The following is a 57671-nucleotide window of genomic DNA, read 5'->3' as shown; positions in this document are numbered from 1 at the left end:
CGTGGGCGCTCACCGCGGCGGCGACCGCCGGCGTCCTGGTCCTGCTGTGGCCCGCGCTCGGCGCGTGGCGCGCGGCGGCGGCGAGTGCGGGCGCGTGGTCCGCGGGCCGGGCCGCCGACGCCCGCCGCGAGGCCGCGAAGTCCCGTGAGTCCGCGTGGACTTCGCTGGGCTGGTGCCTGGCCGCGGGGACCGTCCTCGGACTGGTGTGGTTCCTGCTGGCGAACGACCGGGCGGTGCAGCGCACGTTCCTCGACGGGCACGTGATGTCGCTGAGCTTCGCCGACATCACCAACGCGCTCGGCACCAACCTCTTCATCGCCGTGGTCGCCCAGGTCCTGGTGATGGTCTGGGGGTTGGCGCTGGCGCTGGCCAGGCTCGCGCCGGGCCGGGCGGGGCGTCCGCTGCGGCTGCTCGCGGTCGCGTACATCGACCTGTTCCGCGCCGTCCCCGCGATCATCATCATCTACCTGGTCGGCTTCGGACTGCCGCTCGCCGAAGTGCCGGTGCTGAGCGACCTGTCGCCGACCTGGTTCGCGATCATCGCGCTCACCCTGACCTACGGCGCGTACGTCGCCGAGGTCTACCGCGCGGGCATCGACGGCGTGCACGCCGGGCAGACCGCCGCCGCACGCTCGCTCGGCCTGTCGCACGGGGCGACGCTGCGCTACGTGGTGGTCCCCCAGGCCGGGCGCCGGGTCGTCCCGCCGCTGCTCAACGACTTCATCAGCCTGCAGAAGGACACCGCGCTGGTGAACGTGATCGGCACGATCGACGCGTTCAACCAGTCGAAGATCTTCGCGGCGAACCACTTCAACCTCTCGTCGGTGACCGTCGTCGCCGTGCTGTTCATCGTCATGACGATCCCTCAGGCCAGGCTCGTCGACCACCTCGTCGCACGCGACGCGCGTGCCCGCGCCAAGGGGGCCTGACCGCCATGCCGTTCCTGGAGATCGACGCGGTACGCAAGAACTACGGGCCCCACGAGGTCCTCAAGGGCATCGACCTGTCCGTCGAACGCCACCAGGTCGTGACGCTCATCGGCGCGTCCGGCAGCGGCAAGTCGACGCTGCTGCGCTGCGTCAACGCGCTGGAGGACATCGACGGCGGCGAGATCCGCCTGGACGGCGACCCGGTCTCCGGGCCGGGCACCGACGTCAACCGGCTGCGCCGCGACGTGGGCATGGTGTTCCAGAGCTTCAACCTGTTCCCCCACATGTCGGTGCTCAAGAACGTGTGCCTGGCGCCCGTGAAGATCGGCGGCGTGCCGAAGGCCGCCGCCGAGGAGAAGGCGATGGCGCTGCTGTCCCGCGTCGGGCTCGCGGACAAGGCGGGCGCGCACCCCGACCGGCTCTCCGGCGGTCAGCAGCAGCGCGTCGCGATCGTCCGGGCGCTCGCCATGGAGCCGCAGGCGCTGCTGCTGGACGAGATCACCTCGGCGCTCGACCCCGAGCTGGTCGCCGAAGTGCTCAACATCGTCCGCGAGTTGGCGGACGACGGGATGACCATGCTGCTCGCCACGCACGAAATGGGCTTCGCCCGCGAGGTGTCGAGCAAGGTGTGCTTCCTGCACCAGGGCGTGCTCTTGGAGGAAGGGCCGCCGGAGCAGATCTTCGGCGACCCGAAGGAGGAGCGCACACGCGCGTTCCTGCGCCGGATCATCGAGGCGGGACGGCTGTGAGCACGACGCACGACACCCCCACGGTCCTCACCGTCGAGCACGAAGACGGCACAGGGCCAGGCCTGTTCGGCGCCCGGGTCGAGGCCGCCGGGGTGCGCCTCGACGTCCGCCGCCCCTGGGCCGGCGACCCCCTGCCCGACGATCTCGACGGCTACGCGGGCCTGTTGGTGCTGGGCGGTTCGCCCGGTCCGTACGACGACGGCACCGCGCGGTGGCTGCCGCACACCCGAGCCCTGCTGCGCGCCGCGGTGGCGGCCGACCTGCCCACGTTCGGCATCTGCCTGGGCGCCGAGTTGCTCGCCGTCGCGTGCGGTGGCTCCGTCCGCCACGCGCCGCTGCCCGAGGTCGGGCTGGTCCCGGTGACGCCCCTTCACCAGGCTTCCGCAGACCCGCTGTTCGCCCCTCTCGCGGACTCCGCCGCGGCACCCGCCGTGCAGTGGCACTGGGAGGAGGTCGACGCACTGCCCGACGAGGCGGTGCCGCTGATGACGAGCCCGCGGTGCGCCTACCAGGCGTTCCGCATGGGCAGCGCGGTGTGGGCCGTGCAGTTCCACCCCGAGGTGCTGGCGGACGCCGCCCGCGACTGGGCCGGCCACGACGCGGGCCGCCTCCCCGAGCTGGGCATCGACCCGGACCGCATGATCGCCGAGATCGCCGCGGCCGAGCCACAGCTGCGCGCGGCCTGGGGCGCGCTCGCCGACCGCTGGGCCGCCGTCGTCGCGAACCACCGGGCCCCGAACCACTCGGTCCCGAGCCACCGCTGACCGCCCGTCAGCCGCACCCACGCGGCACGGGCGGGACAACCGCACAAGCCGACCGCGCCTCCCGGACCCCCGAACCGGAAGGCGCGGTCTTTGCGTGGACGCGCACGACGGGAGGCGCTCAGTCGCGCGACCCGGCCCCCGTCGCCAGGTCGGGCCGCGGCCAGGCGTTCCCCTGGAGGTCCTCGATCGAGCGGTTGAACCGGGTGAGGACGTCGAGCAGTTCGCGGCGCTCCGGCTCGTCCCAGTCGGCCAGGACGCGTTCCAGGCCGCGCCGGTGGCGCTCGCGGTCGGCGGCCAGCCGGCGGCGGCCCTCCTCGGTCGCGCGGAGTTTGCGGGCGAGGCCGCCGTCGGGGTCGACGATGCGTTCGGCGAGGCCGCCGCGGAGCAGGGCCGCGACCTGGCGGTTGACGGTGGAGGTGTCGAGCATGAACGCGTCGGCGAGCTGCCCGATGGACATCGGCCCCTCGGCCTCGAGGCGGCTGATGAGGAGGTAGGCCGAGCGTTCCAGCGGCCGGCCCTCGACGTTGCGGTTGACCATCACCTGGTGCCGGGCCAGGACCATGCATTCGCGCTCGATGTGGGCCAGCACGTCGTCCGGCGCGTGATTCGGCACGGGTCCTCCCTCGTCGGTGCCCTGCGGGCCGCCCTCTGCTGCGCCAACGCGCGTCCCCCGGGCCGGGTTCCGGCGCGCCCCCAACCTATCCAGGGCCCGTGCCGGCGCGGTGCGGAGGCGAGCGTCACAGCGGACTTTCCGGGGTCCCGAGTATGCACGATACACATTGTGTGTATCGTGCATACAGATCGCCGCCCGCCCCCCACGGGCACAGCCACGGAGGCCAGATGACCGCCGCACCGCCCACCGCCGCACCCCACGGCGCGGAACACGACCGCGCCCGCGGCGGGATCGTCGTCACGGTCCTCGCGTTCTGCGGCATCGTCGTCTCGCTCATGCAGACGCTCGTCGTGCCGCTGCTCACCGAGCTCCCGAAGCTGCTCCACACCTCCGCGTCCAACGCCTCGTGGGTGGTGACCGCCACGCTGCTGTCCGGCGCCGTGTTCACCCCGGTGATGGGCCGGCTCGGCGACATGTACGGCAAGCGCCGCGTGCTCGCGCTCTGCCTGGCGCTGCTGACCACCGGCTCGGTCGTCTGCGCGCTCAGCGACTCGATCCTGCCGATGATCGCGGGACGCGTGCTCCAGGGCGCGTCGTTCGGCGTCATCGCGCTCGGCATGAGCCTGATGCGCGACGAGCTGCCGCCCGCGCGGCTCGGCCCGTCCGTCGCCCTGATGAGCGCGACGCTCGGCATCGGCGGCGCCATCGGCCTGCCGGTCGCCGCGCTGGTCGCGCAGAACGCCGACTGGCACATGCTCTTCTGGGGCGCCGCGGCGCTCGGCGCGTTCGACATCGCGCTGGTGCTGCTGCTCGTCCCCGAGTCGCCGGTGCGCACGCCCGCCCGCTTCGACGCCCTCGGCACGGTCGGCCTGGCCGCCGGGCTGGTCGCGCTGCTGCTCGCGATCTCGAAGGGCGCCGACTGGGGCTGGGGCAGCGGCACCACGCTCGGCCTGTTCGCCGCCGCGCTCGTGGTGCTGCCGCTGTGGGGGCTGGTCGAGCTGCGCACCGCCGCGCCGCTGGTGGACCTGCGGGTCAGCGCGCGGCCGCAGGTGCTGTTCACCAACCTGGCGTCGATCGTCATCGGCTTCGCGATGTACGCGCAGTCGCTGGTCTTCCCGCAGGTCCTGATGCTGCCCGAGGTCAGCGGCTTCGGCCTCGGCAAGTCGATGGTGGTCGCGGGCCTGGTCATGGCGCCCGGTGGCCTCGTGATGATGCTGGTCTCGCCGCTGTCGGCGAAGCTGTCCGCGGCCAAGGGCCCGAAGGTGTCGCTGCTGGTCGGCAGCGCCGTGACCGCGGGCGGCTACCTGCTCTCGCTCGGCATGCTCGACGCCGTCTGGAAGATCATCGTCGCGACGTCCGTCACGTCCGCCGGCTGCGCGCTCGCCTACTCGGCGATGCCCGCGCTCATCATGCAGGCCGTGCCGCTGGCGCAGACCGGCGCGGCGACCGGGCTCAACACCCTGATGCGGTCGATCGGCACGTCCACCTCGGCGGCCGTGGTCAGCATGATCCTGGCGAACCTGACGATGAAGCTCGGGCCCGCCAGCATCCCGTCCCTCGACGGCTTCAAGACGACGCTGTGGGTCGGCTTCGCCGCCGCCGTCTCCGCGTGCCTGGTCACGCTGCTCATCCCGACGCGCGCGCCGGAGCGCGCGGAGGCGGCCGCGCCCGCGCCGCGGCCCGCGCCCGCCGAGAAGCTCAGCCCGCGACCATGAGCCGCTCCCGCAGCGACGCCAGTGTGCGGGCCAGCAGCCGCGAGACGTGCATCTGGGAGATGCCGACCCGCTCGCCGATCTGCGCCTGGGTCAGATTGCCGTAGAACCGCATGACCAGGATGGCCCGCTCGCGCCCGGGTAGTTCGGCGAGCAGCGGGCGGAGGGCCTCGCGGTACTCGACGAGGTCGAGCTCGTGGTCCTCGGCGCCGAGCCGGTCGCCGACGGTCTCCTGGCCCTCGGCGTCGCCGTACGCGGTCTCGTCCAGGGACGTCGCGGTGTAGACGGTGCACGCGTCCAGGCCCTCGACGACCTCCTCCTCGCTGATGCCGATCCGCTCGGCCAGCTCGCGGGGCGTCGGGGTGCGGCCGAGCGTCGCGGTGAGCTCGTCGGTGGCGCGCAGCAGCTCGGTGCGCAGTTCGCGGAGCCGGCGCGGGACCCGCACGGACCACGAGGTGTCTCTGAAGAAACGTTTGATCTCTCCGATGATCGTCGGCATCGCGTAGGCCATGAAGCTGCTTCCGCGCTCCGCCTCGTACCGGTCGATCGCCTTGATCAGGCCGATCGTGCCGACCTGCACGATGTCCTCGACCGGCTCGCCGCGGCGCCGGTAGCGGCCTGCGGCGTGCCGCACCATCGGGAGGTTGAGCTCGACGAGCAGGCCGCGCACGTAGCTGTGCTGCGCGGTCCCCGGTTCGAGGGTCGCGAGCCGGGCGAGCAGGCCGTCGCCGGCCTCTCGGGCGAGCGGGGTGGGCAGGTGGTTGAGCAGCTGCGGGTAGGCCAGCAGCTCGTCGATGTTGAGGGTCCCCGATTCAGCAGGGGATTCGGCAGGGGGTTCGTCCGCCGCGCCCGGGACCGGCTTCGCGTCCGGATCCACGGGATCGGCGGAAGGGTCGACGCCGGGGTCGGCGTCGGTGAGGCGCACAGCCATACAGGTCTCCCAAACCGGACGGACGGACACCGAAACCCCGAGCGGAAACCGAGTCTGTGACGCGGGACACGCAAGGGCAAGAGGCCCGACGGGTTACGGAAGCATCCAAAACACCACAAAACCGGGCGCTACCGGCGTTAACGCGCGCAGAAAGCATCGGAAAAACTGATGAGACGCCGTCCGTTCGGCCCAACGACAACGCCGCGCGGGGGCGCTTTCGGGCCGGAGCGAACAAGCTCCGACCGTCAAAACGCCCCCGCGCGGCGAGATTCCTCACAGGGTCGCAACCTTTCGGTCGCGTCCGGTCATTCAGTTGTCGTGCCGTGCGCCCGGGCGACGCCGGGCAGGTCCGTCAGGTCCGTCAGGTCCGTCAGGAGACGACCACGAGCAGGTCGCCGGCCTCCACCGACGCCACCGTGTCGATCGCCAGCCGCTCGACGGTGCCGGCCGACGACGCCGTGATCGAGGCCTCCATCTTCATCGCCTCGATCGTGGCGACCGTCTGGCCGACCTCGACCTGGTCGCCGACGCCGACCTGCAGCGTGACGACGCCCGAGAACGGCGCGGCGACGTGGTTCGGGTTGTCCGGGTTGGCCCGCTCGCTCTCCGGACGGGCCGGCTTGACCGAGCGGTCGCGCACCGACAGCACGCGCGGCTGCCCGTTCATGCGGCAGTACACCGTGCGGTAGCCGCGCTCGTCCGCCTCGCCGATCGCCTCGACCGCGAGGTACAGCGCGACGCCCGCGGACAGCTCGACCGTCAGCTCCTCACCCGGCTTGAGCCCGTGCAGGAACGCCGGGGTCGGCACCACCGAGACATCGCCGTACAGCCGGCGGGCCTCCTCGAAGTCGCGCGCCGGGCCCGGGAACAGCAGGCGGTTCAGGGTCGCCCGCACGTCCTCGCCGTCCAGCGCGGCGTCCTGCTCCGCGGTGAGCGCGACGGTGCGCGACACCGTGGTGTTGCGCCCGGCCAGCGCGCGGGTGCGGAACGGCTCGGGCCAGCCGCCGGGCGGGGTGCCCAGCTCGCCCTGCAGGAAGCCGATGACGCTGTCCGGGATGTCGAACGACGCCGGGTCGTCCTCGAACTTCGCCGGGTCGGCGCCGACCGCGCTCAGGTGCAGCGCCAGGTCGCCGACCACCTTCGAGGACGGGGTGACCTTGACGATGTTGCCGAGGATGTCGTTCGCCGCGGCGTACGCGTCCTCGATCTCCTCGAACTTGTGCCCGAGGCCGAGCGCGATCGCCTGCTGCCGCAGGTTCGACAGCTGGCCGCCCGGGATCTCGTGCCGGTACACGCGGCCGGTCGGCGCCGGGAGGCCCGACTCGAACGGCGCGTACACCTCGCGGACCGCGGCCCAGTACGGCTCCAGGTCGCACAGCGCGTCCAGCGACAGGCCGGTGGCCCGCTCGGTGTGGTCGGTCGCCGCGACGATCGCCGACAGCGGCGGCTGGCTGGTGGTGCCCGCCAGAGCCGCCGACGCGCCGTCGATCGCGTCCACGCCCGCCTCGATCGCCGCGAGGTAGGTGGCCAGCTGGCCGCCCGCGGTGTCGTGGGTGTGCAGGTGGACCGGCAGGTCGAAGTTCTCGCGCAGCGCGGTGACCAGCGTCCGGGCGGCCGGCGCGCGCAGCAGGCCCGCCATGTCCTTGACGCACAGCACGTGCACGCCGGCCTCGACCAGCTTCTCGGCGAGCTTCAGGTAGTAGTCGAGCGTGTAGAGCGTCTCGTTCGGGTTCGACAGGTCGCCCGTGTAGCAGAGCGTGCCCTCGGCGATCGCGTGCGTGCCGAGCGTCGCCTCGATCGCCGGGCGCATCGCCTCGATGTCGTTGAGCGCGTCGAAGATGCGGAAGACGTCGATGCCCGTGCGGGCCGCCTCCTCCACGAACTTCACGCACACCTTGTCCGGGTACGGCGTGTACCCGACGGTGTTGCGGCCGCGCAGCAGCATCTGCAGGTTGAGGTTCGGCATCGCCTCGCGCAGCGTGGCCAGCCGCTCCCACGGGTCCTCGGTGAGGAAGCGCAGCGCCACGTCGTACGTCGCGCCGCCCCACGCCTCGACGCTCAGCAGCTCCGGGGTGAGCCGCGCGACGTGCGGCGCGGCCGCCGCGAGGTCGAACGTGCGGACACGTGTCGCGAGCAGCGACTGGTGCGCGTCGCGGAAGGTCGTGTCGGTCACCGCGAGCGCGTTCTGCGCGCGCAGCGCCTCCGCGAAGCCCTTCGCGCCGAGCTCGAGGAGCTTCTGCCGACTGCCGGACGGTGCCGCGCCCCCCGGGAGTTCGGGCAGCTTGGCGCGCGGGACGGCGAGCACGGGCGCGGGCCCGTGCGGCCGGTTGACCGTCACGTCCGCGAGGTACGCCAGCAGGCGCGTGCCGCGGTCGGCGCCGGCGCGGGCGCGCAGCAGGTCGGGGCGGTCCTCGATGAAGGACGTGGTGACCCGGCCGTCGCGGAACTCCCCGTCGTCCAGGACGGCCTGGAGGAACGGGATGTTGGTGGCCACGCCGCGGATGCGGAACTCCGCGACGGCGCGCCGCGCGCGGGCCACCGCGTCGCCGAACGTCCGCCCACGGCAGGTCAGCTTGACCAGCATCGAGTCGAAGTACGGGAGGACCTCGGCGCCGGTGAAGGTGCCGCCGTCCAGGCGCACGCCCGCGCCGCCCGGCGAACGGTACGCGGAGACCGTGCCGGTGTCGGGGCGGAACTCGTGCGCCGGGTCCTCGGTTGTGATGCGGCACTGCAGGGCGGCGCCCTGCACGCGGATGTTCTCCTGCGCGAGGCCGAGCTCGGTGAACGTCGCGCCGGACGCGATGCGCAGCTGCGACTGCACGAGGTCGATGCCGGTGACCTCTTCGGTGACCGTGTGCTCGACCTGGATGCGCGGGTTCATCTCGATGAACACGTAGCGGCCGCGCTCGTCGAGGAGGAACTCGACGGTGCCGGCGTTGCGGTAGCCGATGGTCTCGGCGAAGCGCACCGCGTCCGCGCACATGCGCGCGCGGATGTCGGGGTCCAGGTGCGGCGCCGGGGCGATCTCGACGACCTTCTGGTGGCGGCGCTGCACGGAGCAGTCGCGCTCGTAGAGGTGCACGACGTTGCCGTCGGCGTCGGCGAGCACCTGCACCTCGATGTGCCGAGGGCGGATCACGGCCTCTTCGAGGAACACGGTCGGGTCGCCGAACGCGGTCTGCGCCTCGCGCATCGCGGTCTCGATCGCGGCGCGCAGGTCCTCGCGGCGGTCGACGCGGCGCAGGCCGCGGCCGCCACCGCCGGCCGCGGCCTTGACGAAGATCGGGAAGCCGATCTCGTCGGCGGCGGCGAGCAGGACCTCGATGTCGTCGTTCGGGTCGGCCGTGCGGAGCGTCGGCAGGCCGGCGCTCTTGGCGGCCTCCAGCGCACGGACCTTGTTGCCGGCGAGCGACAGCACCTCGGCGTTGGGGCCGACGAACTGGATGCCGTTGGCCTCGCAGGCCTCGGCGAGCAGCGGGTTCTCGGACAGGAATCCGTAGCCCGGGTAGATGGCGTCCGCGCCGCACGCGATGGCGGCGTTGACGATGGTGTCGACGTCCAGGTAGGCGCGCAGCGGGTGGCCGCGTTCGCCGATCTCGTAGCTCTCGTCGGCTTTCTGCCGGTGGAGTGAGTGGCGGTCCTCGTACGCGTAGACCGCCACGGTGGTGATGTCCAGCTCGGTTGCGGCACGCAGCGCCCGTACGGCGATCTCGCCGCGGTTGGCCACCAGCAACTTGCGGATCACGAGCTACCCTCCTTGCCCGGTCGCCCGGGGACTCCGGTCGGAATGCCCGAACCATAGGACACGGGTACTGGTCCCCCGCAGGTCAGGTCCATATGCCGGGCACCGTGCGTGACTGCGGAACAACACGCCTGACCAGCGGGAACACTGTTCTCGCACGAAGCCCGAACGCGTGTGTGAACTTGGTCTCAGGTCGGCTAACCGGGATGAACCGGAAGAAACCGCCCTGGTGTGAACACACAGACGGTGGGCCGGCACGCGCGGCGCTCGGTCGGACGGCGCGGGGCCACGCGGGTGTCGCCTCTCCTCCACTGTCTCAGCGCATGATCCAGGTGTCCTTCGCGCCGCCGCCGCGGAGGGCGTGGACGAGGAGGCTGCGGCGCGGGGCCGAGCGGGTCAGGGCCACGGGGAGGACGGTCGCGCCGCCGGACTGGCAGACGAAGGCGCGCAGGTCGACAGCGCGGGGTTCGAAGCGTTCGCCGGTGAAGGTCGGGTGGGTCGACAGCGGGACCGTTTCCTGCGCGACCCAGCGGCGCGGGTCGGCGGCGATGTCGGCGCGGGCCTGCTTGAGCTCCTCCTCGGTCGCGTCGGGGCCGATCAGGACGCCGTCGCCTCCGTAGCCGTCGACGGGCTTCACCACCAGCTCGTCGGTGTGGTCGAGCACGTAGGCGCACTCGTCGGGGTCGCCGCACAGGTAGGTGCGCACGGACGGGAGCAGCGGGCGTTCGCCGAGGTAGTACTCGATCAGGCGCGGCACGAACGCGTAGAGCGTCTTGTCGTCGGCGACGCCGTTGCCGAGCGCGTTGGCGATCGCGACACGGCCGGCGCGCACGGCGTCGAGCAGGCCGGGGCCGAGCGGCCGGCCGTCGGCACCGGGGGCGGTGACGAGGGTGTCCTCGTCGACCCTGCGGTACAGCACGTCGACGGGGTACGCGCCGTAGCGGCCGCCCATCACCACCACGCGGTCGTCGACGATGCGCAGTTCGCCGGGCGTGACCACCGGGACGCCCATCTCGTCGGCGAGCAGCCGGTGTTCGAACCAGGTCGGGCTGTCCGGTCCGGCGCTGAGGAGGGCCACGACCGGGTCGCGCTCGGCGCGGCGCGGGGCGGCGCCGACCAGGGCGCTCCGCACCAGCGACGGGACCTGATCCGACGTCAGTATCGGTGCGCCGGGCACCAGTTCGGGGAGGACGACGGAAGCGAGTCGGCGCGCGGTGAGCGCGTAGGCGATGCCGGAGGGCATGCGCAGGTTGTCCTCCAGCACCAGCCAGCGGCCGGAGGCGTCCCGCACCAGGTCGATGCCCGCGACGGTGATGCGGACGGTGTCGGGCGGGACACGCGCGCCGGTGTCCCGCAGGCCGGGCGCGTCCTCGACGACCCATGCCGGCACGACGCGGTCGCGTACCGCGAGGCGTTCGCCGTGCACGTCATGGAGGAACGCCTCTAACGCGGCGACCCGTTGGGCGAGCCCGCCGCGCAGGTGCGCCCAGTCCGCGCCATCGACCACGCGCGGGAGCAGGTCGTAGGGGAACAGCCGCGGGTCGTCGGCGCCTTCGGGCCGAAACAACGCGCCTTCGACGCGCTGGAGGTCGTCGCGGGCGCGGGCCCGCACCCGCAGCCGGGCCGCGCCGAGCCGGGTCAGCGCCGCGACCGGGGCGGCGTACGCGGGCCGGACCCGGCCGTCTGGGGTGAGCGCCTCGTCGCACCCGGCCTGGTAGCCCTCGAACAATCCGGGGGTGCGCTGTGCGGGGACGGTGCCGCCGAGCGGCCCGACAGGACTGGTGCGGGTCTGGCCGACCACGAGGTCGACGGCGTCGGCGAGCGAGCCGCCGCGGGCGACGGCGGCGCGTTGCCGCGCGGCCGAACTGCCCTGGCGCAGCACGGCGTGCGCGGCGCCGCTCACCTCGTCCCAGTCGCCGAGGTCCTCCAGGTAGGGCCGCGCGGTCTCGAGCAGGGCCTGCATGACCTCGCGCGCGGGGGCGGCGGACAGCCCCACCGGGTCGACGAGTTCGCCCTCGAGGCCGGAACGGGCGGCGCGCCAGGTGGCGGCGCGCAGCCATTCGTCGCGCATGAGCGGGGGGCGGTCGCCACGCGCGGCGTGCTCGCAGCCGCGCACCACCAGGGCGCGGAACAGCCCGGCGATGAGCAGCACGTCGTCGACGTCGGGGCAGGCGTCGGTGATGCGCAGTTCGAGCGTGGGCACGTGCCGCGACGGGCGGACGTCGTAATAGACCATGCCCGGGTCGCTGATCACGCCGGAGCGCAGCAGCCCGTCGACCATCTCGTCGTACTCGGCGGCGGAGGCGAACGTCCCGGCCGGGCCGGTGGTGGGCCAGCGCTGCCACACGCTGGTGCGCCAGCTCGCGTAGCCGGTGTCCTCGCCGAGCCAGTACGGGGAGCTGGCGGAGACCGCGAGCAGCACGGGCAGCCACGGCGCCAGCCACGGCAGCGCGGCGACGGCGAGGTCGCGGTCCTCGACGCCTACGTGCACCTGGGCGCCGCAGATCAGTTGCTCGTGCGCGACGCGCTGGTAGGCGTCCACCATGTGCAGGTAGCGGGCGTCGGGGGTCACGGAGATCTCGTCGACGCACGCGAGCGGGACGGTGCCGGCCGCGACGATGCCGAGCCCGGAGCGTTCGGCGGCGTCGGCGAGTTCGCGCCGCGAGCGGACGAGGTCCTCGCGGAGCTCGGCGAGCGCGCCGCACGGGCGGCTGTTGGTCTCGACGACGGACTGCTGCAGTTCGGCGGTGAACCCCCGGCGGGGCAGCCGCTCCAGGACTTCACGGGCGCCCGGCACCAAATGCCGGGTGTCGAGCCCGACGAGGTGGAACTCCTCCTCGACCCCGACCGTGACCGCGCGCGTCGCACCAGCACTGCCGCTGCCCATTTTCGCAGGGTACGGCGCGCACGTTACAGGCATATGTCGGAGTTGATCAGTGTTGTGACGGTCCGTCAGCGAACGGCGGGGTTCGCTGACGGACCGTGCCCGCGCGGTCGGATCATCCGACCGGACGGGTGGTCACCGTGTTCTCCGGGCGGACGCGGAGCCCGCTGGGAGGACGGGATCAGAGGTGCGGCGCGATCGCGGGCACCAGGTCGTTGATGGTGTGGGCGACGGCGGGCGCGCCGATCGCGGTCATCGTCCAGCCGTCGGCGTCCCGCACGACCTTCGCGAAGACCTTCGCGTTGTGGGTGCCCGACGGGGTCACCTCGTAACGCGCGAGCTCGGCCTGCGTGTGGTCGTCGAGCAGCCGGCAGTAGGCCGACGCGATCTTCGAGAAGTCCGCGCCCGAGAACGAGCTGGCGGTGAACACCAGCGCCGTCACGCGCGACGGCAGGGACGCGAGGTCGACAATGATCGCCTCGTCGTCACCCGGGCCGTGGCCGGTCACGTCGTCACCGGTGTGGGTGACGGAGCCGTCCTTGGACTTGAGCTGACGCGCCCACACGGCGTCGACCAGGTGGTGGTCGGCGTCGAAGAGCAGGCACGCGGCGTCGAGGTCGACACCGGTCAGGGCCTGCAGGCCGGGACGCAGACCGGCGTGCTTGACCGGGTCCCATCCGAGGCCCATGCGGACCCGGTGGAGCTCCTCGCCGTCCTTGCCCAGCGTCACCTTCGCGCCCTGCGCGAGCACAACCGCCATCGCCGAAACCCTCCCCTTGTGTCCCCCGTGGACTGACTGATCGCCCACCTCAGGATGGGCATACTTCGGTGCACAGTCTCCAGGCCGCGAAACATCAGCTTGTACGTTTTGACGATCTATTGGATTGATCATGACCGTAAGCACGACCCCGCCCGCCGCCGACCAGGTGCAGGAGGCGCTCACCGACTGGTGCCCCGAATACCGGGCGAGCCTCCTCCCCTCCCCCGGCGACGCGGTGCTCCCCGCGACGTCCGTGCTCGACCCCGCGTGGCTCACCGCCCGCGTCGCCGAGTCCGCCCGCCGCTACCGCACCGCGGACCCGCGCGTCGCGGCCGTGCTGTGGTGGTACTCCGCGAGCACGGTTCTGCTCACCCCGGCCCTGGCCACCCTCGCCGTCACCCGCTGGGCCGTCGACCCGCGCCCCGCCGCGACCACACTCCACCTGCGCCGCGACGGACTCCCGTCGGGAGCCCGGTCGTCCGACGTCGTGGGAAACACGCCGGAGTCGCTCGGCGCCGCCCTCGGCGAGGCCGTCCAGTCCTACGTAGGCGCGCTCGCCGAAGTCGCCCCGGTCCGCCCGCGCGCCGCCTGGGCGATCGCCGTCGACTCCGTCTCCGGTGCCCTGCTGCGAGCCGGCACCACGATCGGCGAACCCACCCAGGCCACGGCCCTCGCCGCCCCCCTGATCGCCGCCGCGGGCCGGGCCACCGGCGAACGCCCGCCGCCCCCGAGGTTCGTCGACGTCAACGGCGCCCGCTTCGTACGCCGCGCCTCCTGCTGCCTCCTCTACCGCGCGCCGGGCCAACCGATGTGCACCAGCTGCCCGGCCCGCCGCCCTGACGAACGCAGGGAGGATCTTGCAAGGTTGGCCACGGCGATGGGCGGGCGGCGAGGCTGACGGGACGGGAGGCTGCGGCCCGGATCGTCGGGACGGCGCGCCTGGGCCGGCACGCCAGCGGACCGGAACGGAGCGCCGCTTTTGTTCCGTTCGCGCTGCTCGCCTGCGGTCCCAGCGTGGTCAAGGACAGCGGTCAGACGCCGGGGAGGGGGATCTTCGTGGCTCCCAGTTCGGCGAGGTCGACGACCTGGGCCGCGGGCGGGGCGGTGATGTGGAAGGGGGTGTTGAAGGCCGAGTAGGCGAAGTAGCCGAGGTCGGCGGCGTCGACGCGGGTGAGGAGGAGGGGGCCGTCCGCGCGCAGGTAGACCGTGTCCTGTTCGCGTTTCGCCGCGACTCCGGACTCGCACTGCACCGCCACCACGCGGTTCCCGTCGAGCGTCGTGGTCGCGCCGTGGCCCTTGGGCGTGAACATGGAGAGCACGCCTCCGAGGTCGCCGTAGACGGCGACCGCGGCCAGGCGTTCGTAGCCGGGGTTGTCCTCGGGCACGAGGACGTACTTGCCTGCGGCCTTGGCCGCGACGTCGGACGGCACGCGAGCGGAGTTCCGCCAGAAGTCGCGGTCCCCCTTCATCCAGATCTCGGCGCCCACCTTGCGGAGGGCGACCACCGCGCCGTCGGACTCCACGGTGCCGTCGAAGGTGCCCGCGTCGCGGTCGACGTCGAAGGACAGCTTCGAGCGCTGGCCGGAGCGGGTGATCTCGAAGACGTAGTGCACGGTCTTCACTGTCTTCGCGGCCGTCTTGGCCCGGCGCAGCAGTTCCTCGCCCGAGAGCGCGTCGAGGTCCGACGTGGACAGCGATCCGGTCGGGTCGGGCGCCGCGGTGGGCTTGCGGGTGCCGGTTCCGGTCGGGGCCGGGGTGCGGGTGGCGTCGGTGGGGCTCGTGGACGGCTCCGACGCGCTCGCCGACGGGGTGCGGCCCACGTCGGCCGGGAAGGCGTGGCGTTGGTTGTCGAGGCGCCCGCAGGCGGTCAGGGCCGCGGCCAAGGTGACGGCCACCACGGATATGCGAAACGCCCGCGTCGTGCGCTGAGCCATCGTGCTCCCCCTCCGGCCGTCGCGGTGCGACGGCGTTGTCCCGCCGCCGGATTCGGTGGCCGGGCCAGACATGATCGCAGGCCGCGGTGACGGCCCGGTTGGCGGCCCGGCGGCACTCCCGGCGGCTCGCTGCGGGCGTCCCGGCGGCGGCACATAGCATCGCCCTACGCGCCCCCGATCTGCCAGGAGGTTTTCCGTGGCACCGCTGGTCCCCGCCTCGTCCGGACTGCCCGACCGGCCCGACGCCGTCGTCGTCGACGGGGTCGCGGTCTCCCGCGCGGAGCTGTTCGGCGCGGCGACCGCGCTCGCCGACCGGATCGCGGGGGCGCGGTCGGTCGCGGTGCGCGCGACGGCGAGTCTGGAGACGGTGGTCGCGGTGCTGGCCGGCCTGGTCTCCGGGGTGCCCGTGGTGCCGGTGCCGCCGGACTCGGGGCCGATGGAGCGCGCGCACATCTTCACGGACTCGGGCGCCGAGCTGCTCCTGGAACCGGGCGGCGCCGGGGCGTGGGACGACGTCGCGCTGCCGGCCGTCCCCGTCGACGTGTCCGCGCGTTCCGCGACCACGTACGCAGAGCCGGCGGGCGACGCCACCGCGCTGGTGCTCTACACGAGCGGCACCACCGGCGCCCCCAAGGGCGTCCTGCTGCCGCACGCCGCGCTGGCCGCCGACCTGGACGCGCTGGCCGACGCGTGGGCGTGGACGCCCGACGACGTGCTCGTGCACGGCCTGCCGTTGTTCCACGTGCACGGCCTCGTGCTGGGCGTGCTCGGGGCGCTGCGCACCGGCTCGCGCGTCGTGCACACCGGGCGCCCGACGCCGGGGGCGTACGCGAAGGCGGGCGGCTCGCTCTACTTCGGCGTGCCGACGGTGTGGTCGCGGGTCACCGAGGACCCGGCCTCGGCGCGCGCGTTGGCGGGCGCCCGGCTGCTGGTGTCCGGGAGCGCGCCGCTGCCGGTGCCGGTGTTCGACCGGCTGCGCGGGCTGACCGGGCACGCGCCGGTCGAGCGGTACGGCATGACGGAGACGCTGATCACGGTCAGCGCGCGGGCGGACGGCGAGCGGCGCCCCGGCTGGGTCGGCACGCCGGTGCGCGGCGTGCGCACCCGCCTCGCCGGCGAGGACGGCGCGCCCGTGCCGGCCGACGGCGAGACGGTCGGCGAACTCCAGGTCTCCGGGCCGACGTTGTTCGGCGGCTACCTGAACCGCCCTGACGCCACCGCGGAATCGCTGACCGCCGACGGCTGGTTCCGCACCGGGGACGTCGCCGTGATCGCCCCGGACGGCTGGCACCGCATCGTCGGCCGCGCCTCCACCGACCTGATCAAGAGCGGCGGTTACCGGGTCGGCGCGGGCGAGGTGGAGGGGGCGCTGCTCGCCCACCCGGGGGTGCGCGAGGCGGCGGTGGTCGGCGTCCCGCACGACGACCTAGGGCAGGAGATCGTCGCGTACGTCGTGGCCGAAGGCGTGACCGGCCCCGAACTGGCCTCGTTCGTCGCGGAGTCGCTGTCGGTGCACAAGCGCCCGCGCCGGGTCGTGCTGCGGGAGACGCTGCCGCGCAACGCGATGGGCAAGGTGCAGAAGAAGCTCCTCGCCGACGACTGACCCGCGCCGGAACCCCGGGGGCGCGCGGGGATGATCGGAGGCCGTCCGGCCGTTGAGGGCTTGGGCGCAAGCCCTCACCCCACGGCAGCGGAGGAACGACGGTGGCCATCACCATGCGCGCGATCAGCCAGACGAGGTTCGGCGGGTCCGAGGTGCTCGAACTCGTGGAACGCGAAAGGCCGGTGCCCGGGCCTGGCGAGGTCCTCGTCGAGGTGGCCGCGGCGAGCGTCAACCCGCTGGACTGGAAGATCCGGTCCGGGCAGAACCACATGTACGGCGAGCCGCCGTTCGTCCTGGGCGTGGACGTGTCCGGCACCGTGGTCGAACTCGGCCCGGGCGTCGACCGGTTCGCGGTGGGCGACGAGGTGTTCGGGATGCCGCGCATGCCGGAGCCCGGGCAGGCGTACGCCGAGTACCTGACCGCGCCCGCGGACAACCTCGCGCGCCGGCCGGCCTCGCTGGACCACGTGCAGGCCTCGGCGTTGGCCTCGTCGGCCCTGACGTCGTGGCAGGCGCTGGTCCACATCGCGGGCCTGACGGCCGGTCAGCGGGTGCTGGTGCACGCCGCGGCGGGCGGGGTCGGGCACCTGGCGGTGCAGATCGCCAAGGCGCACGGCGCGCACGTGCTGGGCACCGCGCGTGCCGACAAGCACGGGTTCCTGCGCGGGGTGGGCGTGGACGAGCCGATCGACTACACGGCCGTGGACTTCGTGGAGTCCGCGAAGGACATCGACATCGTCCTCGACCTGATCGGCGGCGAGTACGGCGCCCGTTCGCTCGACACGCTGCGCCCGGGCGGGGTGCTGGTCTCCGCGTACCTGGCCGACCCGGGCACCTCGACCGAGGAGGCCGAGGCGCGCGGCCTCAGGTTCGCCGTCGTCGGCGTGGCGCCGTCCGGCGCGGACCTGGAGCGCATCGCCGCCCTGGTCGACGAGGGGCGGCTCGCGGTGCACGTGGCCTCGGTGTTCCCGCTGGAGGAGGCCGCGAAGGCGCACGACCTGGTCGAGACCGGCCGGGTGACCGGGAAGGTCGTGCTCACCCCGTAATTCCGTAAGGCGGATGCCAACCGGCTGTGGCACCATGCGCCGCATGGAGCTGAGCGAACTCGCCCGCAAGGGCTTCGGATCAGGTGCCGACACCTACCACCGCGCGCGGCCCGAGTACCCGCGCGTCGCGCTGGACCACCTCCACGCGGCACTCGGACTCGGGCCCGGCGCGCGGGTCCTCGACCTTGCGGCCGGCACCGGACGGATGTCGCGCCACCTGGTCGCGTGGGACTGCGACGTCACCGCGGTCGAGCCGTCGGACGCGATGCGGGCGGAGTTCACCGAAGGCCTGCCCGGCGTCCCGCTGCTGGCGGGCACCGCGGAGGAGATCCCGGCGGACGACGGCGCGTTCGACGCGGTGGTGGTGGCTCAGGCGTTCCACTGGTTCGACGGGCCGGTCGCGCTCCGCGAGATCGCCCGGGTGCTGCGTCCCGGCGGTGCGCTGGGGCTGATCTGGAACGAGCGCGACGAGTCGCTCCCGGAGGCGGCCCGGCTGAGCGAGGTCGCCGGCTGGACCCGCAACATGCCGTACGACGTGGGCCGCGACTTCCGCGCCGACCTGGACGCGAGCGGCCTGTACGCGCCGGCCGAGCGCCGCACGACCTCCTGGTCCGACACCCTGACGCACGATCAGATGACGCTGCGGTTCAGCACGTTGAGCTACGTCAACGCCATGCCGGCCGAGGAGCGGGACGCCCTCCTGGTCCGGGTGCGGGCCGAACTGGCCCGGCACCCGGATCCGTTGGACGTCCCGTACCTCACCGACACCTTCACCGCCCGCCGCCTGCCAAGCTAGCCGAGCAGCCCCTCCGCGGCCAGCCAGCCGCGGGCTACGTCCGGTCCGGTCCACACGTGGCCGGACAGTCCTGCGGCGCGGGCGCCGTCGATGTTGGTCGGGCGGTCGTCGATGAAGGCGCAGTCCGCAGGGGCGGCGCCGAGGCGGTCGGTGAGGACGCGCCAGATCTCCGGGTCGGGCTTCGCGGTGAGGTGGTCGGCCGAGATCACCAGGTGCCGGAAGTACTTGGCCCACGGCTGGGTTTCGAAGGCGCGGCCGTGGGCGGCGGGCGCGTTCGAGAGCAGCGCGAGCGGGACGCCGGCCGCGGTCAGGTCGTCGAGCAGCGCGAGGGACTCGGGGACGGTGTTGAGCCAGCCCGCGACGTCGGCGGCGGTCAGCGCGGCGGACCGGGCGGCGTCGACGGTGAACCCGGCGCGTTCGCCGACCCGCGTCCAGTACTCCTCGTCGGCCATGCCGCGGTCGTAGGCGTCACGCAGTTCCCAGTAGGCCGCGTCGAACGCCTCCACCGGCGCGCCCACCGAAGCGGCCATGGCCGGGACGGCCGTGGAGCGGTGGCAGATCACTTCGCCGTAGTCGAACACCAGCCAGCGCGTCGTCATGCGCCTCCTCACGTCGTGCACGTCAGAAGCCGGGCCCGCCGTGCGGCGGACCCGGCTTCGACACTACCCAGGAGATCAGCCCCGCGTGGCGACCCGGTTCGTCTCCGGGAGGCGCACCAGCGGGATGCGGCGCTCGCAGCGCGTCTGGTAGTTCGCGTAGTAGGCGCGGTCCTCGATCAGCGCGGCCCACGTCGCGGCGTAGTCGTCGCCGTCGAGGACCTCGGCCTCACTCCAGTACGTGCCGCCCTGGACGCGCACCAGCACGGTCGGGTTGGCCTTCTTGTCGGCGAGGTTCACGAACCACGACGGGTTCTTCTCGGCGCCGGCGAAGGACGCGACGACGACGCGGCTGCCGTCCTTGTCCTCCCAGTACGGGAGGGCGACCTTGTGGACGTTTCCGGTCTTGCGGCCGACCGTCTGGATGAGGACGTGGAGCATCCCCGCGACGTTCCACCACTCGTCCTCGTCCGAGCCCTCCATGCCCTTCACGTGCTCTTTCGTGAAGGCCACGATCTCGTCAGGGCTGGGCTCGATGAACTCTTCGTTGCGCTGATCCGTCGACATGTGCGGAGCGTATGCAATCGGTGTTTGACTTTGCAATGAACCTGGGGGATGTGATCAGGACGACCTGGTCACACTGCCCGAGGGCTGCCGTCGAGGCCGTGCACGGTCAGTCCCAGCTCGGCGATCAGGGCCAGGCTGACCTCGACGCCGCCGGTGCGCCCGGGCGGGCAGTCGCACAGCGCGAGCGCGCCCTCGACCATCTCCTCCATGGACTCCACCTGGTCGGGGCGCACGATGTGGCCGACCAGCTCCTGGGCGCCCTCGCTCATGACGGCGGCGCGCGGTTCGACGGTGTTGACCCGGACGCCGGTGCCGTACAGCTCGGCGGCCAGGCCGTTGGTGAGCCGGTTGAGGGCGGCCTTGGACGATCCGTACACGGTGGTGCCGGTCCCCGTGCCGCCGAGCGTGAAGGGCGGGCCCGCCCAGGGCCGGGCGGTGCCGCTGGACAGGTTGACGATCCAGCCCTGGCCGCGCTCGCGCATGCCGGGGAGCGCCGCCTGCGCCAGGTGCAGCGGCGCGATGACGTTGATCTCGTAGTGCAGCCGGGCGCGGCGCAGCGGGTAGTCGGCGACCGGCGCGTAGACGCCCATCGCGGCGTTGTTGACGAGGATGTCGACCGGGCCGCCGAGCCCGGCCTCGGCCTCGGGGACGACGCGGTCGCGGTCGGCCTCGTCGGCGAGGTCGGCGCCGATCAGCGCGACCCTGCCGCCGTAGCGGGCCAGCCGGGCGCCGACCTCGGCGAGCGTGCCGGGCAGTTTGGCCGCCCGGTCGAGGCTGCGGGCGGTGAGGGCGACGTCGGCGCCCTCGGCGGCGAGGCGCTCGGCGAGCGCCGCGCCGATGCCGCGGCTGGCGCCGGTGACCAGCGCGCGGCGTCCGGCGAACCGCTTCCCTGACATGCGGGGCTCCTTACTGGGGACGGGACCGGGGAAGGGTCGGGGGCGCATCAGGGCCGGGTGAAGGCGGGGCTGGCGCTGTCCGCGGGCACGCCGTCCAGCGGCGTGGCGACCTCGGCGAGGGTCGGCCCGCAGGCGGCCGCGTATCCGTCGAGGACGTCCAGGTCGAAGCCGTACACCTCGGCGGCGTTGCCAGCGAGCATGCGCCGCAGGTCGGCGGGGTCGACGCCGGCGAAGGAGCGGCGCAGCGACGCGACGGTGTACGGGTAGGTGCCCTCGTCGTGCGGGTAGTCGCTGCCCCACATGAACCGGTCGACGCCGATGCCGTGCCGCGCCTCGGCCTCGACGGGGCTGGGGAAGCTGACGCCGACCCACACGTTGCGCGCGAAGTACTCGCTGGGGCGCAGCGGCAGGCGGTCCTCGTCGCCGTACTTGAGCTCGCCGATGCGGCCGGAGGACATCTGGTCGTGGTAGCCGTCGAGCTGGGCGAGCAGCGGCGGGATCCACGAGGCGCCCTGCTCGGTGATGACGAACTTCAGGCGCGGGAACCGCTCGAAGGCGCCGGAGACGAGCATGTGGGTGAGCGGGCGGCGGAAGAACGTCGCGGCCTCGGCGATCCACAGGAACTTGGCGGCCGGGTAGGGGCCGTAGTCGGGCGACCCGGAACCGCCGTGGTTGACGACGGTCAGGTCGAGGTCCTGGCAGACCTCCCACAGCCGGTCCCACTCGGGCGCGTAGATGGGCGTGATGCCGGCGGCGTCGGGCGGGGTGGTGGGGACGAGGATGCCGGCGAGGCCGTGCTCCTTGGCCCATCTCGCCTCGGCGACGGCGTCGTCGACGTCGTTGAGGAAGACCTGCGCGAGGCCGGCCCGGCGGTGCCTGTGGGGGCCGCCGCACCATTCGGCGAGCCAGCGGTTGTGGGCGCGGATGCCGGCCAGGCGGCGCGCGTAGGAGCGCTCTGTCGGCGGGCGGGCGACCAGCTGACCGGTGGGGAAGAACGGCGGGACGGTGTTGGGGAAGACCACCTCGGCGACGACGCCGTCGGCCTCCATCTCGGCGATGCGCCGGTCGTCGTCCCAGTTGCGGGTGCGGCCGTCGGCCTGGAGGTCGCGGAAGGGGTTGCGGTACTTGTCGCGCCAGGCGTCGAACTCGTCGCGCCAGGCGGGGTCGAGGTACTCGCGGTAGGTCTCCATGTTGGCGCCGGCGTGGCCGTCGGCGGAGATCACGGTGTAGCGGTCGGTCATCGCGCGGCCTCCTCGCCGGCTGCGGGCTGCGCGGGAGCGCCGGGCACGTCGAGGTTGAAGACGCGGGCGGCGTTGTCGCGCAGGAACTTCGGCCAGACCTCGGGCTTGAACGGCACGTCGGGCAGTTCGCGGAAGATGCGCTCGAGGGACAGGCCCATCGGGTAGTAGCCGGCGTACATGATCTTGTCGGCGCCGCGGGTGTTGGCGTAGTCGACGATCGCCTTCGGGTAGTACTTGGGGGCGAACGCGGAGGTCATGTAGTACAGGCCGGGCCACTTGAGCATGAGCTTGACGGCCAGGTCCTCCCACGGCTCGGCGCCGTGCCGCATCACGATGCGCAGCTCGGGGAAGTCGTAGCAGACCTGGTCGAAGTGCATGACGTCCTGGCAGGCGGCCGGGACGCGCGGGCCGGGGATCCCGGCGTTGCTGATGATCGGGATGTCCAGGTCGATGCAGGCCTGGTAGATCGGGTAGTACCTGCGGTCGCTGACCGGGACCTGCGGGTTGCAGCCGGCCGGGAAGGTCGTGACGGCCGCGATGCGGTGCTCCTCGTGCGCGGCGCGGATGCGGCGCACGGTCGCGGTGATCTCGTTGGGGTCGACCTCGAGGCCGAGCCGGAACCGGCCGGGGTGCTCCTTGGCGGCGCGCAGGCCGGTCTCGCTCATGCCCACGAGGCCGACCGCGACGCCGCACGCGTCCATCTTGGCGAGCGTGACGGCGACGGGGTCGGTGTCCTCGGCCAGCTGGTTCGGCACGCCCTTGAACATGTACTCGGCCGGGAACTCCATCTCGGCGCTCTCCGCGTCCCGCAGCTGGGGCTTGAGGAAGTCGTAGTGGCTGCGTGCCTGAGCGCTCGGGAAACCGATCATCAGGTCGACGACCCCGACGTCGGACGGGAATCCTGGCACGCGCGAACCTCCTTGTCAGGCCTGGGATGCAGGCCTCCTCCGGGTACGCGTTTCACTCTACTTAGTTGATTGACTCTGTCAACCTATTCGCCGCGGGAAGGGGCAGCGCGGACAGCTTGCGGATGTACTTCAGCACCACCAGCAACGGCAGGGCGCCGAAGACGCCGAAGCTCATGTCGATGAACCGCCAGTACAGCGGGATGCCGCGCAGCGGCCCGCAGATGAGCGCGAGCGGGATGATCGCGGCGCAGGCCACCAGCCCCCACTGGACGACCCACACGTTGCGCACCGGGTCGCGGAACGGGCCCCAGAACGCCACGGCGATGGTCAGGTGCGCGAAGGCCAGCCAGTCCGTGCCGTACGCCATGAACGGGTACTTGTCGTTGGTGTCCACGACGCCTTCGTGGGTGCGCTCGATCCAGTCGACGAGCGGGTCGGGCAGCCACGAGAAGCGGTGCACCAGGTCGACGAGCCAGCCCGTCTCAGTCTCCAGCGGGAAGGCGGTCAGGCCGCTGATCACGAGCCCGACCACGAAGACGACGAGCCATATACGTATGCGCTTTTCCAGCCATCTGGCGTCCATGGCACGGACACTAGTCCAGACAACCGATCGGTTGATTCGGCGAACGCCCTGGTCACGCAACCTGTCCCGACCCTGCGCAATACCTTCACCGACCCCCGCGAAGACCGTCACGAACGGCGCCGGAAGCGTGTGACCGGATCGCCGGTTCGATGCGTCAAGACTGTGCAAGGTCGCCGGGAGAGCGGGGAGACGGATGGGCTGGTTCCACAGAGAACGCGTCGGGTTCACGGAGTTCGCGGAGGCGAACCAGGCCTCGCTGCGCCGCACCGCGTACCTGTTGTGCGGCGACTGGCACCTCGCCGAGGACCTCGCCCAGACCGCCCTGGAGAAGGTCTACGTCGCGTGGCCGAAGATCGAACGCCAGGAGCACCCCGAGGCGTATGCCAAGCGCGTGCTCGTCAACGCCTTCCTGGACCGGCGCCGCCGCAGGAGCAGCACCGAGATGACCGGGATAGACGCGGAGGCGCTGGCCCGCACCCCCGCGCCCGTCCAGGGCGACCCCGAGCTGCGGCTCACCCTCGTCGAGGCGCTGCACACCCTCGAACCGCGCGAACGCGCCCTGCTGGTGCTGCGGTACTGGGAGGACCTGAGCGTCGAGGAGACCGCGCGGCAGCTGGGCATGGGCGCGTCCGCGGTGAAGACCGGCTCCATGCGCGCGCTGGCCAGGCTGCGCGAGCGCGTGCCGGAGCTGGCCGGCGCGCTCGAGACGGGGGCGCGGCGATGAGCGGCGGAGAAACGACGGACATAGGAGCGCACAGCGTGGAGACCGAGGAACTGTTCCGCAGCGGACTGCAGGCGGAAGCCGAGGAGTTGGTGGCGCCGCCCCGCCCGGGACTGGCCGCGCGTGCCGCGGAGGGCGGACGTCGCCGGGCCCGGCGACGGATGCTCGGCCAAGCGGCCGGTGGGGCGCTGGCGGTCGGGCTGATCGCGGCGGGCGTCGTCGGCGCCGTCCAGCTGAAGCCGGGGCCGGCGGCGAAAGCCGGGCCGGCGGCGTCTCCGTCGCAGTCCTGGATCGACGGGTGGTTCGGCGGTGTGAACCCCGACCTTCCGTCCCAGCCGGTCGCGCCCAATCCGCTCGCCGAGCGGCTCGGCCCGATCATCGCGGAGCTGCTGCCCGGCGGAACGAAGCAGGTCAAGACCAACACCAGCATCGACGGCGGCCTGTACGCGAGCGTCACGTGGGACACCGGGCAGGGCGTGGTCGAGGTGGTCTTCCACATGTCCGGCAAGCGCTTTTTCCTGTGCCACCTGGTCGACGGCAAGCCGACGCCCAACGAGAACAATTACAGCAGCTGCAGCAACGCCCCGGACGGGACCCTGCTCAGCACCTACGAAAAGCCGTTCCCTGAGAAGGGCATCGCTTGGAAGGGCTTCTCGTACGTCTCCGGCAAGACGAAGGTCGAGCTCGCGTACGGCAACGGCGAGCTGTCCGACAACGGCAAGCCCACCCGCAGCACCTTCCCGCTGACCGACGAGCAGGCGCTGTCCATCCTCAAGAGTCCGGCCTGGGCACCGATCCTGGCGCAGTACGACCCGCCGCCGCCCGCGGACCCGGCCACACTTCCCACGCCGGGCCCGACCCGGTTCCCGGCGGACGTCGCCGACACGCCGCCACAGCGCTGACCGGCCCCGCACGTCCGAGGGCGCCCCCGCCGTCCCGGCCGGGGCGCCCTCGCGCGTACCGCGGTCCCGTTACTTGGTGAGCGCCTGCTTGATCAGCGTGCGACCGAAGTCCCACATCAGGCCGGTGCCCTTGTGGGCGTCGTCCATCACGTCGACGAAGCCGGCGGTGAAGTCGTCGACGTCCTGCTGGCCGATCACGTACGGCGGAAGCAGCTTGATGACGTCCATGTGGTCGCCCGCGACCTGGGTCAGCATGCGGTGCCGCTGGAACATCGGCACGACCACCATCTGCGCGAACAGCCCGGTGCGCGCCGCCTGCAGCGTCGTCCACCCCGCCCGCAGCTTCAGCGAGCGCGGCTTGCCGAACTCCAGGCCGACGATCAGGCCGCGGCCGCGCACGTCCGCGAACAGCTCGTACTTGTCGAGCAGCGGCCGCAGCGCCGCCTGGAACGCGTCGCCCATGCGCGCGCAGTTGCCGACCAGGTCCTCGTCCTCCAGCACCGCCAGCGTCGCCAACCCGGCCGCCATCGCCTGGTTGTTGCCGCCGAACGTGCAGTCGTGGACCAGGACGCGGTCCATCGTCGAGTAGACCTTCTTGAAGATCCAGTCCTTGGTCAGCGTCGCGCCGATCGGCACATAGCCGCCGGACAGCGCCTTGGCGACGGTGACGATGTCCGGCTCGACGCCGTCCTCCCACTCATACGCCCACATCTTCCCGGTGCGGCCCATGCCGACCTGCACCTCGTCGGCGATCAGCAGCGCGCCGTGCTGGCGCAGCAGCTTCTGCGCGGCCGCCAGGAAGCCGGGCGGCGGGAGCAGCACGCCCTTGCCCTGGATCGGCTCGACGATGAACGCCGCCACGTCACCGCGCTTGAGCTCGCGCTCCAGCGCGTCCAGGTCGCCCAGCGTGATCGCCACGTCCGGCAGCAGCGGCTCGAAGCCCTTGCGGAACTCCTTGGCGCCGTTGACCGACAGCGAGCCGGTGGTCAGGCCGTGGAACGCGTGGTCGACGTACACGATCCGCCGGCGCCCGGTCGCGAAGCGCGCGAACTTCAGCGCCGCCTCGACCGCTTCGGTGCCGCTGTTGCAGAAGTACACGCGGTCCAGGTGCGGGGTCGTGCGCAGCAGCCGGTCGGCGAGCGCGGCGGCCAGCGGCGGCGTCGCGAAGTGCACGATGTCCGGCAGGTCGAGCGCGATCACGTCCTGCATCGCCTTGCGCACCACGGGGTGGTGCCGGCCGACACCGTACGTGCCGAACCCGGACAGGAAGTCCAGGTAGCGCGCCCCGGTGTCGTCGTAGAGGTAGGGGCCCTCGGCGCGCACGTAGTCGCGGTGGAAGCCGATCGTCTGAAGGACGCGCGGCAGCTGCGGATTGAGGTGCTTGGCGGTCAGCTCGAAGCCGCGCCCCTCGTACTCCGCGAGGGTCTCACCCAGGTCGAACGTCATCGCCACCGTCCTGTCCGCTCTCCGTACCGGGTCCCTTGCCCAAGTCTGCCTCGCCGGGGCCGTCCGGTGTCGGCACCGGCCCGGAACCGGCCGCCGCGCCGCCGCCTGCCGCTCCGGCCGATCCTGCGGACGCGTCGCCCTGCGCCCGCTCGGCCGCGACCTCGCCGAGCCAGCCGTGCAGCGCCGGTGCGGCGGCCTTGAGAGTGCGGTACGCCCGGATCCCGTTCGGCACGATGCGCGGGCTGACCAGTTCGTGCCCCGGCGCGTCGCTGACCACGCGCACCATCGCCCAGCGCGCCTGCCACGCCTCCGCGAGCACGTAGGCCGCCTCCATCTCGGCGGCCAGGACACCCTCGTCGGCCAGCCGCGCCCGCTCGGCGGGGCGGACCAGCTTGTCGACGGTCTGCACGGGGCCGACGACCACCCGTGCCGAGGCGCCGAGCAGCCCGCGCAGGGCGGCGGCGAGCGGCTCGGCGTCCGGGCAGGCGTGCCGGGTGCCGTCGGGCGCCCGGACCTCGGACGCCACCACGATGTCGCCCGGCCGGGTGTCCGCCATGCCCGCGGCGAAGCCGGCGAGCACCACGGCCTCGGCGCCGGCCAGTCGCGGCGCCGCCCTGCGGGAGGCCTTCGCGCCCATGCCCGTGCGCATCGCGAACGGGTGCGTCGAGCGGACCGCGAGCCACTCGATGCGCATGGGCGTCGCTATGACGTAGTCGCGGATCACCGCCGTGTCGTCACCGCTTTCCTGTCGCCTCGACGTACCGCCCGAGCGCCATGACCGGGAACACGATGCGGTACATGTGGTACTTGATGTAGAAGTCGCCGGGGAACCCGGTGCCGGTGAACTGCGGCTCGTCCCAGCCGCCTTCGTCGTTCTGATGCTCCGCCAGCCAGCGGACGCCGCGCTCCACCCCGGCACCGCGCTCACCGGCCGCGAGCAGCGCCAGGAGCGCCCACGCGGTCTGCGACGCGGTCGAGTCGCCACGGCCCGACCAGCCCTTGTCGGCGTAGCTGCGCAGGTCCTCGCCCCAGCCGCCGTCCGGGTTCTGGATGCTGTGCAGCCAGCGCACCGCACGCCGCACCGCGCTGTGCCGCGGGTCGACCCCGGCGAGCACGAGGGCGGGCACGACCGCGCCGGTGCCGTAGATGTAGTTCGCACCCCAGCGGCCGAACCACGAGCCGTCCGCCTCCTGGTTGCGCAGCAGCCAGCGGACGCCCTCGACGACCTGGTCGCGGTACTCGGGCCCGGACTCGGCGAACATCTCCACGATGTGCGCCGTGACGTCCGCGGACGGCGGGTCGGTGACCGCGCCGAAGTCGCAGAACGGCAGCTTCAGCGGCAGCGTGCTGGTGTTGTCGGCGTCGAAGGCGCCCCACGCGCCTTCCTTGCTGCGCATGCCCGCGGTCCACACCTCGGCGCGGGCGAGCACGTCGCGCATCCGGTCCGTGTCGGGGTGCTCCGCGTAGCGCAGCGCCATGACGACCTCGGCGGTGTCGTCGGTGTCGGGGTAGTAGTCGTTCGCGAACTCGAAGGCCCAGCCCCCGGGTTCGAGGTTCGGGCGGCGTACCGCCCAGTCGCCGGTCTCGCGGATCTCCTCGTCGAGCAGCCAGCCCGCGGCCTTGACCACCTGCGGGTGGTCGGCGGCGAACCCGGCGTCGCGCAGCGCGACCAGCGCCAGGCCGGTGTCCCACACCGGCGACTGGCACGCCTCGAAGCGGCGCACCGTGCCCTGGTCGGTCTCCTCCCAGATGGTGAAGCCGTCCAGGCCCTTGATGCCCTGCGCCATGACCGGGTGATTGAGCGGGTATCCGGACAGGTGCAGCGCGATCAGCGAGTAGACCCAAGGGGGTTGGATGCCGCCCCAGCCGCCGTCGGCCTCCTGGCGCTCGATGATCCACTGCGCGGCACGGCGCATGGCGGCCTTGCGGACCGGCTTGACCGGGCGCTTGCTGTAGACGTGCAGCGCCTGGTCGAGCGTGCGGAAGAACCGCGACCACGGGTCGTCGGCGACCGGCTTGGCCCTGACCGTTCCGGTGGGCCGCAGTTCATCGAGGCGGAACGGCGCGGGCTTGACCGGGCGCAGCGCGCTCACGATGGTCAGCGGCACGATCGTCTGCCGCGCCCAGCACGCGAAGTCGTAGACGTTGAGCGGGAACCACTTGGGCAGGTAGATCAGCTCGGGTGGCATGACCGGCAGTTCGTCCCAGGACCACCAGCCGAAGAAGGCCAGCCAGAAGCGGGTGAACACACGGGAGTTCGCGATGCCGCCCTGCGCGCGGATGTACGCGGCGGCGGCGCGCATGTGGTCCGCGTCGACGCTGTCGCCGGCCAGCTTCAGCGCGACGTACGCCTCGATGGTGGTGGACAGTTCCGCGGGTCCGCCGCGGAAGGTGCCCCAGGTGCCGTCCTCGTGCTGGTTCGCGCGGATCCACCGGGCGCTCTGCTCGGTCTGCTCGGCGGTGCGGATGCCGAGGAACTCCCGGAAGAGCAGGTCCTCGGCGTCCATGGTGACGTTGGTCTCCAGCTCGCCCTTCCACCACCCGGCCGGGTCCTGGAGGCCGAGCAGGTGGGCAACCGCCCGGTCCAGGGTGTCCTTGGCCTGGTCCGGCGCGTCGGTGGCTCCGGTCGGGACGGTCACCGTCATCTTCACAACTCCCGAGTCGTAGTGAATGCCGCCAGGGCCGCCAGGTCGGTACGCGTCACCTCCGGGATACCGAGTCCGTCCAGGCTGCCGAGCGCGAGTTCCAGGTGCCGCTGCGCCTCCAGTTCGGTGCGCGTCCGTCCTCCGGCGTCCGCGACCAGGCGGGCGGCGAGCGCGAGCTGGTCCTCGCTCAGGTCGCCCTCGGTGCGGTAGAGGTCGGCGAGTCGTCCGGCGTCGGCGCCGCCCGCGTTGAGCGCGGCGACCACGGGGACGGACTTCTTGCGCTGGCGCAGGTCGTTCCAGGCGGGCTTGCCGGTCACCTCGGGGCGGCCCCAGATGCCGAGCAGGTCGTCGACGGCCTGGAAGGCGATGCCGAGGTGGTGGCCGAACGCGTAGAGCCGGTCGACGACGGCCTGGTCGGCACCCGCCAGGGCGGCGCCGATCGCGCTGGCGCAGGCCAGCAGCGCGCCGGTCTTGTTGCCGGCCATCGCGAGGCACTCGTCGACGGTGACGTCCATGCGGGTCTCGAACGACAGGTCCTGCGACTGGCCGTCGATGAGCGCGGCGGTGGCGTCGGTGAGCAGCTTGGCGGCGCGGTCGCCCTCGCCGCCGGACTCCATGAGGACCTGCTCGGCGAGCACGAGCAGGCCGTCGCCCGCGAGGACGGCGAGGCCGGGGCCGAACGCCTTCCAGGCGGTGGGCCGGTGGCGGCGCTCTTCGTCGCCGTCCATGAGGTCGTCGTGCAGCAGCGAGAAGTTGTGGACGAGTTCGACGGCGACCGCGCCGGGCACCCCGGCCTCGGTCGGGGCGCCGACCGCCTCGGCGGACAGCAGGGCGAGGGCGGGGCGAAGTGCCTTGCCGCCGTTGCCGGGTGCCGGGCGGCCCTCGGCGTCGACCCAGCCCATGTGGTAGGCGGAGACGCGGGCGAGCGGGGGTTCCAGCCGGGACACTGCGGCGCGCAGCGCGGGCTGCGAGGCCTCGCGGGCGCGGTCGAGTACCAGGGGGGCGAGTGAGCTGTCGGCTACGGTCACGGTGTCGTCGTCCTCTCCGGGAAGGCACCAGGTGTGGTCGTCGGCAGAACACGCCCGGGGTCCAAGTCCAGGCTGGGCAAGGCCACTTGGGCCGCGGCGAGACCGCTGCGGACAGCGCTCTCCATGGTCGCGGGCCAGCCGGTCGCGGTCCACGCGCCGGCGAGCGCGAGGCCGGGAACGGCGGTTCGCGCGTAGGGGCGCAGCCGCCCGGTGCCCGGTGCGGCGCGGAACGTCGCGGTGCGTTCCTTCGTCACCACGAACTCCTCGACACGTGCCGCACGCGTGGCGGGCAGCAGTCGCTCGAGCGCGGGCAGGTAGCGCTCGCGCAGCTCGTGGTTGGTGCGGTCGATCTCGTCGTCCGCGGCGGACAGCGACACCGCGAGGTAGCGGCCGCGTTCGAGGCCGAGGTTGGCGCTGCGGTCGAAGACCCACTGCACGGGGCTCGCCAGGCCGGCCGCGAACTCCTCGCGGAAGACCGGGCGGTCGTAGAGCACGTGCAGGTTGACGATCGGCGAGGCGCCGAGTCCGGCGAGCGCGGTGGGGTCGGTGGGACGGCCGTCCAGGATCAGTGCGCCGGCCGGGAGCAGGCGGGCGGCGTCCTCGTGCGGGACGGCCAGGACGACGGCGTCGGCGTCCAGCGTGGCGCCGTCGGCGGTGACGGTGAAGCCGCCACCGGGCAGCGTGTCGAGCGCGGACACCCGGGCGCGCAGCCGCACCTCCGCCTTGGTGTCCTCGAGCGCGCGCTGGGCGGCGTCGCCGTGCAGCTCCTGCAGCGGGACCCGGCTCCAGCCGATGTCGGCGCCGTCGTTGGTGTCGAGCAGGCCGGTGCGGAAGACCTTGGCGGCCATCGCGAGCGACGCGTGCTCGGCGGTCAGGTTGAGGGTGGCCACGCCGACGAGGTCCCACATCGCGGCGCGCTCACGCTCGGTGACGCCGAAGCGGTCCAGCCACGCGCCGAAGGTGGTCTCGTCCAGGCGCGGGTCGTCGAGGTCGAGGCGCTTGAGCGCGAGCGCCGCGACGCCGACCCGGGCGCGGCCCGCGAGCGTGAGGAACGGATAGCGCGACAGCGCCGCGGACAGGTGCAGCGGCGACGGCAGGGCGGTGCGCTTGAGCCGGCCGGTCGTGCCCCACGGGGTCAGGACGGGCACGTCGAGCCGGTCCTGGAGGACCGTCTTGTCCGTGCTGCCGATCCGGTCGAGGAGCCGCCGGTACTCGGTACAGCAGCGCAGGAAGACGTGCTGCCCGTTGTCGAGCCACCGGCCGTCGCGGCGGAAGGAGAACGTCGCCCCGCCCAGGCGCGGACGCCCTTCGAGCAGCGTGACGTGCGCACCGGCGTCCGCCGCGGTCAACGCGGCGGTGATGCCGGCGAGCCCTCCCCCCACCACGATCAGACGACGTGTCATGGCCCCTCACGTACCCAGATGATCACTCGGCCTACTCCCCGTTGAAGTGTTTTTCCCCGGTTCGTGTTCCCCCGTTGACGGCCTGATCCGGAGCTTTCGGTGTGACAGGGCGCACAAGGCGCGCGAACGCGGAGCGCTCGCCGACCGGCAGCCCGGAAAGGCCTCGGACGGCGATCTCGGCCTTCTCCCAGCCCGGCAGCGACTGGCGTCCGGCGAGCACCAGGGACGGCTCGGCGACGATGCGGGTGAGCAGGCGGCGGTAGATGCCCGCCATCGCGCCCGTGCACGCGGCGCTGCGCCGGTCCAGCAGCGGCAGCAGCCGCAGGCCCTCGTCGAACAGTCGGCGGGCCCGCTCCCCCTCGAAGCGCACCAGGTCGTCGAACGCGGGCCCGGGGCGGAACGCGCCGTCCGGCTCCCACGCGTCCTCGAGCCCGAACTTGGCGAGGTCCTCGCGCGGCAGGTAGACGCGGCCGTTCTCCTTGTCCTCCTTGATGTCGCGGAGGATGTTGGTGACCTGCAGCGCGATGCCGAGCGTGTCGGCCAGCCCCGGGGCGCGCTCGGGGTCGTGCGAGCCGAAGATGCCGAGCGAGAGCCGGCCGACCGCGCCGGCCACGCAGCGGCAGTACACGGTCAGCTGCTCAAACGATTCGTACTGGGTCTCTTTGAGGTCCATCTCGACGCCGTCGATGAGCTCGCCGAGCCCGGACAGCGGGATGGGGTAGCGGCGCGCGGCGTCCGCGAGGGCGGTGCACACCGGGTCGCGGTACGCGGTGAGGTCCTCGAGCTGCGCGCGCATGCGGGCCAGCTCGGCGACCTTGTCCTCGAGCGGCAGGTCGCCGTCACCGATGTCGTCGACCTCACGGGCGAAGGCGTAGACCGCGCTGAGCGCGAGCCGCTTGGGTTCGGGCAGCAACCGGATGCCGTAGTAGAAGTTCCGCGCCTGGTTGCGGGTCAGCCGCTCGCAGTACGCGTACGACGCGTCGACGTCCATGTCGCTCCTTCACCGTTTCCGGGCCAGCACGCGGACGAGTTCCCGCAGCAGGCCGGCCTTCCCCGGCCGGGGACGCCGCCCCAGCACGTCGTGGTCCGCCGCGGCGATCGCCGCTAGTGCCGCCCGCCCCCCGGCCGTGAAGCCCGCGACGGCGAGCCGCTCGCGTCCGCGCAGCGAATCCACCAGGGGCGCCCCGGCGCGGAGCAGGTTAGTCGCGCGACCGGCCTCGAACGCAACCAGTTTTCGCAGGTCGGACGATGCGCGGGGGGCCTTGAGGTCGGCCTCGGCGACCCCGAACCGGGCCATGTCCTCGGCCGGCAGGTAGATCCGGTCCTTGCCGAGGTCCTCGGCGACGTCCTGGAGGTGCTCGACGATCTGCAGCGCGGTGCAGACCCGGTCCGACCAGACGAACCGCTCGTCGGTGGCGCGCCCGAAGACATAAAGCACGATCCGGCCGACGGGGTCGGCGGAGAGCTTGCAGTAGTCGACCAGCTCGTCGTACGTCTCGTAGCGGCTGACCCGCTGGTCCTGCCGGTTGGCCTCGATCAGCGCGGCGAGCGGGTCGACCGGGAGGCCGACCGCGTCGACGGTTCCGCGCAGCGGGCGCAGCACCGCCAGCTCGGGGTCGCGCCCGGCGTAGATCCGCTGGACGTCCGCCTCGACGGCGTCGAGCTGGGCGAGCCGGTCGCCGGCCGCCTCGTCGCCGATGTCGTCGACCAGGCGCGCGAAGCCGTACACCGCGAGCAGGTGGCGGCGGTGCTCCGGCTTGAGCACGCGCGAGGCGACCGGGAAGTTCTCGTCCTTGGCCTGGGCCATGATGACCGCGGGGTCGACGACCGCGCGGTCGGGTTGTTCCGCGCTGCCGACCCCCGGGTCGCCTCCGGTGTCACCGTTACCGCCATGACCGCCGGAATTGCGCTCCATCTCTCTCCCTGGACTGCTGGGAACCGCGTTCCCGGGAGTACGGGACCGCACCCCGGCATCGATTCCAACACGACAGTTGGCCAGGAACTCGGCTTGTCCCGGTCGGTCTGACGGTTCAGCTTGCCCGATCACCGATGTGCCGATCAAGCACCGGGTTGACGCGTGTCAGGGCGCATCCCCGAACTTTTCCGAACCAAACACCGCCGTAATCCATGGCCCCGGAACCCGCTATCCTCCGGCGCGGGCTCCCCTCACCCCCTTGGCAGTCAGGACGCGGCCCGGCGGGGCGCGGTTTCACCGATAGCCCGGTTTTCCCGTGCACAGCGAGTACCACTCCGAGTAGCACTGCGCGGGATCACTCGAACACCCTCCGCCAACCGGGGGTTGGGATTCCGCTAAATCACGCGACTCGATCAATCCGCGAAATTGCGAATCGTTTTGTGGACCGCTCCGCGGCGTTCACCGAGCGGAAACTCGGGGCGCCCACCCGCGGCCCCGCGGGCATCCCGCGGGCGACGGTTCGCCCGGCACTCCGCTCGACGCAAAGGGGACTTTCGCCCCTGACCGGCCGGGGGCCGCGCGGGGATCCTGGAACACATGACGACCACACCCGCCCCCGTGCTCCACGAGCTCGCCCCCGCCGAGGCCCTCCACCTCATGGCCGGCGTGCCGGTCGGGCGTGTCGTGTTCACCGAGGGAGCGCTCCCCGCGATCCGCCCGGTGCACTTCTTCCTCGACCGCGGTCGGATCGTCTTCCGCATCGTCGGCGACGAGCGGCTGGTCACGGCCCTGCACAACAGCGTCCTGGCCTTCCAGGCCGACGACTACGACGCGGCGCGGGGCAGCGGCTGGACGGTCACCGTCACCGGGTACGCGGCCCGCGTCGACGCGGTCGCCGAGGCCGCCCGGCTGACGCACCGCTTCCCGCCGGCCTGGCACGAGGACACGTACGTGTTCGTCGTCGAGCCCGAGCTGGTCACCGGGCAGCTGCTGAGCCGCTGACGCTCCCGTCCACGGCCGTCTCCACGGCCGTCTCTGCACCCGTCTCCGTGCCGGCGTCCTCCGCGTGGTGGCACATGACGCGCACGCCGCCGAGCATCCGTTCCTCCGGTACTTCCTGAGCGCACACCTGGGTCGCCAGCGGGCAGCGCGGATGGAACGCGCACCCCGACGGCGGCGTCACCGCCGACGGCACCTCGCCGGCCCCGTCGGCGGCCATGTCCGCCGCGAGAGCGGGACCGGTGCGCGTCGGGTCCGGGCGGGGCACGCTCGCGAGCAGCATCCGCGCGTACGGGTGGCGCGGCGCGTGCAGCACCTCGGCCGCCGGGCCCAGCTCGACGACCCGGCCCAGGTACATGACCGCGGCGCGGTCGGCGAGCCGCCGCGCGATGTCGATCTCGTGGGTGATCACCACGATCGCGAGCCCCAGCTCGTCGCGCAGCCGCAGCAGCAGGTTGACGACGGTCGCCTTCACGCTCGCGTCCAGGCTCGCCGTCGGCTCGTCGAGCACCAGCACCCGCGGCCCCACCAGCAGCGCCCGCGCCAGCACCAGCCGGGCCAGCTCGCCGCCGCTCAGGTCGCGCGGCATGCGGTCCAGATGCTCCTCGGACAGCCCGACGCGCCGCACCGTCTCCACCGCGGCCGCCTCGCGCTCACGCGCGCCCGCCGCCAGGCCGTGCACGCGCAGCGGCTGGTGCAGGGCGTGCCGGATGCCGCGCCGCCGGTTGAACGCGGCGCGCGGGTTCTGCGTCACCAGCTGCACGACGCGCTGCTGCTCGGGCGTGCGCCGCGCGGGCAGTTCGGCGCCGTCGACCAGGACCCTGCCGACGGTCGGCTCGGTCAGCCCCGCGAGCATGCGCGCGACGGTCGACTTGCCGCACCCGGACTCCCCCACCACGGCCAGGATCTCGCCGGCCGCGACGTCGAACGACACGTCCTCGACAGCGTGCACCTGCTGCACCGGCCCGCGCTTGCCCAGCTGGCGCGGAACGGGAAAGTACCGACGGAGCTGATCGGCAGCCAGCACGGGCACACGCCCGCCGGCGGCCCGCGCGTCGCTGACCCCCGCCCCGGCCCCCGGCGCCGGCACGGCGTCTCGCGCGGCAGCGGCCTGCGCCGCGATCCGCGCCACGGCGGCCTCGCCCACGCCGTCGCCTTCCGCCCCATGCACGTCCGCCTCGGGCGCGACCCGCGGGTCGACACCGTGGTTCCGCTCGTCGGCCACATCCCCCACGGTCACAGCGGGACCCGCGCCGTTGGCCTGTGCGGCGCGTCTGTCCGTCTCGGGCGCGGTGTCCCCCAGGGTCACAGCGGGACCCGCGCTGTCGGCCTGCGCCGCGCTCGGTTCCCCTTCGACCCCGGTCCCAAGCACGGCGTCTCGCGCGGCTGCCTGCGGTTCGGGCTGACTTTCCGTCATCGCCCGTTTCGCGGCGCTCACTTCGCCTCCTCGTCGGGCACTCGGTGGCAGGCCACCCGGGTGCGGCCCACCCGGACGGTGGCCGGCATCGCCGTGTCGCACGCGGCCACGCGCTCGGCGCAGCGCGGCGCGAACGGGCAGCCGGGGAGCAGGTTGGCGCCCTCGGCGCTGCCCGGGATCGGGCGCAGCGGCCGGTCGTCCGGCGTCATCGCGGGCATCGCCGAGATCAGCGCGCGGGTGTACGGGTGCCGGGGGTTGCCGAACAGCTCGGCGACCGGCGCGGTTTCGACCAGCCGTCCGCCGTACATGACGCCGACCCGGTCGCACAGCTGCGAGACCACGGCGAGGTCGTGCGAGACGTAGAGCACGGCCAGGCCCAGCTGTTCACGCAGCGTCAGGAGCAGCTTGAGGACCTGCGCCTGGACCGTCGCGTCGAGCGTCGTGGTCGGCTCGTCGGCGAGCAGCAGGGCGGGCTCGTGGGCGAGCGCGGCGATCGCGATCACCAGGCGCTGCAACTGGCCGCCGGAGAACGCGCCGGGCAGGTCGCGGCCGCGGTCGAGCACGGCGGCCAGGCCGATCGAGGCGAGGGTCTCGCGGACGCTCGGGTCGTCGAGCCGCTCCCCCAGGTACCAGCGCAGTTGGCGGCCGATCGGCGTGGTCGGCGACAGCGACGTCATCGGCTGCTGCGGCACGAGCGCTATGCGGCGGCCGCGGATCGGGCGCAGCTCACGTTCGCGCAGCCGTGCCAGGTCGCGGCCCTCGAACTCGACGCCCTCGGCGTCCAGGCGGGCGCCGTCCGGCAGCATGCCGAGGATCGCCGAGCACACACTGCTCTTGCCGCTGCCCGACTCGCCGACCAGGCCGAACACCTCGCCGGGGCGCACCTCGAAGGACACCCCGCGCACCGCCGGGACCGCGCCGCGCGCCGACGGGTACGTCACCGACAACTCGCGCACGCGCAGCAGCGCCGTCCGCGGCACCGGGTTCGGGCCGGTGCCGGGCGACGGGTCGGACGCGGTGTCCGGCGGGGCGGCCGTGCCGGGCTTGGCGCCCGGTTCGAGGGTCGTGGCCATGGGGCTGTCCGTCCGAAGAAGGGGTGGTGTGATCAAGGTGAGTCGGCGGGCGAAAGTACGTCCTTCCAGTCTGCGGGGCGGCGGTCAGCCGGTGAACCTCAGCGTGTGCGGCGCGAGCCGGCAGATCTTCAGCTGGGCGGGGTTGACCGGGCTGAGCTCGGTGCGCTGCGCGACGACGAGTTCGGGGTAGAGGGGCGGGAAGATGACGGCGTCCTCGGCGAGTATCCGGTCGACGGTGCGCAGCGCGGCGGTGCGCTCGGCCGGGTCGGTGGCCTGCCACACGGTGTCGATGGCCTTGTCGACCTCGGGGTTCTTGTAGCCGCAGGCCAGCACGTTGGTCGACGACGCGGGCGCGAGCGTCAGGTAGTTCGCCGGGCCCGAGGTGAACCCCGAGGAGAAGGTGTTCATGAGCATGTCGTAGTCGCGCGACAGCCACTTGTTGGACCACGGGCCGCCGGCGAGTTGCTCGATGCGCACGTTCAGGCCGATCTTCGCCCATCCGGCGACCAGCACCTGCGCGATGTCGCGGGCGGTCTGGCTGGCGCCGACGGTGAGGGTGAAGTCGCGTTTGGCGGTGGTGGCCTTGGCGAGGAACTCCTTGGCCTTGGCCAGATCGGGGGTGGCCGGGTAGACGGACAGCGCCTGGTCGTGGCCGAGTTCGCCGGGGCCGATGGGGCCCTGTCCGGGGGTGCCGCGGCCGCCGTACACGCGCTGGAGCACGCCGTCGCGGTCCATCGAGTGGGCCACGGCCTTGCGGAAGTTCTCGTCGCTGAACGGCTCGCGCGCGACGAGCACGTAGGTGAGCACGTCGAGCGGCGCGACCGTCGAGGTGACGGCGAGTTCCTTGGCCTCTTTGAGTTTCTGGACGGTGGTCTGCGCGGGCGAGGTGATCAGGTCGATCTTGCCCTGCTTGAGGCTGATCGCGCGGGTGTTGCCGTCCGTGAAGACGGTGTACTCGATGCCCTTGAACGCGGCGCCGCCGGGCACGTCGGCGAACGGCGCGCGGAACTGGCCGCCGTGGTAGGCGTCGAAGCGGGACATCGTGAAGCTCTGGCCCGGCACGTACGTGTCGAGCTTGTAGGGCCCGGTGCCCATCATCGTGTCCTTGCGGGTCACGAAGTCCTTGTGGGTGACGGGCAGGTTCGTCAGGTGGGAGCGCAGCAGGCCGTAGGGCTTGGCGAGCACGATGCGGACGGTGCGGTCGTCGGCCTTCTCGAACGACTGCACGTAGCCGAGCATGTAGGTGATCCACTCGCTGCCCGCGGACAGGTCGAGCATGTGGACGAGGGTGGCGACGACGTCGTCGGCAGTGAACGGCGCGCCGTTGTGCCAGGTGATCCCGGTCTTGAGGCGGATCGTCCAGGTCAGCTGGTCGGCGGAGATCTGCGGCTCGCCGTCGGCGAGCAGCGGCACCGAGTTGAGCTGGTCGTCGTACGCGTAGAGGCTCTCCATCACCGCCTCGGCGATCCACCGGGTGACCTCGGCGCCGGAGTCGAGCGGGTTGAGGTTGGACGGCGCGGCCGCTACGCCGATGCGCAGCACGCCGTCCTTGTGCCGGTCGGCGACGCGCGCGCCGGAGTCGCCGCCGGAGCACGCGGTGAGCAGCCCGGTGCCGCCGAGCGCGAGGGCCGCGGTCATGCCGAGGAAGCCGCGCCGGCTCGGCCCGGCGTGCGCCGGGTCCGCTCCGCCGGTCGTCCTCGTGCGGGCCCACCACGGTCCGGGCGTCACGTCGTCTCCTCTGTCACGGTCGCTTTCGGGGGTACGGCGGGCACCGCGGGGGTGCCGCCGCCGCGCGGGGAACGCGCGAAGCGGGTGCCGCGGTTCCGGTCGCGCTCGCCGTACGCCTCGCCGAGCAGGTTGAAGCCGAGGATGCCGAGCACCAGGACGGTGCCGGGGAGGGTCGCGTACCACCACGCGTCGCCGAGGATCTGGCCGCCGGCGTCGGCGACCAGGTTGCCGAGCGTCGGGTGCGGCGCGGGGACGCCGAGGCCGAGGAAGCTGAGGCCGCCCTCCGCGAACACCGCGATGGCCATGGCGAGGAAGGCCTGGCCGAGCACCGGCGGCAGGACGTTGACCAGCACCTCGCGGAAGACGATCTCGCGGGCGGGCACTCCGAGGCCGCGCAGGTTGACGACGTAGTCCTCGCGCATCTCGACGACGGTCGCGCCGCGCGCGACGCGGGCGAAGTAGGGCACGAAGCCGACGCCGATGGCGAGGGCGACGCGCAGCCCGTTGCCGACCGTGACGGGGCCGAAGTGCATGTCGCCGGTGCCCATGAGGCCGATGACGAACATGACGAAGATGAACTGCGGCAGCGCCTGGACGGTTTCGACGCCGCGCATGAGCAGCGTGTCGAGCCGACCGCCGTAGCGGTAGCCGGCGGTCATGCCGATCGCGGTGCCGACGACGACCGCGAAGCCGACCGAGGTCAGGCAGATCCACAGCGACGTCCACGCGCCCTCGGCGGTGCGGGCGAGCAGGTCGCGGCCGAGGTGGTCGGTGCCGAACGGGTGCGCGGCGGACGGCGCCTCGGGGCCGAGCGTCACCAGCTCGGTCGGGCTGCCGTGCAGGCGGCCGACGGTGGCGACCAGCAGGTAGAGGAGGACGAGGACGAGGCCGGTCCATCCCGCGACGCCGAGGTGGCGCAGGTGGCGCGCGCGGAGACGTGGTCTTTCAGGCACGGGCGAGCCCCTGTCGGGTGCGCGGGTCCACGACGAGGTACAGCAGGTCGACGACGAGGTTCAGGAGCAGGAAGATCGCCGCGGTGGCGACGCAGCCGCCGAGCGCGAGCTGGTAGTCCTGGCGCTGGAACGCGGTGACCATGAGCTGTCCGAGCCCGGGGATCTGGAAGACGTTCTCGACGAGCACGGTGCCGGACAGCAGGCCGCCGATGAGCACGCCGGCCACGGTGAGAGTGGGAACGACGGCGCCGCGCAGCGCGACCCGGCGCAGCACCTGGGTGCGCGAGGAGCCCATGGCGCGGGCGAACGCGACGTGGTCGGACGCGTACGCCTCGACCAGTCCGCCGCGCAGCGAGCGGGTGACCATCGCGAACGCGCCCAGCCCGAGGACGAGCGCGGGCAGCAGCAGCACCTGCACGTTGCGGACCGGGTCCTCGGCGAAGCGCACGAACCCGCCCGCGCTGGGCAGGTAGTCGGGGTCGTCGACGGAGACCAGCAGCAGCACGGCGAGCCAGTAGCCGGGCAGCGACATCGCGACGACGGTGACGACGCGCGTGACGTGGTCGACCGTGCGGCCCTGGCGCAGTGCCGACCACGTGCCGAGCAGGACGGCGGGTATGCCGGCCAGCAGCGCGGCGAGGAACCCGAGTTCGAGGGAGACCGGCAGCGCGCGGCCGACCTGGTCGGCGACGTCGGAGCCGTCGTACAGCGATGTGCCCATGTCGCCGGTGAGCAGGCCGCCGAGGTAGTCGCCGTACTGGACGACCAGCGGCCGGTCGAGGCCGTGCGCGTGCTCGAACGCGGCGCGCGCGACGGGGTCGGCGGCGATCTGCGGGGCGAGCTGGTTGACCGGGGAGACCGGCGAGACGTGCAGGAGCAGGAACATGCCGCTGACGACGGCGAACATCACCACAAGCACGCCGAGGGCGCGCCGCAGGATGTACGTGGCCATGTCCGCTCCTGTTGAGTTGCCTCTGATGTCGCCGCCCGCCCGCCCGTCGCCCCCCACCGCCCATATTCGAGAGCGCTTCGCGCTCGCTCTCCTTTAGGCAGCCGTGAGGCGGGGGTGGAGTAGGTGTACTCCGCCATCCCACCTCACGGCCAGTACCGGCGTGCGGCCGGGTGTCAGCCCGCCTTGCGCCACTGCTCCATCTCGTCGCCGAGCTCGCGGAGCACGGCGCCGTTGACCTCGTACGCGTAGAGCACCTCCTGAATGATGCTCTCCCTCTCCTCGTCGTCCCACGGCGCGGTGTCCAGGGCGGTGCGGTAGGCGGTCTTGAAGGCGTCCAGGTCGCCGACCGCCTCGAAGTTGTAGAACTCGGTGCCGTCGTGGCCGGTCAGGCCGAAGTGCCGGCGCATCACCTTGGCGATGTGCTGGCCGCCCGACATGTCGCCGAGGTACCGGGTGTAGTGGTGGGCGACGAAGCCGCCCGGCCAGTCGAAGCACTTCTCCTTTATGCGCTCGATGTAGCGCACGGTGGAGGCGCTCGCCGGGTACGTCTCGCGCCAGCCGTCGCCGGCCAGGAAGGCCAGGTCGGCCTCGAGCGCGGCCATGCGGTCCAGCGTTTCGGGGCAGAACGGCGCCGCCACGTCGTTCCCGCGCATCACGGCGGACGCCTGCTCCAGCACCTCGTAGGCCCAGTAGTGCTGGGCGACCATCGCGGTGTACGCCTCGCGGGTGAGACCGCCGCGCATCAGGACGTCGAGGAAGCCCTCGCCCTCGGCACTCTGGTGACCCGACCAGGAACGCCTGCGGATCGTTGCGGAGAACGTCTCCTCAGCGGCGGTCTGCCCGGTGGTTTCGGTGGTGGTCATCGTGTGAGTCCCCTTGGAACGGCCCCTGGACAACCGCGAAACGGCGGCGCCAGGCGGTGTCGGTACGACAAGCTGCCGATCCGCAGTGTGTTGGGCTCCGTACGGCGCCGTCAAGAACTTGCCGACATCTTGTCGGAACGATGTCGGCGGTGGCATTCTCAGGCCCCAAGGGGTTCGGGGGATGGCCCCAGCGATGCGCGCCATGTTGATGAGGGTAGCCTAACCTCCGCAACGAACGTACGCCGGTGTACAGCCCGTTGACCTGGGAGTTAGCCGTAGTGACCACAGTCTCGACCCGCCGCTCGCGCGCAGCGGGAATACTCGCCGCCCCGTTCCTCACGCTCGCGCTGCTGGCCGCCTGGCTGGTGGTCGCCGCGACCCCCGCACATGCCGACACCGCGTCGATCACCGTGTCGAAGGCCACCGATCTGAACCCCGCCGGCGAGACGCTCACCGTCTCCGGCAAGGGGTTCATTCCGGGCGTGCAGCTCTTCGTCGTGGTGTGCGACCCGGCGCAGCCGGCCGGCAAGGCGTGCGACATGGCGAACTTCAAGATGGCCTCGGTCGACGCCGGCGGCGGCTTCGTCGCGGAGATCAAGGCGGCCGCGAAGTTCGGCGGCACCGACTGCACGGCCATCCCGTGCGCCGTGCAGACCAGCCGGGTCGGCAACGGCAAGGACCGCACGCAGGAGGCGCTGGCCGCGATCGGTTTCACGGGCGGCGTCGCGCCGTCGCTGCCGGCCAAGCCGCAGGAGAACGCGGGCGGCCCCGGCTCGATGCCGCCCGCACCGGGCGGCACCCCGCCGACCGCCGCGCCGAGCGCCGGGGGCGACCTCGGCCCGGGCGCGGAGAGCGTCCCGCCGCAGCCGGGCGCGAGCCTGCCCGACCGCTCGGCGAGCAAGGACGACAGCAGCGACTCGTCCCACACCGGCGTGATCGTCACGATCTTCGTCGTCGTCGGCGTCCTCGTGATCGGCGCCGGGGCCTACGCGTTCGCCAAGCGCCGCAAGAACCAGGCCTGACCGTGCCGGACCGGCCTGGTCCGCCGCCCGTACCGCCCACGACAGTCCACGCTCTTCGCCGGAGGCGACGACCATGACCACCGCCAACCCGTTCGGCCCGGATGTGATCGCGGCCGTCTGCAAGCACATGAACGAGGACCACCCCGACGACAACCTGCTCATCTCGCGTGCGCTCGGCGGCCAGGCCGCCGCGACCTCGGCGCGGATGACCGGCCTGGACGGCACCGGCGCCGACTGGGTCGCGGTGGTCGACGGTGCCGAGGTGGACGTGCGGGTGCCGTGGGCGCGGCCGCTGACCGAGCGCCGCGAGGTGCGGGTCGAGATCGTGCGGATGTACAACGAGGCGTGCGCGGTGCTCGGCGTCGAGCCGCGCCAGGAGGGCGAGCACTGAGTCCGCGGTGCCGGTGCCGGTCGGCTCCGGCACTGCCTGACACGCCCCTCGGCGGGCACTGAAACACTCGTGGACTGAAACACGTGTGTCATGAGCCACAAAGCGCGGCCCGGCGGAACATTCCGCCGGGCCTCGTTTGTTGCGCTCCATCGGCGCAATCGCGCAACACCCCGTCGAGTCCGAGGAGCGGCCTTGTGATGTCTGTGACGTCGTCATCCCGCCGATTGCCCGCGCTGAACCAGAAGGTCGTGGTCGGCGCGGTTTTCGTGGCCGCGATGTTCGTGAACATCCTGGACATCACGATCATCAACGTCGCGCTGCCCTCGATCGGCGCGGACTTCGGCGTCCACTCGTCGCAGCTGGGCACCGTCTCGGTCGGCTACCTCGTCAGCCTCGCGGTGTTCATCCCCGCGTCCGGCTGGCTGGGCGACCGGTTCGGCACCAAGCGGGTCTTCCTCGTCGCGCTGGCCATCTTCACCGGCGCCTCGGCGCTGTGCGGGCTCGCGCAGAGCCTCGACCAGCTCGTGTTGTTCCGCATCCTCCAGGGTGTCGGCGGCGGCATGCTCACGCCGGTCGGCATGGCCATGATGTTCCGGGCCTTCCCGCCGGAGGAGCGGGTGCGCGCGTCCCGCGTCCTGATGATCCCGACCGCCATCGCCCCCGCGCTGGGTCCGGTGCTCGGCGGCCTGCTCGTCGACAAGGCCTCGTGGCACTGGGTGTTCTTCATCAACCTGCCGGTCGGCGCGCTCGCCCTGGTGTTCGGACTGCTGTTCCTGGACGAGCACCGCGAGCCGGCCGCCGGCCGCCTCGACCTGCTCGGCTTCGCGCTCTCCGGCGCCGGGCTCGCGCTGCTGATGTACGCGCTCAGCGAGGGCTCCGACAAGGGCTGGGGTACGCCGCTCATCCTCGGCACCGGCATATCCGGCCTGGTGCTGCTCGCCGCCATGATCTGGCACGGCCTGCGCTCCAGCCACCCGATCCTGAACCTGCGGCTGTACAAGGACCGCCTCTTCGTCAGCACCAACCTGGTCTCGTTCCTGGGCTCGGCCGGCTTCCTCGGCCTGCTGTTCGTCTACCCGCTGATGTGCCAGCAGGCGTTCGGCTGGTCGGCGCTCAAGACCGGCCTGCTGACCTTCCCCGAGGCGTTCGGCGTGATGATCACCTCGCAGGTCGTCTCCCGCATCTACCCGAAGATCGGCCCGAAGCGCCTGATGGCGGTCGGCCTGACCGGCATCGCGGTGGCGGGCGTGCTGCTGACCCGGGTCACCGCGGACACCCCGCCGGTCGCGTACGTCGGCATCCTGTTCTTCACCGGCGTCTCGCTCGCGTTCAACATGATCCCGATGCAGGCCGCCGCGTTCGCCAGGACCAAGCCGGAGGACAGCGGCAGCGCCTCGACGCTGTTCAGCACCCAGCGGCAGGTCGGCTCGGCGCTCGGCATCGCGGTCCTGTCCACCGTGATGGCCGGGGTCGGCGTGTTCACCACCGGCGCGGGCGGGGTGTCGACGCCGAACCTTGACGCGTACCGCGCGGCGTTCTGGACCGCCGCCGGCATCGCGGTGCTCGGCGCGCTGGCCGCGCTCACGGTCCGCGACAAGGACGCCGAGGCCACCATGCGCAAGGCCACGCCCGCCACGCCTCCCGCGGTCACCGAAAACGATGCCGTAACGGCCTGACCTCCGACGGGGCGGGCGGGTAGGTTGCCCTCGAATCGGGCGCAATGCCCGCCCGCCCGACTGCGGAGGTCACCATGCAGCACGCGCTGTCGTACGCGTCCGGGCCGACGGACTCGCCGCTGCTGGACGAGACCGTCGGCGCGAACCTCGACCGCACCGCCGCGACCCACCCGGACCGGCCCGCGCTCGTCGACCGCGCCGCCGGGCTGCGCTACACGTACCGCGAACTCGCCGCGGCCGTCGACGCCTTCGCGCTCGGCCTGCTCGCCCGCGGGATCCGGCGCGGCGACCGGGTCGGGATCTGGTCGCCGAACCGCGCCGAGTGGGTGCTGACGCAGTTCGCGACCGCCAAGATCGGCGCGATCCTGGTGACCATCAACCCGGCGTACCGCACCCACGAGCTGGAGTACGTACTGCGGCAGGCCGGCATCCGCATGCTGGTGTCCGCGCCGGCGTTCAAGACCAGCGACTACCGGGCGATGGTCGAGCAGGCCCGGGCCGCGTGCCCCGACCTCGAACAGGTCGTGTTCCTCGACGGACCGGACTGGGACGACGTCGTCGCCGCCGGGCGGGCACTCGACGCGTCGGCGCTCGCCGAGGCAGCGGCGGAGCTCGCCCCCGGCGACCCCATCAACATCCAGTACACGTCCGGCACGACGGGCTTCCCCAAGGGCGCCACGCTCTCGCACCGCAACATCCTCAACAACGGCTGGTTCGTCGCCGAGCTCCAGCGGTGGACCCACGAGGACCGGGTGTGCCTGCCGGTGCCGTTCTACCACTGCTTCGGCATGGTCATGGGCAACCTGGGCGCCGTCGCCCACGGCTCGTGCATCGTGATCCCGGCCCCGGCGTTCGACGCCGCCGCGACGCTGCGGACGGTCGCGGAGGAGCGCTGCACCGTGCTGTACGGCGTGCCGACGATGTTCATCGCGGCACTCGCCGAACCGGACTTCACGTCGTACGACCTGTCGACGCTGCGCACCGGTGTGATGGCGGGCGCGCCGTGCCCGGTCGAGGTCATGAAGCGGGTCATCGACGACATGGGCATGGCCGACGTCACCATCTGCTACGGCATGACCGAGACCTCGCCGGTGTCGACGCAGACCCGTGTCGACGACAGCCTCGAACAGCGGACCGCCACCGTCGGGGCCGTTCACCCGCACGTCGAGATCAAGATCGTCGCGCCGGACACCGGCGACGTCGTCCCGCGCGGCACGCCGGGCGAACTGTGCACCCGCGGCTACTCGGTGATGACCGGCTACTGGAACGAGCCCGACAAGACCGCCGAGGCGGTCGACGCGGACGGCTGGATGCACACGGGCGACCTGGCGACCATGGACGCGGACGGCTACGTGGCCGTCGTCGGGCGGATCAAGGACATGGTCATCCGCGGCGGCGAGAACGTCTACCCGCGCGAGGTCGAGGAGTTCCTCTACACGCACCCCGACATCGTCGACGCCCAGGTGATCGGCGTGCCCGACGCCAAGTACGGCGAGGAGCTGATGGCCTGGATCAAGGTCCGGCCGGGCGCGGATGCGCCGACGAGCGAGTCGATCCGGGCGTACTGCGCGGGACGGCTGGCGCACTACAAGATCCCCAGGTACGTGCACGTGGTCGACGAGTTCCCGATGACCGTGACAGGCAAGATCCGCAAGGTCGAGATGCGGGAGGCGTCCATCGAACTGCTGGGGCTGGACGGCGGCGCGGAGACCCGGTGACGGGCGGCGGCGCGGGGGCCGGGCGGTGACGGGCGGCGGCACCGCGAAGGGCACGCGCACATACGCGTGGCTGAACCGGGACGAGGCACCACACGCACCGCTCGACGTCCTGATCGAGGCCCTGGAGTCGGGGCGCGCCAAGTACCCCGTCAACATCGCGTGCGAGCTGATCCACCGTCGCCCGTCGGAGGCGGCGCACGCCGCGCTGCGCGCGCTGTCCGAACGCGCCGACTGGTACCCGGCGGCGGCGGTGCTGCTCGGCCGGCTAGGCGACACCCGCGCGGTGCCGCTGCTCGCCGCGTGCGCCCTGGGGTCGGTGACCCGGTCGGCCGACGGCACGGTCCGCCTCGGATGCGCGGCCGAGGTCTTCCAGGCGCTCGGCATGATCGGGGGCGGCGAGGCGGAGCGGGCGCTGCTGGACGTCGCGGAGGCGTGCCTCGGCGCGACCGCGCTCGCCCGGCCGCCGTGGTTCGACCCGGTCGGGGCCCTGGTCGCCGCGCTGTGCACGGTCGGGACACCGCCGTGCGTCGACGCCGCGCTGGCGTTCACGTATCTGATGGAACGGCCATGGGACGCCTCCGTCATGCGGCGGATCGCCGAGGCCGCCGATGCCCGCTTCGTGCCGTTCCTGGTCGAACAACTGGCCGGGCCCGACCTCCGGTTCGCACTGCTCGGCCTGGAACGCGTGGCGACGCCACGGGCGTTGCCCGCCCTTTTGCGGATCGTCACGGACGGACTCGGCACGCGCGACGACCGGTACCGCGCCGCACGCGCCGTGACCCGCCTGGGGAAGGACGGCTGGGACGACGTTCTCCTGCTCGTGCGGGACACCCGCGACCCGTCCGTGCGCGTGGCGCGTGCCATGGCGTGGATGTTGGGCGAGTTCCCCTGGGAGGACTTCGCGTTGCACCACCTGCGCCGGCTGCTGGTGCACGACGACCCGGGCGTGCGGGCCCGTGCCGCCGACTCGCTGGGGCGCGGCTGGGCCGCCGAACCGGAGTCCCCGCCCACCGCGCTGTCGGCCGGACAGGCGGCTCGGCAGCTCGACGAGGTGGTGTCCGCGCTGCTGTTCGCCCTCGGCGACGAGGGCCACCGCACACGGGCCCGCGCGTCGACCGCCTTCGGGCGGGTGCGGCATACGCGCGCGGTGCCGTCGCTGCGCTGGATCGCCGAGACCGACCCGGTGCGGTGCGTCCGCGACGCGGCCTCGGCGGCGCTGCGAGTGATCGAGACGGACTGATGGCGACTGATCGGGACCGACCGGGACCGATGCGGAGCGTCGCGGCGCATCGCCGGAACCGGCCCGCAGGTGATCAGCGTCTCGACACGTGACCTGCGGCTCGGGGAACGGTCCTACGGCAAATAGGTAGTGGGCTACTCATGCGTCACCTACCTGGAATCGGGGATCTTCCCTCACGGGCACCGCCCTTGCCTGAGCGGTCCGAGGGCGGTGCCTCCGCACGGGGCTGACGGGGATGCCGCGTGCCGCAGGGGCTCGCCCGGCACCGTCCCCGCCGGGCGGGGGAAAGGGGGATGCCGCATGCGCGGACACGTATCGGCCACGCCGCACACCGACGCCATCCCGAGGACCCGGCTGCTGAGGCGGCTCGCCCAACCCCGGCGCAGCCCGCTCACCCTGCTGGTGGCCCCGGCCGGATACGGCAAGAGCACCCTCGTCGACCAGATCGCCGCCGACCACGTCGGCCTGGTGCTGCGGTGGCGCCCGCGGCGCACCGGGGCGGCGGTGACCGGCCTGGTGGACGTCCTCGTCGGCCAGCTCCCGGGCGGGACGGCGACCACACCCGGCGGCGACGTCGACGACCTGCTGCACCGCGCGGAACGGCACCGCGACCCGGTGCTGGTGGTGGTCGACGACGTCCACCTCGTCCACGGGTCCGACACCGAGGCCGCGTTGGAGGACCTCGCCCTGCACGCCCCGGCCAACCTCGCGGTACTCGCCGCCGGCCGCCGCATGCCGGCCCTCAACCTGACCCGCGCCGAACTCGCCGACACCGCGATCGTCGGGCCGCCGGAACTCCGGATGAGCCGCGACGAGATCCACGAACACTACGACCGCGCGGGGGCGACCCCCGCAGACCGGGCCGAAGTCGCCCGCGTCGCCGAACACACGGGCGGCTGGCCCGCGTTGGTCCGACTGTCCCCGGGCGCGTACAGCAAGACCCCGCTCCCCGCGACCACCGCGGGCTACCTCGACCGCGCCGTCCTGCGCGACACCCCGTCCCCGCTCGTCCAGTTCCTCGAACGCACCAGCGGCCTCGAACGCCTGGAAGCCGACCGCTGCGACACCGTCCTCGGCAGCTCGACAAGCGCCTGGCGCCTCGACGAACTCGCCCGCGAATACCGCCTGGTCGACCCGGACGACGGCGGCTACCGCTGCGTGCCGGTCCTGCGGGAACACCTCCGAGCCCGCGACCGCAGCCGCACCGTAGGAGGCTGGCGCACCACCACCTGGACCGCCACCACCCGCCGCCGAACCCCGGACTCCGCCGCAGTCACCCACCGCCTCGGCGCGACAACACCAACAGCCCCCTGGCACCCGACCCCACCGCCGAGCCACGACGAGACACACGCCGTCGACACCCCGCCAGGCAACCGCCTCTGGTCCGACCCCCGCACGGGACGCCTCGGGGCGCGGGAGGGCACGAGGCCCCACGAGCTCCGGCCCGAACGCGGTCCCACGGACGAACGAGCACGACCGGACTCCGGCGCCGCACGCGTCTGTGACGAGCCGCGGACGGCCATCGGCCCCCGCCCGGACGCGGTCGGAATCGAACGCAGGCGCGCGGGTGCCGGCACATGGGAGCGCGCAGACGCAGACACCGGAGCCCGCAGCGGCACAAGCGCGGGCACATGGGACGGCTCGGACATCAGCGCGAGCGAGCGCACGCACGGGCGTGAGGATTCAGGCACTCGCGCCCGCACGACGCCCCTGACGTGGCACGGCTCAGGCACACGCGCGAGCAACGCGGAGGCGGCAGAGGGCTCGAGCTCTCACATCGACACCACCGCAGACGGATGGGACGACGGCTCAGGCACTCCCCCGGGCCGGACCTGGCAGGGCTCAGTCATGAGCGCGAGCACAGGTTCCAGCGCGTGGGAGCGCACGACCGCAGCAGGCGCACACGTGTCCGCCGGAGTGCCCGGCAGTCCAGACGCGCGCGAAGGCCTGACCGACGGTGCGTGGCACAGCTCAGGCACGAGCATGAGCAACGCGCGGGTGACGGAGAGGTCGCGCTCCCACGGCAGGAGCACCGCAGACGGCTGGGGCGGCTCAGGCACTCGCCCCGACACGACGGCCCTGGGGCGGCAGGGCGCGGGCGCGCATCCAGGCACGAACGATCTCCTGGGCGCTGATGCGTCGGACAGCGCCGGCTTGTGGGGAGCCGTCGACACATCACGCGGCACAGGCCGCCTCGGCCCCACCCACGGCCCCAGCACTCCGTCGGAGACCCCGCCGGCGAACCTGCGACCGCGACCCGACGCCGCCACGGCGGGTCAGGCCGACGACGCGTGGACAGGACCGGGCGCAGGCATCGGCATAGCCGCAGAACCGTGGCACGGGACAGGCGCAGGCACTCGTCTCGACGGGAACCCGTCGGAGGACTCCAGCGCGTGGGGAGCCGTCGACACATCACGCCGCACAGGCCGCCTCGGCCCCACCCACGGCCCCAGCACTCCGTCGGACACCCCACCGGCGCACCGGCAACCGCGGCCCGCCCCCGCCACGGCGGGTCAGGCCGACGACGCGTGGACAGGACCGGACGCGGGCATCGGCATGGCCGCAGAACCGTGGCACGGGACAGGCGCAGGCACTCGTCTCGGCGCGGACTCGTCGGAGGGGCCCAGTTCGTCGGCAGACGCCCGCACATCGGGCCGCTCCGGCATGGGCCCTGACGTGGGCCCGGGTGGGTGGGACAGTTCTGACAGCGGCGCGAGCGCAGTCACCGGTGTGAGCACTCATCGGGGCGCGGGAAATCGTCCGGGCGGGGGCACCGGTCTGGGCATGGGCACTCGTCCGGACGGGGGCACCGGTCCGGGGGTGGGTACTGGTCCCGGCGTCGCCACTCGTGCAGGCATCGGCACTCGTCTGGGGGCGGGCTCGGCTCAGGGAGCTGACTCGTCGGAGGGGGCCGGTTTGTCGGGGCGGGGGTATGTGCCTGGGCAGCGGGATGGTGGGCCTCGGTCTGTTGCGGCGTTAGCCGTGCTCGGGCCGCCTTCGCCGAGTCTGCGGGTCACGTGCTTCGGGGCGTTCGGGCTCACGCTGCCCGACCGGGAACTGGACTGGTCATCCATCCGGCCCCGGGCGCGGGCGCTGCTGCGGTTGCTGGCCGTGCACGCCGGGCGCCCCGTGCATCGGGAGCGGCTGATCGAGGCGTTCTGGCCGGACCGGGGCGAGCGGGCCGCCGCGCACAACCTGCAGGTCGCGGTGTCGGCACTCCGCACGTTCCTCGAGCCCGGGGTCGGACGCGGCGCGGCACGGCTCGTCGTGCGGTCCGGTGAGACGTACCGCCTGGACCTCACGGACGCCGTCTGCGACCTCAAGCGCTTCGAGGACGCCGTGGCCGCCGCCCGTCGTGCCCGTGGCCAGGGCGACGACGAGCGCGCCGCGCGCGAACTCGGCGTCGCGCTCGACGCCTACCGCGGCGAGCTCCTTCCGGAGGACGGGCCCGCCGAGTGGGTGCTGGAGCACCGGGACCACTACCGGCGCGAGGCCGCCGGTGCGGCGTTGGGCCTGGCGGAGATCGAACTGCGGCGCGGGCGCGCGGCGGTGGCCGTGCGGGCGGCCGCACGCAGCCTGGACATCGACCCGTTCCGGGACGCAGCCTGGCACGCACTGGCCGCGGCACACCAGTCCACCGGCGACCGCGCGGCCGCCGAACGCGCCCGTCGGGACCACCGACGGATGCTCGCCTCGCTCGGCATCGACGACGAACCGGCGGGAGGTCAGGGCCTCTTGAAGAACTCCACCTCGGCGATGGCGACCCGCCGGTCGGCCGTCTCGCCGTAACAGGCGCCGACCGTGGCCCGGATGCGCACGACGTCGCCGAGGGCGAGGTGGAACTTCTGCTCGCCGGGCTTGTCGGTGAGCGTGAACGACCGGTTCACCGTGCGCCCGTCGGACGTGGTGACGGTGAACTGCAGCACCCGGGGCCGGGCCTGGGCGAGGAACTGCTCCGGCACCGTCGACACGCCGGGGTGCACGACGATGTCGGTGAGTCGGAAGGCGTTGGCGAAGTCGCCTTCCAGGTACTGGCCTTGGCCACAGCCGGGAACGGCCGGGGACCAGTAGCGGTCGCTCGTCCCGTCGACGGCGAGCGCGGCCGGGTGCGCGGGGTCCTCGCTAGACGCGCGCACCGCGTCGGCGTGGATCGGCTGCGGGTCGGAGAACCGGTCCTTAACGGTGTCGACCCACCCAGCGATCGTCCCGTGGAACACGGCGGCGAGCGCCGCGAGCAGCCCGATGAACACACCCGGAACGATGAACCTGGGCCTGCGCAGCCGCCGTTGGCGCGGCCGGTCGCCGGCGACGTGCGTACGCCGCCGCCGGAACCACGACGGCCGCGCCGCGACCGGCGCCTCGGCGAGCGCAGCCCCGCACCGTCGGCAGAACCGCCGCTCGGGGGCGTTCCCGGCACCACAGGACGGGCACACGAGCTCACCGGGCGCGGGAGGCCGGTCCTCGACGACGCGAGCGACCGGAGCCGGGGCGGGTGCGGACGCGTACGCGGCAGGCCGAGCCTCACCGGGTCGAACGGGCGCCGCCGTCACCCCTGTGGTCACGGGAGCATTGGTCGGACGCGGAGGCGCTGCGGCAGCAGGTGGGGTGGGTGGGGCCTCACCGGGTCGGACCGGTGCGGCGGCCGCACGGACGGGCGGGGCTTCACTCGGCCTGGCCGGCGTGGCGGCGCCGGGACCCTGGGGAACGCCGGTCGGGGGCGGCGGCACAGCGGCCGCAGGCCCGGCGGGCGGAACACCGCTGGGAGCGACGGGCGCTGTGCTCCCGCCGCCCGTCGGACGCGGCGGCACAACGACGGGAGCGGCTGCCTCAACCTGTCCGTTCGACTCGTCAGCTGGCGAGGGGTGTTCGGGGCGTCCGGCAGCGCGCTCATTCGCCTGAGGGCGCGGAACTGTAGTGCCTGTAGCGCCTGACGGGCGCGGTCCATCACCAGCGGGACAAGCCACGCCGCCGTCATGCCCGCTCCCACGCCCCGCCTCGACCACCGGCGATCCGGGTCCGGACTCTGCGGAGGCCGGTGGCGTAACCGGTTGCGGAGGCACGACACGCTCAACGGGCTCGACGGGCCGCTCGACGCGTCGGGAGGGCGACGAGGTGGGCGCGGGAGGTGCCGACAACCGTCCTGCCGATGAGGCCTCGCTCGGAGCCGACTCGGCGCGCCCAGACGCCGGGACGATCACCGACGAACTCTGGGCAACCGCGGACGTCGACGCTGACGCGGCCACGCCTGCACTCGGGGCAGCTGCCTGCACCGAGCCGTTCGCATCCGCCGCAGAGTCCCACGCAAGGTACGCCCCGCACGCGCCGCAGAAGCTCTCGTCCTGACTGCACGGATGCCCGCAGGCTTCGCAGTTGCCCATCGGCGCGTTCTCCTCTCGGGGTGACCGATCCACGCTGGCGGACACGGGCCGGGAGCCGAAAGGTGCGCCGGGGCTGCCCTCAGGGTGCGCCCGGCTGCCCGTTCGCGCAGCGGGCTGACCTGAGGTGTACGGGGGGTCGGCCCACTCCGTCGCGGCGGCGCGTCGTCGGCGTGCGAGCCAGCCGCCATCCGCGTTGCCGGCCTCGCCTGTTGCAGCGTGGACGTCGAAGACCATGCACGGTCCCCCGGCCCGTCTGCCGGCGGTGGCCTGGCGCCCCGGATTTGATGGTCCGCGCGGCCGAACGGCTGTCAAGCCGCGATGGATCTCCTACGAACAGGTGGCCTGTCGCGTGCTGTTGGGGGCGGCTTGACAGCCGCCCGCCCGCGCAGACAACCCGGCAGCTATCGGGAGGGGCGCGGGGTGTGAACGCGCGCGTGCCTGGGTCCGCGCTGCCGGGCTGCGGTCCCAGCGTGGTGGGCGGCGCGGCTTCACGCCGAGTGTGCCGCGCTGCCGGGCTGCGGTCGCCGACCTCTCATCTCTCACTGACAACGGTTTTCAAAAGAACCAGATGGCAACATGTGGCCATTTGGTTCTTTTGACGCAAAGCCAATAGGCATTCGGGCGCCCCAATGCCCCGATTTGGTGCGATATAGGAACCTTGAAGCGTGGTCACCGGTCGTCAAAGGTGGCCGCCCGCCCCACGCTGGGGCCGCAGCCCGGCGACGCAGCGCACCCGATGCGCCTCCACACCGCCTCCCCCTCCCGATAGTTGCCGAGGTTTTAAGCGCGGCCGGGCGGCTGTCAAGGCGCCCCCTCGGACAGCGAACAGGCCACCTGTCGACGACTGATCCACCGCGCCTTGACAGGCGACCGGCCGCGCGGACAATCACAAATCGGGAGGGGGAGGTGGCCACCGCCGACATGCAGGCCGGGGGACGGTGCATGGCAGGAGGTCTCCACGCCGCAACGTGCGAGCCCCACCCCGCAGATGGCGGCTGGCTCGCACGCCGACGGCGCGACGCCGCAGCGGTGCAGGCCAACCTCAGCAGACCTACCTCAGGCCCACCCCCACCCCCCAGCCCAACCCCGCCCCCACACTCAGCCCGCCCCCGCCCCCGCCCCCTCCACCTCCACCACATACCCGCACCCCGCAGGCACGTTCGCCGCGACCACCGCGCGCAGGGCCGCCTCGTCGATGCCCTTCTCGGCGCGCACCCGTACCGTGACCATTGCCACCCCGCTGCCCGGGAGGGCCGCGCCCGGGCGGGCGGACCACGCCGTTCCGCCGCTGTCCTCGATCTCCGCCTCCACCCCGAACGCCACCCGGATCGCGTCCGCCAGTCCGGCCCTGGTGCCCCGTGACCGGTGGAGCCGGACCGCAGAGGCGACGGGTTCGCGGCCGGGGCCGTCGGCGCCGAGCCAGGCTGCCAGCATGGCCACGAAGTCCTCGGGGGCCAGGGCCGGGTCCAGGTAGTCGGCGAGGTTGTCCAGCGTCGTGAGGATCGGCGCCAGCACCTCGTCGAAGGCGGCGGTCAGGCGCTGCGTCAGGTCGTCGTCGGCGTACACGGCCGGGAGTTGGCCGCCCAGCGGGTAGGCGACCGCGAGTCCCGGCAGCGCGCGTCGGCCCCAAGGTGTCTCGTTCACGCCGCTCACCTCGCCGTGACCCGGATCTGGTGCTCGTACGAGAACACCAGCGCGTGCGGCTCCAGGTGGATCCGCTCGGTCGGTTCGCCGCGCTGGCCGGTGACCGGGTCGGCGGGGAACAGCTTCACGCTGTCGATGGTGTCGACGCCGTCGAGGCGTTGCAGTGCCGCGAACACCTCCCCCGCCTGCACGGTCCTCCCGAACGGCCAGCCGTTGCCGTCCGGTCCGCCCGTCAGCGGGTTGAGGTACCGGTACAGCGTGTCGGCCGCCTCCTGCCGCAGCCGCTCCGGCCCCACGCCTGGCTTCCCGTGCAGCGCGGCGACGACGGTGACGCCCTGGTAGTACGGCGGTTCGACGACGAGCCGGGTCCCGACCAGCCGCCGTTCGTCGAGGTGCCGGGCAACGCTGCGCAACAGCTCGTCGGAGCATGCGAGTTGCCCGAACTCCAAACGCCCCGTCCCGTCGTCGTGCGCACGCGGGACGAGCAGCAGCCGCACGCCGCCCGCGTCCGCCCCCGTGTCGGTGGCGACGCAGCGCACGCGGCCCACCCCCGGCGCGGCCTCGCGGGCCAGCTCCTCGAAGTCCGCCGCCGTCACCGCCCGTTGCCCCGACCGCAGCACCAGCGGCCCGCGCACCCGCGCGTTGGCGACGTCCTCCCCGTCGACGCCCCCGACCGCCGGCTGCCGGTTCTCGACGCGGGCGATGTACGGGATCGAGCTGCGCAGCACCGCCAGGGCCCGCGCCGCCACGTTGCCGCGCCGCCCGCCGCCGGTGCGGTACTCCGGTACGCGCAGGGTCGAGCCGCGCGGTGGTGTCGTACCGTGCCGCCGCAGCGTCCCGTCGGGTTCGCGTAGTGCGGGCCCGAACGCGACCTCGCCGGTGGCCCGGTCGACGGTGATGTGCCGGTCGCCTTCCGTCGAGCGCGCGAAGTCCGCTACCTCGTACCAGACTTCGTCGCGGTCGCCGATCGGGACGACGACCCGGAGCGGCTCCTCACCCGCGACCAGCGGCGCCCGGGCCAGCACGAAGCGCTGCCCTGGCACGCCTTCGGAGCGCCCCAGCACCTCGTCGGTCACCCGCTCCGCGTGCACAGCCCGCGTCGTCCCGCCGACGGTGAACGCGATCGCCCCGAGCAGCACCGGACTCGCCGAATACGCCGGCTGACCCGGCAGGTTCGGCACGACGCGGCAGCGCAACCACCCCGCCCGCTTGCGCGCTTCGACCGAGGCCGTGTGCCCCGCCGGGACGTGCACGATGACGTCGCCCGGCCGGTTGAACCCGCCCGACCCGTCCGTCTCCACGTCGCAGGCGGTCCACTCCTCGCCCGTCCACGCCTCCCACACCAGCGGCGGGTTGTCGGGGTTGACGCCGTGCCCGCGCACGGGGAAGTCGAGCCGCAGCGCGACGGCGCACGACGGCACGGCCGTGGACAGCCCGAACAGCACGGCGTCCCCCGGCTGCGGGTGCTCCGGGAAGCACGGCGTGCCCTGCCCGTCGGCGAGTTCGCGGGTGCGGTCGGCGGTCTGCCCGGTCGCGTGGTCGAGTGCCGCCAACTGCACCAACTCGCACGGTGGTACGACCAGTTCCTCCTCGGTCGCGAAGACGACCGCGTCGGTGGTCTCGGTCCGCGCGGTGGCGATCTCGCTGCCCGCGAGCACGGTCACGGCGTGCTGCTGCGGAGCGGACAGCCAGAACGTCACGTCCGTGCGCGCGGCGGCGGGCGGGAACAGCCGTACGCCGACCAGGTCGAGCAGCGCCAGGTGGTTCTTGTCCGGGATCCGGTTGAGCCGGTACACCACCTGGTCGACCATGTGCGCGAACGCCTCGATGAGCGTGACGCCGGGGTCGGACACGTTGTGGTCGGTCCACTCGGGGCAGCGCTGCTGCACGAAGCGCTTGGCCTCGTCGACGAGGTCCTGGAAGCGCCGGTCGTCGAGGTTGGGCTGGGGCAGGGGCATCAGCGGCCGCCTCCTTGCGCGGGGTTCCCGTCGCCGGCGCCACTGTCCCCAGGCAGACCGGGGAGGGCGGGAAGGCCCGGCAGGCCCGGCAGGCCCGGCAGGCCGTTCGGGCCGTCCGGCCCGGCGGCGTCGTGGGCCGGGATGACGTAGAACGGGAAGACGAGGTTGCGCGGGTCGTTGGTGCCCCGCACCGTGTAGCGGATGTCGATGTAGAGCGTCCCCTCGTCGGCGTCGTCGAGGCTCACGGTGACGTCGACCAGGTCGATGCGCGGCTCCCAGCGCTGCAGCGCCAGCCGGACCTCGTACGCGATGAGCCCGGCCGTACCGGCGTCCGCGGGCGCGAACACGTGGTCGTGGATCGCGCAGCCGAACAGCGGCCGCATGGGGCGTTCCCCCGGCGCGGTGCCGAGGATCAGCCGGATGCTCTCCTCGATCTCGCTGCGCCCGGTGGCGAGCGCGATCGCACCTGTGGGGTCGGTGCGGACGGGGAACGCCCAGCCCGCGCCGACGAATCGGTGGCCGGCCACGGCTCAGCCGCCGATCAGGACGGTCGGGCAGCCCATGATGACCGGCGCCCCGCACGCCGCCATGTCGCCGAGCCGGGCCGCGGGCGCGCCGCCGATGAGCACGGTGGGACAGCCGGGCGGCGCGATCGCGCTGGGCGGGTGCACGGCCGGCGGCGGGAACGAGCACACGTGCGGGGTCCCGACCACGGCCGCCGGCATGCCGCCGATGAGCACGGTCGGCACGCCGGGCGGGCCGATGACACCGGGGTGCCCGGTCGGGTCGCCGACCCTGGCTGCGGGAGGCATGGCTGGTCTCCTGTCGTTCGTCTGCTCGTTCGGTCGTTCCGTCGTGGCGCCGTCGCGCCGTTGCGCCGTTCCGCCGTTGCGCCGTTCCGTTGATCGGCGTTGCGGTGTGTCGTCCGGCTGCGCGATTCCCCTTCAGGGCCCGTCAGTTGATCCGCACGATCCCCGCGCTGATCGCCAGCGACGCCCCGCCCTTCAGCTCCGTGCTGGCACTGCCGTTCACCGCCACCGTCGCGCCCTTGACGTCGACCTGCGCCGACGACTTGAGCGCGAGCGTGCCGCCGCCCGCGTCGACGGTCGCGCCGCTTCGCGCGGTCACCTTGACGGACTGGCCGGTCAGTTCGAGGTCGCCCTGCCCGGCGTCGAGGCTGATGCCCTTGCCCTTCACCGTGACCTTGTCCTTGGCCTCGATGACGACGGTGCCGTCGCTGCGCACGACCACCGACGTGCCCTTCTGGTCGAGGTGCACGGTGAGCTTGCCGTCGCCGCTGCTCAGCCGAACTCCCTTGGGCCCGTTGGCGCTGTCGAGCAGCTCC

At 72.9% G+C, this 57671-nt stretch carries 47 protein-coding genes and 2 pseudogenes (2 of these 49 cut by a window edge); 17 read left to right on the top strand and 32 right to left on the bottom strand.

The window, feature by feature from the left end; all coding sequences use genetic code 11:
- The 3 genes in view from QI554_RS04035 to QI554_RS04025 are tightly spaced (at most 5 nt apart) and all read left to right on the top strand, a layout consistent with a single transcriptional unit that may run on beyond the window.
- Positions 1-929 carry the 3' portion of an amino acid ABC transporter permease gene (locus QI554_RS04035; RefSeq protein ID WP_281465881.1) on the top strand. It extends 190 nt beyond the left edge of the window, so only the last 929 of its 1119 coding nucleotides appear in the window; the start codon falls outside the window, past its left edge; its stop codon occupies positions 927-929.
- A 5-nt stretch (positions 930-934) separates the two neighbouring features.
- Positions 935-1678, top strand: coding sequence for an amino acid ABC transporter ATP-binding protein (locus tag QI554_RS04030; protein WP_281465879.1), 744 nt, complete (start codon positions 935-937; stop codon positions 1676-1678).
- The gene (locus QI554_RS04025) at positions 1675-2442 is read left to right on the top strand and encodes a type 1 glutamine amidotransferase (RefSeq protein WP_281465877.1); all 768 of its coding nucleotides are present in this window, start codon (positions 1675-1677) and stop codon (positions 2440-2442) included. The genes QI554_RS04030 and QI554_RS04025 overlap by 4 nt, the downstream gene beginning before the upstream one ends.
- A gap of 118 nt (positions 2443-2560) precedes the next feature.
- Here QI554_RS04025 and QI554_RS04020 read toward each other — a convergent pair whose 3' ends face one another.
- The gene (locus QI554_RS04020; protein WP_281465988.1) at positions 2561-3004 is read right to left on the bottom strand and encodes a MarR family winged helix-turn-helix transcriptional regulator; all 444 of its coding nucleotides are present in this window, start codon (positions 3002-3004) and stop codon (positions 2561-2563) included.
- A gap of 278 nt (positions 3005-3282) precedes the next feature.
- Between QI554_RS04020 and QI554_RS04015 the strand changes: the two genes are divergently transcribed.
- Positions 3283-4770 carry an MFS transporter gene (locus QI554_RS04015; protein ID WP_281465875.1) on the top strand — a complete coding sequence of 496 codons (1488 nt, stop codon included), beginning with the start codon at positions 3283-3285 and terminating at the stop codon, positions 4768-4770.
- Here QI554_RS04015 and QI554_RS04010 read toward each other — a convergent pair.
- The 4 genes from QI554_RS04010 to QI554_RS03995 form a co-directional block, all read right to left on the bottom strand.
- Positions 4754-5698: an RNA polymerase sigma factor SigF gene (locus tag QI554_RS04010; protein WP_281465873.1), complete on the bottom strand. Its 945-nt coding sequence runs from the start codon at positions 5696-5698 to the stop codon at positions 4754-4756. The two genes, QI554_RS04015 and QI554_RS04010, sit on opposite strands and share 17 nt — an antisense overlap.
- A 370-nt stretch (positions 5699-6068) precedes the next feature.
- Entirely contained in the window at positions 6069-9443 is a 3375-nt protein-coding gene (locus tag QI554_RS04005) for a pyruvate carboxylase (RefSeq protein ID WP_281465871.1), read from the bottom strand.
- A gap of 313 nt (positions 9444-9756) precedes the next feature.
- Positions 9757-12327 carry a glutamate--cysteine ligase gene (locus QI554_RS04000; RefSeq protein WP_281465869.1) on the bottom strand — a complete coding sequence of 857 codons (2571 nt, stop codon included), beginning with the start codon at positions 12325-12327 and terminating at the stop codon, positions 9757-9759.
- A 178-nt stretch (positions 12328-12505) separates the two neighbouring features.
- A complete protein-coding gene (locus QI554_RS03995) occupies positions 12506-13084 on the bottom strand; it encodes a TerD family protein (RefSeq protein ID WP_281465867.1) in 579 nt (192 codons plus the stop codon).
- A 130-nt stretch (positions 13085-13214) separates the two neighbouring features.
- Here QI554_RS03995 and QI554_RS03990 point away from each other — a divergent pair, with 130 nt between their 5' ends.
- A complete protein-coding gene (locus QI554_RS03990; RefSeq protein WP_281465865.1) occupies positions 13215-13982 on the top strand; it encodes a (2Fe-2S)-binding protein in 768 nt (255 codons plus the stop codon).
- Between the two features lie 133 nt (positions 13983-14115).
- On the opposite strand, the gene QI554_RS03985 is transcribed toward QI554_RS03990, so the two are convergent.
- The gene (locus QI554_RS03985) at positions 14116-14979 is read right to left on the bottom strand and encodes a hypothetical protein (protein ID WP_281465863.1); all 864 of its coding nucleotides are present in this window, start codon (positions 14977-14979) and stop codon (positions 14116-14118) included.
- A gap of 235 nt (positions 14980-15214) precedes the next feature.
- Between QI554_RS03985 and QI554_RS03980 the strand changes: the two genes are divergently transcribed.
- The 3 genes from QI554_RS03980 (at position 15215) to QI554_RS03970 (ending at position 18463) form a co-directional block, all read left to right on the top strand.
- Positions 15215-16621, top strand: a complete 1407-nt coding sequence (locus QI554_RS03980) for an acyl-CoA synthetase (protein WP_425527909.1) — start codon at positions 15215-15217, stop codon at positions 16619-16621.
- 101 nt (positions 16622-16722) lie between these two features.
- Positions 16723-17667 carry an NADP-dependent oxidoreductase gene (locus tag QI554_RS03975; RefSeq protein WP_343230755.1) on the top strand — a complete coding sequence of 315 codons (945 nt, stop codon included), beginning with the start codon at positions 16723-16725 and terminating at the stop codon, positions 17665-17667.
- 43 nt (positions 17668-17710) lie between these two features.
- A complete protein-coding gene (locus QI554_RS03970) occupies positions 17711-18463 on the top strand; it encodes a class I SAM-dependent methyltransferase (protein ID WP_281465861.1) in 753 nt (250 codons plus the stop codon).
- Here the strand turns inward: QI554_RS03970 and QI554_RS03965 are convergent.
- The 6 genes from QI554_RS03965 to QI554_RS03940 all read right to left on the bottom strand — a co-directional run bounded on the left by QI554_RS03965 (position 18460) and on the right by QI554_RS03940 (position 23254).
- Positions 18460-19062 carry an HAD family hydrolase gene (locus QI554_RS03965; RefSeq protein WP_281465859.1) on the bottom strand — a complete coding sequence of 201 codons (603 nt, stop codon included), beginning with the start codon at positions 19060-19062 and terminating at the stop codon, positions 18460-18462. The genes QI554_RS03970 and QI554_RS03965 overlap by 4 nt on opposite strands.
- A 75-nt stretch (positions 19063-19137) precedes the next feature.
- Entirely contained in the window at positions 19138-19626 is a 489-nt protein-coding gene (locus QI554_RS03960; RefSeq protein WP_281465857.1) for a nitroreductase/quinone reductase family protein, read from the bottom strand.
- A gap of 68 nt (positions 19627-19694) precedes the next feature.
- Complete coding sequence (locus QI554_RS03955; protein ID WP_281465855.1) at positions 19695-20522, bottom strand: SDR family NAD(P)-dependent oxidoreductase; 828 nt, start codon at positions 20520-20522, stop codon at positions 19695-19697.
- A 47-nt stretch (positions 20523-20569) separates the two neighbouring features.
- Complete coding sequence (locus QI554_RS03950; RefSeq protein WP_281465853.1) at positions 20570-21763, bottom strand: amidohydrolase family protein; 1194 nt, start codon at positions 21761-21763, stop codon at positions 20570-20572.
- The gene (locus QI554_RS03945; RefSeq protein WP_281465851.1) at positions 21760-22671 is read right to left on the bottom strand and encodes an amidohydrolase family protein; all 912 of its coding nucleotides are present in this window, start codon (positions 22669-22671) and stop codon (positions 21760-21762) included. Before QI554_RS03945 ends, QI554_RS03950 begins: the two co-directional genes overlap by 4 nt.
- A gap of 61 nt (positions 22672-22732) precedes the next feature.
- The gene (locus QI554_RS03940) at positions 22733-23254 is read right to left on the bottom strand and encodes a hypothetical protein (RefSeq protein ID WP_281465849.1); all 522 of its coding nucleotides are present in this window, start codon (positions 23252-23254) and stop codon (positions 22733-22735) included.
- Between the two features lie 193 nt (positions 23255-23447).
- On the opposite strand from QI554_RS03940, the gene QI554_RS03935 reads away from it, so the two are divergent.
- Positions 23448-23978, top strand: a complete 531-nt coding sequence (locus tag QI554_RS03935; protein ID WP_281465847.1) for a SigE family RNA polymerase sigma factor — start codon at positions 23448-23450, stop codon at positions 23976-23978.
- A gap of 35 nt (positions 23979-24013) precedes the next feature.
- Entirely contained in the window at positions 24014-24877 is an 864-nt protein-coding gene (locus QI554_RS03930; RefSeq protein WP_281465845.1) for a hypothetical protein, read from the top strand.
- 69 nt (positions 24878-24946) lie between these two features.
- Here the strand turns inward: QI554_RS03930 and QI554_RS03925 are convergent, their stop codons facing one another.
- From QI554_RS03925 to hpnC, 7 genes are read right to left on the bottom strand one after another with little or no spacing between them, the layout of a single operon-like run.
- Positions 24947-26323 (bottom strand): aspartate aminotransferase family protein, encoded by a 1377-nt coding sequence (locus QI554_RS03925; protein WP_281465842.1) that lies wholly within the window; start codon positions 26321-26323, stop codon positions 24947-24949.
- A complete protein-coding gene (locus QI554_RS03920) occupies positions 26304-27047 on the bottom strand; it encodes a phosphorylase family protein (protein ID WP_281465840.1) in 744 nt (247 codons plus the stop codon). The genes QI554_RS03925 and QI554_RS03920 overlap by 20 nt, the downstream gene beginning before the upstream one ends.
- A gap of 10 nt (positions 27048-27057) precedes the next feature.
- Positions 27058-28968 carry a squalene--hopene cyclase gene (shc, locus tag QI554_RS03915; protein ID WP_281465838.1) on the bottom strand — a complete coding sequence of 637 codons (1911 nt, stop codon included), beginning with the start codon at positions 28966-28968 and terminating at the stop codon, positions 27058-27060.
- A 2-nt stretch (positions 28969-28970) separates the two neighbouring features.
- Positions 28971-29996: a polyprenyl synthetase family protein gene (locus QI554_RS03910; protein ID WP_281465836.1), complete on the bottom strand. Its 1026-nt coding sequence runs from the start codon at positions 29994-29996 to the stop codon at positions 28971-28973.
- Complete coding sequence (gene hpnE / locus QI554_RS03905; protein ID WP_281465834.1) at positions 29993-31399, bottom strand: hydroxysqualene dehydroxylase HpnE; 1407 nt, start codon at positions 31397-31399, stop codon at positions 29993-29995. Before hpnE ends, QI554_RS03910 begins: the two co-directional genes overlap by 4 nt.
- A gap of 31 nt (positions 31400-31430) precedes the next feature.
- Complete coding sequence (gene hpnD, locus QI554_RS03900) at positions 31431-32390, bottom strand: presqualene diphosphate synthase HpnD (protein WP_281465832.1); 960 nt, start codon at positions 32388-32390, stop codon at positions 31431-31433.
- Positions 32391-32399: 9 nt separating this feature from the next.
- Positions 32400-33206 carry a squalene synthase HpnC gene (gene hpnC, locus QI554_RS03895; RefSeq protein ID WP_281465982.1) on the bottom strand — a complete coding sequence of 269 codons (807 nt, stop codon included), beginning with the start codon at positions 33204-33206 and terminating at the stop codon, positions 32400-32402.
- Positions 33207-33911: 705 nt separating this feature from the next.
- Between hpnC and QI554_RS03890 the strand changes: the two genes are divergently transcribed.
- Positions 33912-34316 carry a pyridoxamine 5'-phosphate oxidase family protein gene (locus tag QI554_RS03890; protein WP_281465830.1) on the top strand — a complete coding sequence of 135 codons (405 nt, stop codon included), beginning with the start codon at positions 33912-33914 and terminating at the stop codon, positions 34314-34316.
- On the opposite strand, the gene QI554_RS03885 is transcribed toward QI554_RS03890, so the two are convergent.
- From QI554_RS03885 to QI554_RS03860, 6 genes are all read right to left on the bottom strand, one after another.
- Positions 34291-35538 carry an oligopeptide/dipeptide ABC transporter ATP-binding protein gene (locus tag QI554_RS03885; RefSeq protein WP_281465828.1) on the bottom strand — a complete coding sequence of 416 codons (1248 nt, stop codon included), beginning with the start codon at positions 35536-35538 and terminating at the stop codon, positions 34291-34293. The genes QI554_RS03890 and QI554_RS03885 overlap by 26 nt on opposite strands.
- Before the next feature lie 209 nt (positions 35539-35747).
- A complete protein-coding gene (locus QI554_RS03880; RefSeq protein WP_281465826.1) occupies positions 35748-36803 on the bottom strand; it encodes an ABC transporter ATP-binding protein in 1056 nt (351 codons plus the stop codon).
- Between the two features lie 84 nt (positions 36804-36887).
- A complete protein-coding gene (locus QI554_RS03875; RefSeq protein ID WP_281465825.1) occupies positions 36888-38531 on the bottom strand; it encodes an ABC transporter substrate-binding protein in 1644 nt (547 codons plus the stop codon).
- The gene (locus tag QI554_RS03870; protein ID WP_281465823.1) at positions 38528-39484 is read right to left on the bottom strand and encodes an ABC transporter permease; all 957 of its coding nucleotides are present in this window, start codon (positions 39482-39484) and stop codon (positions 38528-38530) included. Before QI554_RS03870 ends, QI554_RS03875 begins: the two co-directional genes overlap by 4 nt.
- The gene (locus QI554_RS03865) at positions 39477-40436 is read right to left on the bottom strand and encodes an ABC transporter permease (protein ID WP_281465821.1); all 960 of its coding nucleotides are present in this window, start codon (positions 40434-40436) and stop codon (positions 39477-39479) included. The genes QI554_RS03870 and QI554_RS03865 overlap by 8 nt, the downstream gene beginning before the upstream one ends.
- Positions 40437-40609: 173 nt before the next feature.
- Complete coding sequence (locus QI554_RS03860; protein ID WP_281465819.1) at positions 40610-41299, bottom strand: biliverdin-producing heme oxygenase; 690 nt, start codon at positions 41297-41299, stop codon at positions 40610-40612.
- 278 nt (positions 41300-41577) lie between these two features.
- Here QI554_RS03860 and QI554_RS03855 point away from each other — a divergent pair, with 278 nt between their 5' ends.
- The 6 genes from QI554_RS03855 (at position 41578) to QI554_RS03830 (ending at position 51135) form a co-directional block, all read left to right on the top strand.
- Positions 41578-42321, top strand: a complete 744-nt coding sequence (locus tag QI554_RS03855; protein ID WP_281465817.1) for a neocarzinostatin apoprotein domain-containing protein — start codon at positions 41578-41580, stop codon at positions 42319-42321.
- A 73-nt stretch (positions 42322-42394) separates the two neighbouring features.
- On the top strand, positions 42395-42712 hold the full coding sequence (locus QI554_RS03850) for a DUF2470 domain-containing protein (RefSeq protein WP_281465815.1): 318 nt from the start codon (positions 42395-42397) through the stop codon (positions 42710-42712).
- A 197-nt stretch (positions 42713-42909) separates the two neighbouring features.
- The gene (locus tag QI554_RS03845; protein WP_281465813.1) at positions 42910-44388 is read left to right on the top strand and encodes an MDR family MFS transporter; all 1479 of its coding nucleotides are present in this window, start codon (positions 42910-42912) and stop codon (positions 44386-44388) included.
- Positions 44389-44462: 74 nt separating this feature from the next.
- Positions 44463-46106: an AMP-binding protein gene (locus QI554_RS03840; RefSeq protein ID WP_281465811.1), complete on the top strand. Its 1644-nt coding sequence runs from the start codon at positions 44463-44465 to the stop codon at positions 46104-46106.
- Positions 46107-46131: 25 nt separating this feature from the next.
- On the top strand, positions 46132-47346 hold the full coding sequence (locus QI554_RS03835; RefSeq protein ID WP_281465809.1) for a HEAT repeat domain-containing protein: 1215 nt from the start codon (positions 46132-46134) through the stop codon (positions 47344-47346).
- 300 nt (positions 47347-47646) lie between these two features.
- Positions 47647-51135 (top strand): AfsR/SARP family transcriptional regulator, encoded by a 3489-nt coding sequence (locus tag QI554_RS03830; RefSeq protein WP_281465807.1) that lies wholly within the window; start codon positions 47647-47649, stop codon positions 51133-51135.
- Here QI554_RS03830 and QI554_RS03825 read toward each other — a convergent pair.
- From QI554_RS03825 to QI554_RS03800, 7 genes and pseudogenes are all read right to left on the bottom strand, one after another.
- Positions 51072-51596 carry a discoidin domain-containing protein gene (locus QI554_RS03825; RefSeq protein WP_281465805.1) on the bottom strand — a complete coding sequence of 175 codons (525 nt, stop codon included), beginning with the start codon at positions 51594-51596 and terminating at the stop codon, positions 51072-51074. The two genes, QI554_RS03830 and QI554_RS03825, sit on opposite strands and share 64 nt — an antisense overlap.
- Before the next feature lie 120 nt (positions 51597-51716).
- Positions 51717-52724, bottom strand: a pseudogene (locus QI554_RS43520) (hypothetical protein); the annotation flags it as partial.
- 1098 nt (positions 52725-53822) lie between these two features.
- Complete coding sequence (locus QI554_RS03820) at positions 53823-54368, bottom strand: phage tail protein (protein ID WP_281465803.1); 546 nt, start codon at positions 54366-54368, stop codon at positions 53823-53825.
- A gap of 5 nt (positions 54369-54373) precedes the next feature.
- The gene (locus tag QI554_RS03815; protein WP_281465801.1) at positions 54374-56326 is read right to left on the bottom strand and encodes a putative baseplate assembly protein; all 1953 of its coding nucleotides are present in this window, start codon (positions 56324-56326) and stop codon (positions 54374-54376) included.
- A 113-nt stretch (positions 56327-56439) separates the two neighbouring features.
- Positions 56440-56853 (bottom strand): annotated as a pseudogene (locus QI554_RS03810) (GPW/gp25 family protein); the annotation flags it as partial.
- A gap of 3 nt (positions 56854-56856) precedes the next feature.
- Complete coding sequence (locus QI554_RS03805; RefSeq protein ID WP_281465796.1) at positions 56857-57138, bottom strand: PAAR domain-containing protein; 282 nt, start codon at positions 57136-57138, stop codon at positions 56857-56859.
- Between the two features lie 142 nt (positions 57139-57280).
- Positions 57281-57671 carry the final stretch of a VgrG-related protein gene (locus tag QI554_RS03800; RefSeq protein ID WP_281465794.1) on the bottom strand. The gene runs 1460 nt beyond the window's last position, so 391 of the gene's 1851 nt are visible here — the last part of the coding sequence; the start codon falls outside the window, past its right edge — the gene reads right to left on this strand; the stop codon is at positions 57281-57283.

The organism is Yinghuangia seranimata, assembly GCF_029953285.1.
GTDB classification, from domain to species: Bacteria; Actinomycetota; Actinomycetes; order Streptomycetales; family Streptomycetaceae; genus Yinghuangia; species Yinghuangia seranimata.
Note: the sequence above shows the minus strand (reverse complement) of the source record. Positions and strands in the feature narration are given on the sequence as shown.

What these genes read in the sequence shown, in the direction of transcription:
- QI554_RS04030 (WP_281465879.1), top strand. Translation starts at nt 935, where the DNA reads ATGCCGTTCCTGGAGATCGACGCGGTACGCAAGAACTACGGGCCCCAC.
- QI554_RS04020 (WP_281465988.1), bottom strand. Translation starts at nt 3,004, where the DNA reads ATGGTCCTGGCCCGGCACCAGGTGATGGTCAACCGCAACGTCGAGGGC.
- QI554_RS04015 (WP_281465875.1), top strand. Translation starts at nt 3,283, where the DNA reads ATGACCGCCGCACCGCCCACCGCCGCACCCCACGGCGCGGAACACGAC.
- QI554_RS04010 (WP_281465873.1), bottom strand. Translation starts at nt 5,698, where the DNA reads ATGGCTGTGCGCCTCACCGACGCCGACCCCGGCGTCGACCCTTCCGCC.
- QI554_RS04000 (WP_281465869.1), bottom strand. Translation starts at nt 12,327, where the DNA reads ATGGGCAGCGGCAGTGCTGGTGCGACGCGCGCGGTCACGGTCGGGGTC.
- QI554_RS03995 (WP_281465867.1), bottom strand. Translation starts at nt 13,084, where the DNA reads ATGGCGGTTGTGCTCGCGCAGGGCGCGAAGGTGACGCTGGGCAAGGAC.
- QI554_RS03990 (WP_281465865.1), top strand. Translation starts at nt 13,215, where the DNA reads ATGACCGTAAGCACGACCCCGCCCGCCGCCGACCAGGTGCAGGAGGCG.
- QI554_RS03970 (WP_281465861.1), top strand. Translation starts at nt 17,711, where the DNA reads ATGGAGCTGAGCGAACTCGCCCGCAAGGGCTTCGGATCAGGTGCCGAC.
- QI554_RS03965 (WP_281465859.1), bottom strand. Translation starts at nt 19,062, where the DNA reads ATGACGACGCGCTGGCTGGTGTTCGACTACGGCGAAGTGATCTGCCAC.
- QI554_RS03960 (WP_281465857.1), bottom strand. Translation starts at nt 19,626, where the DNA reads ATGTCGACGGATCAGCGCAACGAAGAGTTCATCGAGCCCAGCCCTGAC.
- QI554_RS03955 (WP_281465855.1), bottom strand. Translation starts at nt 20,522, where the DNA reads ATGTCAGGGAAGCGGTTCGCCGGACGCCGCGCGCTGGTCACCGGCGCC.
- QI554_RS03950 (WP_281465853.1), bottom strand. Translation starts at nt 21,763, where the DNA reads ATGACCGACCGCTACACCGTGATCTCCGCCGACGGCCACGCCGGCGCC.
- QI554_RS03940 (WP_281465849.1), bottom strand. Translation starts at nt 23,254, where the DNA reads ATGGACGCCAGATGGCTGGAAAAGCGCATACGTATATGGCTCGTCGTC.
- QI554_RS03935 (WP_281465847.1), top strand. Translation starts at nt 23,448, where the DNA reads ATGGGCTGGTTCCACAGAGAACGCGTCGGGTTCACGGAGTTCGCGGAG.
- QI554_RS03925 (WP_281465842.1), bottom strand. Translation starts at nt 26,323, where the DNA reads ATGACGTTCGACCTGGGTGAGACCCTCGCGGAGTACGAGGGGCGCGGC.
- shc (WP_281465838.1), bottom strand. Translation starts at nt 28,968, where the DNA reads ATGACGGTGACCGTCCCGACCGGAGCCACCGACGCGCCGGACCAGGCC.
- hpnE (WP_281465834.1), bottom strand. Translation starts at nt 31,399, where the DNA reads ATGACACGTCGTCTGATCGTGGTGGGGGGAGGGCTCGCCGGCATCACC.
- hpnD (WP_281465832.1), bottom strand. Translation starts at nt 32,390, where the DNA reads ATGGACGTCGACGCGTCGTACGCGTACTGCGAGCGGCTGACCCGCAAC.
- hpnC (WP_281465982.1), bottom strand. Translation starts at nt 33,206, where the DNA reads ATGGCCCAGGCCAAGGACGAGAACTTCCCGGTCGCCTCGCGCGTGCTC.
- QI554_RS03890 (WP_281465830.1), top strand. Translation starts at nt 33,912, where the DNA reads ATGACGACCACACCCGCCCCCGTGCTCCACGAGCTCGCCCCCGCCGAG.
- QI554_RS03880 (WP_281465826.1), bottom strand. Translation starts at nt 36,803, where the DNA reads ATGGCCACGACCCTCGAACCGGGCGCCAAGCCCGGCACGGCCGCCCCG.
- QI554_RS03865 (WP_281465821.1), bottom strand. Translation starts at nt 40,436, where the DNA reads ATGGCCACGTACATCCTGCGGCGCGCCCTCGGCGTGCTTGTGGTGATG.
- QI554_RS03860 (WP_281465819.1), bottom strand. Translation starts at nt 41,299, where the DNA reads ATGACCACCACCGAAACCACCGGGCAGACCGCCGCTGAGGAGACGTTC.
- QI554_RS03850 (WP_281465815.1), top strand. Translation starts at nt 42,395, where the DNA reads ATGACCACCGCCAACCCGTTCGGCCCGGATGTGATCGCGGCCGTCTGC.
- QI554_RS03845 (WP_281465813.1), top strand. Translation starts at nt 42,910, where the DNA reads ATGTCTGTGACGTCGTCATCCCGCCGATTGCCCGCGCTGAACCAGAAG.
- QI554_RS03840 (WP_281465811.1), top strand. Translation starts at nt 44,463, where the DNA reads ATGCAGCACGCGCTGTCGTACGCGTCCGGGCCGACGGACTCGCCGCTG.
- QI554_RS03830 (WP_281465807.1), top strand. Translation starts at nt 47,647, where the DNA reads ATGCGCGGACACGTATCGGCCACGCCGCACACCGACGCCATCCCGAGG.
- QI554_RS03815 (WP_281465801.1), bottom strand. Translation starts at nt 56,326, where the DNA reads ATGCCCCTGCCCCAGCCCAACCTCGACGACCGGCGCTTCCAGGACCTC.
- QI554_RS03805 (WP_281465796.1), bottom strand. Translation starts at nt 57,138, where the DNA reads ATGCCTCCCGCAGCCAGGGTCGGCGACCCGACCGGGCACCCCGGTGTC.